This window comes from Proteus sp. FME41 (genome assembly GCF_014897315.1).
Lineage (GTDB): Bacteria > Pseudomonadota > Gammaproteobacteria > Enterobacterales > Enterobacteriaceae > Proteus.
The window spans coordinates 173014-226962 of record NZ_JABUYL010000005.1 but is presented as its reverse complement, the minus strand read 5'-3'; the positions used below and the strand labels follow the sequence as shown (position 1 = coordinate 226962).

50 protein-coding genes and 1 pseudogene (1 of these 51 only partly in view) are annotated in these 53949 nt (G+C 38.3%); 23 read left to right on the top strand and 28 right to left on the bottom strand.

Going from position 1 to position 53949, the window contains the following annotated elements; translation table 11 throughout:
* The 4 genes from rsxC to INT04_RS07125 all read right to left on the bottom strand — a co-directional run.
* On the bottom strand, positions 1 to 2038 hold a 2038-nt coding region (rsxC, locus tag INT04_RS07140), incomplete at its 3' end, for an electron transport complex subunit RsxC (protein WP_193015459.1).
* Positions 2031 to 2657, bottom strand: a complete 627-nt coding sequence (rsxB, locus tag INT04_RS07135) for an electron transport complex subunit RsxB (protein WP_193015458.1) — start codon at positions 2655 to 2657, stop codon at positions 2031 to 2033. The genes rsxB and rsxC, both read right to left, overlap by 8 nt.
* Positions 2657 to 3238 (bottom strand): electron transport complex subunit RsxA, encoded by a 582-nt coding sequence (rsxA, locus tag INT04_RS07130; protein WP_006536930.1) that lies wholly within the window; start codon positions 3236 to 3238, stop codon positions 2657 to 2659. Before rsxA ends, rsxB begins: the two co-directional genes overlap by 1 nt.
* Before the next feature lie 94 nt (positions 3239 to 3332).
* On the bottom strand, positions 3333 to 3800 hold the full coding sequence (locus INT04_RS07125; protein ID WP_193015457.1) for a DUF2569 domain-containing protein: 468 nt from the start codon (positions 3798 to 3800) through the stop codon (positions 3333 to 3335).
* Between the two features lie 131 nt (positions 3801 to 3931).
* Here INT04_RS07125 and INT04_RS07120 point away from each other — a divergent pair, with 131 nt between their 5' ends.
* Both INT04_RS07120 and INT04_RS07115 read left to right on the top strand, forming a co-directional pair.
* Positions 3932 to 4975 (top strand): oxidoreductase, encoded by a 1044-nt coding sequence (locus tag INT04_RS07120; RefSeq protein ID WP_193015456.1) that lies wholly within the window; start codon positions 3932 to 3934, stop codon positions 4973 to 4975.
* Positions 4976 to 4997: 22 nt separating this feature from the next.
* Complete coding sequence (locus tag INT04_RS07115) at positions 4998 to 5987, top strand: bile acid:sodium symporter family protein (RefSeq protein WP_193015455.1); 990 nt, start codon at positions 4998 to 5000, stop codon at positions 5985 to 5987.
* A 55-nt stretch (positions 5988 to 6042) separates the two neighbouring features.
* Here INT04_RS07115 and INT04_RS07110 read toward each other — a convergent pair whose 3' ends face one another.
* Positions 6043 to 6477, bottom strand: coding sequence for a hypothetical protein (locus INT04_RS07110; RefSeq protein ID WP_193015454.1), 435 nt, complete (start codon positions 6475 to 6477; stop codon positions 6043 to 6045).
* A gap of 135 nt (positions 6478 to 6612) precedes the next feature.
* A complete protein-coding gene (add, locus tag INT04_RS07105) occupies positions 6613 to 7614 on the bottom strand; it encodes an adenosine deaminase (RefSeq protein WP_193015453.1) in 1002 nt (333 codons plus the stop codon).
* A 657-nt stretch (positions 7615 to 8271) separates the two neighbouring features.
* Between add (INT04_RS07105) and INT04_RS07100 the strand changes: the two genes are divergently transcribed.
* Positions 8272 to 9237: a VWA domain-containing protein gene (locus INT04_RS07100; RefSeq protein WP_193015452.1), complete on the top strand. Its 966-nt coding sequence runs from the start codon at positions 8272 to 8274 to the stop codon at positions 9235 to 9237.
* A gap of 76 nt (positions 9238 to 9313) precedes the next feature.
* Here the strand turns inward: INT04_RS07100 and INT04_RS07095 are convergent, their stop codons facing one another.
* On the bottom strand, positions 9314 to 11002 hold the full coding sequence (locus INT04_RS07095; protein WP_193015451.1) for a YdgA family protein: 1689 nt from the start codon (positions 11000 to 11002) through the stop codon (positions 9314 to 9316).
* Between the two features lie 581 nt (positions 11003 to 11583).
* On the opposite strand from INT04_RS07095, the gene fumC reads away from it, so the two are divergent.
* Together fumC and INT04_RS07085 are read left to right on the top strand one after the other, a co-directional pair.
* Positions 11584 to 12981: a class II fumarate hydratase gene (gene fumC / locus INT04_RS07090; protein WP_193015450.1), complete on the top strand. Its 1398-nt coding sequence runs from the start codon at positions 11584 to 11586 to the stop codon at positions 12979 to 12981.
* Between the two features lie 80 nt (positions 12982 to 13061).
* Positions 13062 to 13421 carry a hypothetical protein gene (locus tag INT04_RS07085; protein WP_193015449.1) on the top strand — a complete coding sequence of 120 codons (360 nt, stop codon included), beginning with the start codon at positions 13062 to 13064 and terminating at the stop codon, positions 13419 to 13421.
* A 24-nt stretch (positions 13422 to 13445) separates the two neighbouring features.
* Here the strand turns inward: INT04_RS07085 and tus are convergent, their stop codons facing one another.
* Positions 13446 to 14375, bottom strand: a complete 930-nt coding sequence (gene tus / locus INT04_RS07080) for a DNA replication terminus site-binding protein (RefSeq protein WP_193015448.1) — start codon at positions 14373 to 14375, stop codon at positions 13446 to 13448.
* Between the two features lie 462 nt (positions 14376 to 14837).
* Positions 14838 to 16121 carry an MFS transporter gene (locus tag INT04_RS07075; protein WP_193015447.1) on the bottom strand — a complete coding sequence of 428 codons (1284 nt, stop codon included), beginning with the start codon at positions 16119 to 16121 and terminating at the stop codon, positions 14838 to 14840.
* A 125-nt stretch (positions 16122 to 16246) separates the two neighbouring features.
* Between INT04_RS07075 and INT04_RS07070 the strand changes: the two genes are divergently transcribed.
* The 3 genes from INT04_RS07070 to bioD all read left to right on the top strand — a co-directional run bounded on the left by INT04_RS07070 (position 16247) and on the right by bioD (position 19369).
* The gene (locus tag INT04_RS07070; RefSeq protein WP_193015446.1) at positions 16247 to 17161 is read left to right on the top strand and encodes a LysR family transcriptional regulator; all 915 of its coding nucleotides are present in this window, start codon (positions 16247 to 16249) and stop codon (positions 17159 to 17161) included.
* A 128-nt stretch (positions 17162 to 17289) separates the two neighbouring features.
* Positions 17290 to 18501 carry an ROK family transcriptional regulator gene (locus tag INT04_RS07065; protein WP_226944461.1) on the top strand — a complete coding sequence of 404 codons (1212 nt, stop codon included), beginning with the start codon at positions 17290 to 17292 and terminating at the stop codon, positions 18499 to 18501.
* A 196-nt stretch (positions 18502 to 18697) separates the two neighbouring features.
* Positions 18698 to 19369 (top strand): dethiobiotin synthase, encoded by a 672-nt coding sequence (gene bioD / locus INT04_RS07060; protein ID WP_193015444.1) that lies wholly within the window; start codon positions 18698 to 18700, stop codon positions 19367 to 19369.
* 263 nt (positions 19370 to 19632) lie between these two features.
* On the opposite strand, the gene INT04_RS07055 is transcribed toward bioD, so the two are convergent.
* The 4 genes and pseudogenes from INT04_RS07055 to osmB all read right to left on the bottom strand — a co-directional run bounded on the left by INT04_RS07055 (position 19633) and on the right by osmB (position 21815).
* Positions 19633 to 19869, bottom strand: coding sequence for a DUF1161 domain-containing protein (locus tag INT04_RS07055; RefSeq protein WP_193015443.1), 237 nt, complete (start codon positions 19867 to 19869; stop codon positions 19633 to 19635).
* 53 nt (positions 19870 to 19922) lie between these two features.
* On the bottom strand, positions 19923 to 20279 hold the full coding sequence (locus INT04_RS07050) for a DUF1283 family protein (protein WP_193015442.1): 357 nt from the start codon (positions 20277 to 20279) through the stop codon (positions 19923 to 19925).
* Positions 20280 to 20379: 100 nt separating this feature from the next.
* Positions 20380 to 21065: pseudogene (locus INT04_RS07045) on the bottom strand (SDR family NAD(P)-dependent oxidoreductase).
* A 528-nt stretch (positions 21066 to 21593) separates the two neighbouring features.
* The gene (gene osmB, locus INT04_RS07040; protein ID WP_193015441.1) at positions 21594 to 21815 is read right to left on the bottom strand and encodes an osmotically-inducible lipoprotein OsmB; all 222 of its coding nucleotides are present in this window, start codon (positions 21813 to 21815) and stop codon (positions 21594 to 21596) included.
* A 229-nt stretch (positions 21816 to 22044) separates the two neighbouring features.
* Between osmB and tehA the strand changes: the two genes are divergently transcribed.
* From tehA to INT04_RS07020, 4 genes are all read left to right on the top strand, one after another.
* Positions 22045 to 23031, top strand: a complete 987-nt coding sequence (tehA, locus tag INT04_RS07035; protein ID WP_413465709.1) for a dicarboxylate transporter/tellurite-resistance protein TehA — start codon at positions 22045 to 22047, stop codon at positions 23029 to 23031.
* Positions 23032 to 23118: 87 nt separating this feature from the next.
* On the top strand, positions 23119 to 23421 hold the full coding sequence (locus INT04_RS07030) for a hypothetical protein (protein WP_193015439.1): 303 nt from the start codon (positions 23119 to 23121) through the stop codon (positions 23419 to 23421).
* Positions 23422 to 23519: 98 nt separating this feature from the next.
* A complete protein-coding gene (locus INT04_RS07025) occupies positions 23520 to 23774 on the top strand; it encodes a hypothetical protein (protein ID WP_193015471.1) in 255 nt (84 codons plus the stop codon).
* A 253-nt stretch (positions 23775 to 24027) separates the two neighbouring features.
* A complete protein-coding gene (locus INT04_RS07020; protein ID WP_193015438.1) occupies positions 24028 to 25107 on the top strand; it encodes a transketolase-like TK C-terminal-containing protein in 1080 nt (359 codons plus the stop codon).
* Positions 25108 to 25110: 3 nt separating this feature from the next.
* On the opposite strand, the gene INT04_RS07015 is transcribed toward INT04_RS07020, so the two are convergent.
* Complete coding sequence (locus INT04_RS07015) at positions 25111 to 25548, bottom strand: MarR family winged helix-turn-helix transcriptional regulator (protein WP_193015437.1); 438 nt, start codon at positions 25546 to 25548, stop codon at positions 25111 to 25113.
* Between the two features lie 182 nt (positions 25549 to 25730).
* Here INT04_RS07015 and aceE point away from each other — a divergent pair, with 182 nt between their 5' ends.
* From aceE to INT04_RS07000, 3 genes are all read left to right on the top strand, one after another.
* Positions 25731 to 28400, top strand: coding sequence for a pyruvate dehydrogenase (acetyl-transferring), homodimeric type (aceE, locus tag INT04_RS07010; protein ID WP_193015436.1), 2670 nt, complete (start codon positions 25731 to 25733; stop codon positions 28398 to 28400).
* A gap of 201 nt (positions 28401 to 28601) precedes the next feature.
* A complete protein-coding gene (locus tag INT04_RS07005) occupies positions 28602 to 29273 on the top strand; it encodes a glutathione S-transferase family protein (protein ID WP_193015435.1) in 672 nt (223 codons plus the stop codon).
* A complete protein-coding gene (locus INT04_RS07000) occupies positions 29273 to 29587 on the top strand; it encodes a DMT family transporter (RefSeq protein WP_193015434.1) in 315 nt (104 codons plus the stop codon). Before INT04_RS07005 ends, INT04_RS07000 begins: the two co-directional genes overlap by 1 nt.
* A 74-nt stretch (positions 29588 to 29661) precedes the next feature.
* Here INT04_RS07000 and dhaT read toward each other — a convergent pair whose 3' ends face one another.
* Complete coding sequence (dhaT, locus tag INT04_RS06995) at positions 29662 to 30825, bottom strand: 1,3-propanediol dehydrogenase (protein ID WP_193015433.1); 1164 nt, start codon at positions 30823 to 30825, stop codon at positions 29662 to 29664.
* 259 nt (positions 30826 to 31084) lie between these two features.
* Here dhaT and INT04_RS06990 point away from each other — a divergent pair, with 259 nt between their 5' ends.
* The 5 genes from INT04_RS06990 to arsC are packed head-to-tail and all read left to right on the top strand — an operon-like array spanning position 31085 to position 35378.
* The gene (locus INT04_RS06990) at positions 31085 to 31420 is read left to right on the top strand and encodes a metalloregulator ArsR/SmtB family transcription factor (RefSeq protein WP_109402925.1); all 336 of its coding nucleotides are present in this window, start codon (positions 31085 to 31087) and stop codon (positions 31418 to 31420) included.
* Positions 31421 to 31466: 46 nt separating this feature from the next.
* Positions 31467 to 31835 carry an arsenite efflux transporter metallochaperone ArsD gene (gene arsD / locus INT04_RS06985; protein ID WP_193015432.1) on the top strand — a complete coding sequence of 123 codons (369 nt, stop codon included), beginning with the start codon at positions 31467 to 31469 and terminating at the stop codon, positions 31833 to 31835.
* A 12-nt stretch (positions 31836 to 31847) separates the two neighbouring features.
* A complete protein-coding gene (arsA, locus tag INT04_RS06980; RefSeq protein ID WP_193015431.1) occupies positions 31848 to 33599 on the top strand; it encodes an arsenical pump-driving ATPase in 1752 nt (583 codons plus the stop codon).
* Positions 33600 to 33652: 53 nt separating this feature from the next.
* Positions 33653 to 34942, top strand: coding sequence for an arsenic transporter (locus INT04_RS06975; protein ID WP_193015430.1), 1290 nt, complete (start codon positions 33653 to 33655; stop codon positions 34940 to 34942).
* A gap of 10 nt (positions 34943 to 34952) precedes the next feature.
* Entirely contained in the window at positions 34953 to 35378 is a 426-nt protein-coding gene (arsC, locus tag INT04_RS06970; protein WP_193015429.1) for a glutaredoxin-dependent arsenate reductase, read from the top strand.
* A 162-nt stretch (positions 35379 to 35540) separates the two neighbouring features.
* Here the strand turns inward: arsC and INT04_RS06965 are convergent, their stop codons facing one another.
* Positions 35541 to 36662, bottom strand: a complete 1122-nt coding sequence (locus INT04_RS06965; RefSeq protein WP_193015428.1) for a cupin domain-containing protein — start codon at positions 36660 to 36662, stop codon at positions 35541 to 35543.
* Positions 36663 to 36787: 125 nt separating this feature from the next.
* Between INT04_RS06965 and INT04_RS06960 the strand changes: the two genes are divergently transcribed.
* Together INT04_RS06960 and INT04_RS06955 are read left to right on the top strand one after the other, a co-directional pair.
* Positions 36788 to 36979, top strand: a complete 192-nt coding sequence (locus tag INT04_RS06960) for a hypothetical protein (protein WP_193015427.1) — start codon at positions 36788 to 36790, stop codon at positions 36977 to 36979.
* Between the two features lie 318 nt (positions 36980 to 37297).
* Positions 37298 to 38653 (top strand): FRG domain-containing protein, encoded by a 1356-nt coding sequence (locus INT04_RS06955; protein WP_193015426.1) that lies wholly within the window; start codon positions 37298 to 37300, stop codon positions 38651 to 38653.
* On the opposite strand, the gene INT04_RS06950 is transcribed toward INT04_RS06955, so the two are convergent.
* The 11 genes from INT04_RS06950 to add (INT04_RS06900) all read right to left on the bottom strand — a co-directional run bounded on the left by INT04_RS06950 (position 38619) and on the right by add (INT04_RS06900) (position 53089).
* The gene (locus INT04_RS06950) at positions 38619 to 40226 is read right to left on the bottom strand and encodes a bpX6 domain-containing protein (protein WP_193015425.1); all 1608 of its coding nucleotides are present in this window, start codon (positions 40224 to 40226) and stop codon (positions 38619 to 38621) included. The two genes, INT04_RS06955 and INT04_RS06950, sit on opposite strands and share 35 nt — an antisense overlap.
* The gene (locus tag INT04_RS06945; RefSeq protein WP_193015424.1) at positions 40219 to 42117 is read right to left on the bottom strand and encodes a hypothetical protein; all 1899 of its coding nucleotides are present in this window, start codon (positions 42115 to 42117) and stop codon (positions 40219 to 40221) included. The genes INT04_RS06950 and INT04_RS06945 overlap by 8 nt, the downstream gene beginning before the upstream one ends.
* A gap of 33 nt (positions 42118 to 42150) precedes the next feature.
* Entirely contained in the window at positions 42151 to 42579 is a 429-nt protein-coding gene (locus INT04_RS06940; protein ID WP_193015423.1) for a hypothetical protein, read from the bottom strand.
* Entirely contained in the window at positions 42576 to 43694 is a 1119-nt protein-coding gene (locus INT04_RS06935) for an AAA family ATPase (protein ID WP_193015422.1), read from the bottom strand. Before INT04_RS06935 ends, INT04_RS06940 begins: the two co-directional genes overlap by 4 nt.
* A 101-nt stretch (positions 43695 to 43795) precedes the next feature.
* A complete protein-coding gene (locus tag INT04_RS06930) occupies positions 43796 to 45034 on the bottom strand; it encodes a lipase/acyltransferase domain-containing protein (protein ID WP_193015421.1) in 1239 nt (412 codons plus the stop codon).
* Between the two features lie 4 nt (positions 45035 to 45038).
* Positions 45039 to 46457, bottom strand: a complete 1419-nt coding sequence (amrS, locus tag INT04_RS06925) for an AmmeMemoRadiSam system radical SAM enzyme (protein WP_193015420.1) — start codon at positions 46455 to 46457, stop codon at positions 45039 to 45041.
* A gap of 3 nt (positions 46458 to 46460) precedes the next feature.
* A complete protein-coding gene (locus tag INT04_RS06920; RefSeq protein WP_193015419.1) occupies positions 46461 to 48710 on the bottom strand; it encodes a penicillin acylase family protein in 2250 nt (749 codons plus the stop codon).
* Positions 48707 to 49729 (bottom strand): NAD-dependent epimerase/dehydratase family protein, encoded by a 1023-nt coding sequence (locus tag INT04_RS06915; protein ID WP_193015418.1) that lies wholly within the window; start codon positions 49727 to 49729, stop codon positions 48707 to 48709. The genes INT04_RS06920 and INT04_RS06915 overlap by 4 nt, the downstream gene beginning before the upstream one ends.
* Positions 49730 to 49734: 5 nt before the next feature.
* Positions 49735 to 50814 (bottom strand): acyl-CoA reductase, encoded by a 1080-nt coding sequence (locus INT04_RS06910; RefSeq protein ID WP_193015417.1) that lies wholly within the window; start codon positions 50812 to 50814, stop codon positions 49735 to 49737.
* Positions 50811 to 51851, bottom strand: coding sequence for a hypothetical protein (locus INT04_RS06905; protein ID WP_193015416.1), 1041 nt, complete (start codon positions 51849 to 51851; stop codon positions 50811 to 50813). Before INT04_RS06905 ends, INT04_RS06910 begins: the two co-directional genes overlap by 4 nt.
* A 242-nt stretch (positions 51852 to 52093) precedes the next feature.
* Positions 52094 to 53089, bottom strand: a complete 996-nt coding sequence (add, locus tag INT04_RS06900; RefSeq protein ID WP_193015415.1) for an adenosine deaminase — start codon at positions 53087 to 53089, stop codon at positions 52094 to 52096.
* A 136-nt stretch (positions 53090 to 53225) separates the two neighbouring features.
* On the opposite strand from add (INT04_RS06900), the gene INT04_RS06895 reads away from it, so the two are divergent.
* Complete coding sequence (locus INT04_RS06895; RefSeq protein WP_193015414.1) at positions 53226 to 53897, top strand: Crp/Fnr family transcriptional regulator; 672 nt, start codon at positions 53226 to 53228, stop codon at positions 53895 to 53897.
* Positions 53898 to 53935: 38 nt separating this feature from the next.
* On the opposite strand, the gene INT04_RS06890 is transcribed toward INT04_RS06895, so the two are convergent.
* Positions 53936 to 53949, bottom strand: the 3' end of a protein-coding gene (locus INT04_RS06890; RefSeq protein ID WP_193015413.1) for an LEM-3-like GIY-YIG domain-containing protein. It continues 775 nt past the right edge of the window; the window shows 14 of its 789 coding nt (coding positions 776–789); its start codon lies beyond the right edge, outside the window; it ends in the stop codon at positions 53936 to 53938.

Here is a 53949-nt window from a genome sequence, read left to right as displayed (position 1 = left end):
CGTTTTCAACAGGGGCTTCAATTATTGATGTAGCTTCAGCGGCTTGCTGTGCTTTCTTTGCTTTAACACGAGCTAATGCGGCAGCAACGGCCGCTTTACGTGGATCGACGTCTTCGGCTTTAGCGTTTTCAACAGGGGCTTCAATTGTTGATGTAGCTTCGGTGGCTTGCTGTGCTTTTTTTGCTTTAACACGAGCTAATGCGGCAGCAACGGCCGCTTTACGTGGATCGACGTCTTCGGCTTTAGCGTTTTCAACAGGGGCTTCAATTGTTGATGTAGCTTCGGTGGCTTGCTGTGCTTTTTTTGCTTTAACGCGGGCTAATGCGGCAGCAACAGCCGCTTTACGTGGATCAGCATCTTCAACTGTATTATCACTCGATGCTTCAAGCGTTTGTTGTTGTGCTTGTTTAGCTGCTTGTTTTGCTCTGACTTCTTCTTTTCGTTTTTTACGTGCCGCAATAGCTGCTGCGTTATCGGGTTCTTCACCTGCTTTTACGGAAATAATTTTACCAATACCCTGTTTTTCTTTTACACGCGATAGGGCAGATTGCACTTCATTGTGCTCGTTATCATCAAGTTTAACTGCGGCACGTTGATGTCTTGCTTCACGCTCAAGTTTTTCGCGCTCCATACGTATTTTTTTAGCCTCAAAACGGGCTTTGGCTTCTGTTGCTCGTTTTGCTTCGGCATCAATTTCACGAATTTCTGCTTTTTCTTGGCGGTAGTATTGAACAAGGGGAATATTACTTGGGCACACAAACGCACATGCACCACATTCAATACAATCAAATAAATTATGCTGTTGGGCTTTCTCATGTTCTTTACCTTTACTAAACCAATAAAGTTGTTGAGGTAATAAACCACTAGGGCAAGCATCCACACAATGACCACAACGGATACACGCCTCTTCAAGGTTATCTGTATCCATCTCTTCAACGGAAGGGATTAGTAGGCAGTTGGTTATCTTAACAATCGGAGCCGTTAAGTCAGGTAAGGTAAAGCCCATTAATGGCCCCCCCATAATCACCATTTGTTCCGAGCCTGCAACAAAGCCTGCTTGTTTTAGCAATGTATAAATAGGGGTTCCTAAGCGTGCCCAGAAGTTGCCTGGTGTTTTTGTACCATTACCTGTAACGGTAACAACACGCTCAATTAAAGGTTCATCATCAATAATGGCACGTTTAATGGCGACAACAGTACCCACGTTTTGCATCAGAACGCCAATATCAGATGAACGACCACCCGATGGCACTTCTTTCCCTGTTAAGATCTTGGTCAGTTGTTTAGCACCGCCAGAGGGGTATTTTGTGGGTATTACTCGAATGACAATACGCTTTTCATCAGGTAAGGCATTTAATGCCTGTCTTAATGCCGCTATTGCTTCTGGCTTGTTATCTTCAATACCAATTAACACTTCATCTGGTGAGAGCAGATGAATTAAAACCTGACAGCCTGCAATCACTTCATCAGCGTGTTCTTGCATTAAGCGATCGTCCGCGGTGATATAAGGCTCACATTCGGCTGCGTTGACGATAAGTGTTTTAACTAAATCACCACCGCCTTTTAATTTTGATGCGGTCGGGAATCCTGCCCCCCCTAATCCCGCAATACCCGCTTCATGGATACGAGTGAGTAAAGCTTCTTTGCTTTGCGATTGGTAATCAGCAAGAGGGAATTGTTCACGCCATTCATCTTTACCGTCAGATTGAATTCTTACGGCAATTTCAGGTAATCCTGAAGGGTGAGCACTTGGAAAGGGCTCTATAGCAGTGACAGTACCAGAGATAGACGCATGAACAGGGAGTGTTCTACCAACACCTTTTGTTAAGGGCTGGCCTTTTAAAACATGCTCACCCACATTTACGCAAAGTTGACCGGGTACACCTAAGTGTTGATGAATAGGAATAATCACTTCATCCGGTAAATGTGCGATACGCATTGGTGTACGACTTGACTGTAATTTCATTTCAGGAGGATGAATACCGCCTTTAAAATCCCAGATTTTATCTTTTTTAAATAACGAAAAGAGATTAAACATGAGCGTTATCCTCCGTCTTTAATGACGGTTCATCTTCAGGTATTTCTTCAGGCTCTGCTGGAATATTTTTTACTGGGATTGTATTTAAATCCCATTTCCAATTTGAGGTTGTGACTTTGACTGGCACTAAGGTAATACAGTCAGTAGGGCAAGGCGGAACGCATAAGTCACACCCAGTACATAAGTCTTCAATAACCGTATGCATTGCGCGTGTTGCACCTACAATGGCATCAACAGGGCAAGCTTGAATACACTTAGTACATCCTATGCAATTATCTTCATCAATTAAGGCAACTTTTCTAACGGGATTTAATGCTTCTTCGTCACCATCAAGCGGTTGAGGTTCAACACCCATTAATTCTGCAATTTTTAACATCACTTGTTCGCCACCCGGCGCACAACGGTTAATCATCTCACCATTGTTTGCAACCGCGTCGGCATAAGGGCGACAACCAGGATGTCCACATTGCCCACATTGACTCTGTGGCAAAATAGCCTCTATTTTTTCAACAATAGGATCTTCTTCCACTTTAAAACGACGTGCGGAATAGCCCAAAATTAGCCCAAAGATAAGACCTAACGCACCCAGTACGCCAATTGCTATCCATAAAGAATTCATTACAGTTTCACCAAACCACTAAAACCCATAAAGGCGAGAGACATTAAACCTGCGGTAATTAAACCGATTGATGCCCCTTTAAAGGGAGCCGGGACATTCGCTACGGCTAATCTTTCTCTAATGGCGGCAAATAGTACCATCACAAGAGAAAAACCGACGGCTGCACCAAAACCATAAACTGCGGATTGCATAAATGTGTGTGCTTGATTGATATTTAATAACGCAACGCCTAAGACAGCACAGTTTGTGGTAATTAAAGGTAAGAAGATCCCCAACAAACGATAGAGTGTCGGGCTTGTTTTTCTTACAACCATTTCAGTGAATTGTACAACGACGGCAATAACTAAAATAAAACTCAGTGTGCGTAAATAAAGTAAGTCCAACGGAACTAAAATAAAGTTATCCATCAGCCATGAACTAATAGAGGCGAGTGTCATCACAAAAGTTGTCGCAAATCCCATACCGATCGCGGTTTCTAATTTTTTTGATACACCCATAAATGGGCATAAACCTAGGAATTTGACGAGTACAAAGTTATTCACCAATACGGTGCCGACGAATAGAAGCAAGTAATCAGTCATTGTTGTGCCAAAATTGTTAACCAGAGAAACAAAAAGCCTCCTGAAATAAAGAGGCTAAACAAGCGTATATAATACCAAGGGTAAAGAGGTGAAGTTATCGAACTTGTGTGAAAGTTTCACGAACACGCTTAGCAAACTTGATATAAGGCACAAAACAGACGGTCGAGAAGACAGACCAAAGAAGAGATTTTAACGCCGTTTGATCATCAACAGGGGCAAAACCAAAGCTTTTAATCGCCAGCAGTAAGTTGATAAGTAACCACAACATAAATAGACGTGGGAAATTTTGAGCACGATAAAAGAATTGGCGTAAAAGATATGCGGTAAAGCCAAACATCACCCAAGTGGTTAATGCGGAAAGATACCAACTCGACATTAAATGAAAAGGAAGCTGGTGGAGAATCGAAAAATCTGAAAAATATTTAATAATATAGAGAACAGACATCAAGCCAGAGCCAATAATTGACAAGATCATATAAGCCAATGGCGCAAGCAACCACCCTGTAATAGGCGCTTTCCCTGAAAGGGTATTCTGCGCGTTTGCTTTGAGATCAAATTTCATTAATTAATTATTCCTACTCGTGTGTATAGAACTAAACGGGATATTATCACAAACTTTGTTATTATTTATTTAGCTACAAAAGTGAAAGTGATTTTTGTTAATAAAAAAACGCATAAAAATAGGATAGGGTAATGGCAAATAAACTCAATGTTGGGATTATCGGGTATGGCTATGCAAGTAAAACCTTTCATGCTCCTTTAATTACCACAACTGAAGGCTTACATCTTAGTGCAATTTCAAGCTCTGATGAACATAAAGTCAAACAAGATTTTCCTCACGTCACGGTTTATGCAGACCCTCAAGCACTGATTAACGATACCTCTATAGACTTAATTATTATTCCAACGCCGAATAATACGCACTATTCTCTGGCGTCACAGGCTTTGGCAAAAGGGAAACATGTTGTTGTTGATAAACCCTTTACACTGACATTAGACGAAGCTGAAAAACTGACTCAACAAGCAGCAGAGGCCGGTAAGCTACTTTCTGTTTTTCATAATCGTCGTTGGGATTCTGGTTTCTTAACGGTTAAAAAGCTTCTGGCAGATAAAATACTGGGTGAAGTCAGTGCCTATGAAGCACATTTTGATCGCTTTCGTCCCACTGTACGTCAACGTTGGCGAGAAGATGCCGCTATAGGTGGAGGGCTTTGGTATGATTTAGCTCCGCATCTTCTTGATCAAGCGGTTTGTTTGTTTGGTGAGCCTAAGGCAATAACGGCAGATATTGCGCAATTACGTCCTAATGCGAAAAATGCCGATTACTTTCATGCACTATTAGAATATGACAATCTAAGAGTTGTTCTTCATGCTTCTATGCTAGTCGCATCATCAACCCCTATTTTTGCCATTCATGGCACAAAAGGGAGTTATGTGAAGTATGGTTTAGATACTCAAGAAGATGCCCTAAAAGCAGGTCAATTACCTAATCAAACCTATAATTGGGGAATGGATGATAACGATGGTGAGTTAACAACGCTGTCAGCATTAGGTGAATTAGAGACGACGACACTGACAACATGCTTTGGTGATTATCCTGCTTATTATCAACAAATTTATCGAGCAATTACATCGGGTGAAGAAAATCCCGTTACCCCAATACAAGCCACTGCGATTATGCGCTTGATTGAAGCCGGTGAAATTTCAAATCGTTTAAAACAAACCATTACGCTATAAGCAATAGGGAGTGCTAAATCTAATGTCTTGGTGGCAAAAATTAAAACTTGATCCTTTTCTCATGATAATGATTTGTGTGGTGACGCTAGCAACGCTATTACCCGCACAAGGGGAGATTAAAACACTATTCCAATATCTGACGACAGGTGCTATTGCACTGCTTTTTTTCTTGCATGGGGCAAAGCTCTCTAGAGAAGCAATACTGGCAGGATTAGGGCATTGGCGTTTACATCTCACCGTATTTGCCAGCACCTTTATTCTTTTCCCTGTTTTGGGGTTAGGCTTACACGTTATTGTGCCTGAATGGATGTCACCGACGGTCTATATGGGCTTTTTATATCTTTGTGCGCTTCCTGCCACAGTTCAATCTGCTATTGCTTTTACCTCTGTGGCTGGGGGGAATGTCGCCGCGGCTATTTGTAGTGCATCAGCATCCAGTATTTTAGGTGTTTTCCTTTCTCCTGTGCTGGTGGGTTTCTTAATGCAAACTCAAGGCTCTGCCGACGATTTTGATACCGCAGGGGCAATACAGTCGATTTTACTGCAATTGATGGTACCTTTTATTATTGGTCACTTATCGCGTCCTTTAATTGGACGTTGGGTTGATAACCATAAAAAATTAGTGAATAGAACGGATCGCTCGTCTATTTTGCTGGTGGTCTATGTGGCATTTAGTGAAGCGGTAGTTGAAGGAATTTGGCATAAAATCGACGGTTGGTCACTATTAACCATTGCAGTTGTTAGTTGTGTCTTGCTCGCGATTGTCATTTTTGTGAATGTCTACAGTGCAAGGTTGCTGGGTTTTAATAAAGCGGATGAAGTTACCATTGTTTTTTGTGGGTCTAAAAAGAGTCTTGCCAATGGTGTTCCTATGGCGAACGTACTCTTTCCTGCAGCGACGGTTGGGGTAATGCTATTACCATTAATGATATTCCATCAAATTCAATTAATGGTTTGTGCTGTATTAGCACAGCGCTACGCTAATCAAGCTAAAGAAACTGAAAAGAAATAACGTATTTAGCTAAATATGAGAAAAGCACCGATTTAACTCTTTGTCGGTGCTTTTTTTATTGGTTTTGATCTTCGTTATTTTCTTTTTTATTGGATGATGACGGTAGGCGTGATTTAAACGGAAGGGGTAAACCAAGTACAAAATAAATTAAGAAAACAAAACCCATATTTAAATAGTCGGATTTATTGTTTTTCACATCAACTTTTAATTCACAATCGATGGGTTCTAGCTGATCGTTAATATTATATTTGCCTTGGTAAAGCTCATTAAGCATTGCTTGCGCTTGTTCAAATTCTTTATAGTTAACCAGTAGTTTTACGCCGCCAGTAGCTTGAGCATACACTTGGTTATTCCAAACAATATTTTCATCTAAAAGAATAGCATCAATACCTTCTGACTGAAGAAAACCTGCCTCAATAGAGGCATCAAGTGGAGATAGATATTGTGCTAATAATCTATATTGACCTCTTGTCGGGTGAATATTCCACATAGCTTTTCCTTAATAATAAGTAACCCCTCGAAAATTAATTTTAGTCTAAGAGTCATTAATAATTCCATCTATTTTCAATAAATATAAAAAAACCATCTGATTAACAGATGGTTTTAATCATAAAGCTATTAAATATTAACGTAAACTGACTTTCTTAATTAATGCATCACGTTCTGCTTGGCTAATAAACGCCATTTTCAAGCCATTAATTTGTGTTTGACGAATTTGTTCTGGTGTTAATCCTGCAGCAGGTGCTGCAACAGTATATTCATGTTTTAATTCTATACCTTCAACAGCAGGATCGTCAGTATTAAGAGAGGCAATAATCCCATGTGCTAAGAATGTTTTTAGAGGATGCTCTGCGAACGAATTAATAGTGCTAGTTTGAATATTTGATGTTAAGCAAGATTCAATACCAATTTGATGCTCGGCGAGGTAATCCATTAAACGTGGATCTTCAATCGCTTTAACACCGTGACCAATACGGCTTGCACCTAATTCTTTAATCGCATGCCAAATACTTTCAGCTCCGGCAGCTTCACCCGCATGAACGGTAATGTTCCAACCTGTCTCACGAGCACGATTAAAATGGGGTTGGAATAAGTGACCCGGAAAACCTAATTCATCACCCGCTAAATCAAGCGCCGTAATTTTATCTTGGTGTTGTAATAGTCCGTTTAATTCTTGTTGGCAGGCATCTTCACCAAAAGTACGGCTTAAAATACCAATTAAACGAATATCCACATCATGAGATTGTAGAGCACTTTGTACACCATCAACAATCGCTTCTACCACACCTTCGACAGGTAATTGGTGTTTCATCGCCATGTAATAAGGAGAAAAGCGCAGTTCAGCGTAATCAATACCCGCATTAACTACATCGACTACATTTTCATAAGCAACACGATGACACGCATCTAAATCGGCTAAAACCGCCACACCCCAATCTAATTTTTGTAAAAAGCTCACAAGACTAGGCTCATTTTTTGTTATTTGGACATGAGGGCGTAATGCTTCCAATTCATAAGCAGGCAGTGCAATATTGTGTTGTTTCGCTAAATCTAAAATAGTTTGAGGACGAATATTACCATCTAAATGGCGATGTAAATCGGTTAAAGGCAACTGTGTGTCAATCACGTGTTATTTTCCTTTCTAATAGAAATAATGAAAATCTATCGTTTATAGTGATTTTCTTATAATCGGGTAATAATAAAATAGTTGCGAATTATTATGACTGATTTTTATTTTATTCACTAACAAATAAATTTGAATTGGCTGTTTTTAAAACTAAAAGAGCTATTTTTTCTCGGTTTTTAATCGAAAAATAAAAAATGAAAAAAAACAGTGTCTATTTATTAGCTACAATATTCAATGTAATTGATGTTTGTTATCAAACTAACTGATACATTGATTTTTAAGCTTAAATTGTACTCATCATTGTAATTGAAATATTCTATCAGTTATTTTGATAGGTTTTTATGAAAAAAGATAAAAATAGGAGCCTCTAAAGCTGTTCTCTTTATCTATTTATTTAATTCATTATTCATTCATTCATTCATTTGTTGGGTTTTTTAATTGTGATGAGTAATGGGGGATGAATATTAAAGCGAATTTAATTTATTTTTTATAATAAAATAAAAAATAGAATATCTCTTTTGTTAAATGATAAATAAAAATGAAGTAATTAAAGTAATAATATGCCGTCGATAAAGCGATAGTATTAAATGAATATATTAATTTAATTACAAACTATTAAATAGAAACCTAATCATTTAAAATCAAAGGTGTATAAATATGAATAATTCTGATTTAAATATTGAAAAAAAAGAAAGTAAAATACAACATCAATTAGTTTCTAAAATACTTCCCCCTTCATCCTCAAGTAGCCTTACCCATGGTTCACAAGTTGTCACTGGTGATGGGGCGATTGCATTAGATTTAGTGGTCGTCATTGATACTAGTGGCTCAATGTCTGATGAATCGTCAGATTTAAGTAAAGACATCGATATTGCAATACAAAAGGCATTAGAACGTTGTCCATCAAAACTTCGAGTCACTTTTCTAGGTATTGAAGGGACGTGGGAGGATACAAAATTTGATCAATCTGCCAGTGATTATTTAAAAGCTCAATGTGTACCTGAACGTCGTTTACAAGCAAGAAAACCCTTTAAAGAAGCTGATGGGCGTGATCATGCGGGGAATAGAGAAGATTTATGTCGTGCGGTGATTGATGTAAGTCGCTATTTCGATTGGCGTGATGGCGCTCGTCGCGCTATTTTTGTGCTGGGTGATGAGGGTATGGAAGGTGGCGGTGGTGTGCTCACCAATGCGGCGGTGATAAAAAATAATGAAGCCATTACTGTTGCTCAACATGAAAAAGTCAAAGTGTATACCTATCAAGGAACGCCGGATGATAACTCAACTAATCTTGACCGTTTCCCTAGTGTGGTAGATAGAGATCGGGTGACAAAAGAGTATGTGCGTTTAGCTGAGCAAACAGGAGGGCGTTCTTACATCTATACAACGGGTATTGCGAATTTTTCTTTAGTCCTTCAAGAGATCCTCTGTGACAGTTTGACGATACCGAACATTCCTAAACCGAATGAAAAAACGGCAAGTTGTCATCATGTTTGTGAGCAATTAACCTCTATTATTTCGACGGTAAACACACTTGCGGGGATCATTAGCAAAACTATTGATTCATGCTGTAAAGATGAGCGGGAAACTCATTATCTCCCTACTAAAGATTGTGGCTGCTAAATAATAAATAAAAAAACACCCCATTTATGAATAACACAATGGGGTGTTTTTATTTACGTCTTTAATCGAAACTTAATTATTGAGCTTGTGCTGGTTGCTCTGGGATTAAGATTTCTTGTTCTTCGATGATAGCAGGATCTTCAGTCATCTCTTCTTGATAACCTTCTTCTGAATAATCAGAATCATCGTAATCGTAAGATGATGCGCCCATACCGAATAACATTGCGGCTAAACCTAACATTTGAGGTGCTTGAGTAACATTCATAAACTCATCAAAAGTATAGGTTTTACCGTTCATGGTAAATTTATCAGCAGCATAGTTCAGTTTCATGCTTAATGCTTTACCGTCTTGTGCAAGTAACATCAGTGGTAATGCATCTTTCTCATCTTGAGAGATTTGGTTGATATTTTGCTGTAACTCTGTTTTTAATTGCTCAATATCAGCTGCAGTTGCTGTTTCAATCTCTTTTTTCTCTTCATCTGTTAATGCCGTTTCTTGGTAACGAACCGCATCAAGATATTGAGTGGTGTTACGGAATTCAGCTAACATAGGAAGAGATAAATCAACATTGAAATCAATGTTTTTAAACAGATAGTTAAATAATTCTGCTGGTGATTTCTCTTGGCTTTCTAATACTTTAACGTTAAAAGCATTTAAGTCTAAGTTAAAGGTTAACTTACTTGCACCACTTTTATTTGTTAAAGACGCTTCATCAATACGGAAAACTAAGCCTTTTTCCAGTACATCACGAACCGCTTGTTCTACCATGTCTGAATTGTCATAATTGTATTTGTTCCAAGGTAATAACGAGTTGTTATACACTTTGGTTAACAGCAACATGGCATCTGTATCAGCTTTATCAATAGAATAGCCAAATTTACCCGCACCAAACTCTAATCCCGCAATATTTAATGATTTAAAGTTATAGGTTTGAGATAAATTGAAAAGTTTATCTTTAATATCACTTTTTGTTATCAGAGAAAAATCTTTCAGTGAGAAGTCTGATGCTTTGTCTTTGCTTGTATGTGCGATTTCAGCAAAGCTTAATAACTGCTCATTGAATAAGTATTGATCATTATTTACTTTTGTCCCGGTAACAGAACCCGAAATATTTTTAATAGTGAAAGTCTCTTCACCTTCTTTAGTCACAACAACCTGATCACCTTTCACCGAAGTTGTAAAGTTTGTTGCACTTTTATCTGATGAAAATTCAACAGTTAATGGTGTTGTTTTAACGGTGTCGCCCTTATCAGTGAAATCGATAGGGTTCAGTTTTGCTTCACCTGATACCGCACCATCAAAAGCTAAAGAGGTATGGATATCAAAAATAGACTTCTCTTTAGTCAGTTTGAATAATTCTTTGGTTGTCTCATTGTTGACCAATGTATTATTCATTGCCGCTAATTTTGGCGCTAAATTAAATTTAGCCAGATCAGAAAGAGGGAATGGACCATGGTCGATATCCGTAGAGAAAATAACTTCTTCTACTTTTTTATCTTGGTCTTCTACGTCACTAGCATCTTTTGAAATCACGACAGCAAAGTCTGCATTAGAGGTAAAGACCCCTTTTTTATAGTCACGAATTTCAAGTTTAATATCAGCGCCAAATTGTGCATTTTTAGCAAGTTGCGCTAACTGGACATTAGCAAGTTTCGTTTCTTCCTGTAAGCGACTTTCAATTTTGCTGCCCATGTACCACGAAGCTCCGGTCCAAACAACACCCAGTGCGACGATAACACCAACAGCGACAAGCGATTTCTTCATAATTCTAGTCCATCCTCTGTGTACATCTGGCGATGTACGTTATAAAGGCTGTTTTGTAACCCTTAAACAACCCGATAAATTGGTGAAAAATTTTACTCATTTTAAATATAGATAATCTACATATATACATCGCCACCTATATTAACTGTAAATATAGATTTAGTAGAATAAAATCGCAATCAGAACTTACTTAGTTAGTCGCTAACATAATGAGTTTAAAGCAAAATGAATATGATTTATAAGATAAATAAAATAAGGACATAAAAAATGTTTTTTTTACTCACTTTTCGATTTAGACACTATTTAAGTGTGATGTAATTCTATTTATGATGAATAATAAAGGCTCATAATAAGTATGGATATAAATATGAAAGCTTAAATAATAACGCTGGTGACAAAATAAGGTGACTAACCGTATTTTTCCAGAAAAATCAACAGATATCATTCTGTTATAAATTTCATAAGCTCGCTTTAGCTCTCATATTTATTATTCGGTTTATGGCATGATAGTTATATCCGAGTTATTTACTAAAAAACGATTCGGAATTAATCAATTATTCTGTGTACTTAAGGAGATTGAAATGGCAGCCACTCGCATTGAAAAAGACTCAATGGGACAAATCGAAGTACCTGCTGACCAGTTATGGGGAGCTCAAACGCAGCGTTCTCTTGAACACTTCCGTATTTCAGTTGAAAAAATGCCTGTTGCACTTATCCATGCGCTTGCGATAACTAAAAAAGCAGCCGCAGGTGTTAACATGGATTTAGGTCTATTACCTAAAGAGCGTGCTGATGCAATTATTGCGGCAGCAGATGAAGTGCTTGCAGGGAAACACCCCACTGAATTCCCATTAGCAATCTGGCAGACGGGTTCTGGCACTCAATCAAACATGAATATGAATGAAGTGTTAGCTAACCGTGGTAGTGAGATCCTTGGTGGTATCCGTGGCATGGAGCGCAAAATCCATCCGAATGATGATGTTAACAAAAGTCAAAGTTCAAATGATGTGTTCCCAACTGCCATGCATGTCGCTGCTGTTATTGCATTACGTCAGGATTTACTGCCGGAATTAAAAGCACTGCTGAAAGTATTCAAAGAGAAAGCAGAAGCTTTCCATGACATCGTTAAAATTGGTCGTACTCACCTGCAAGATGCGACACCACTGACGTTAGGCCAAGAAATTTCTGGTTGGGCGGCGATGCTTGAGCACAGTATCAAACATATCGATGATTCTATTCCTCATGTTTGTGAATTGGCATTGGGTGGTACTGCTGTCGGTACTGGATTAAATACGCACCCAGAATATGCTGTACGTGTCGCGAAACGTATTGCTGAATTATCAGGTCAGCCATTTGTGACTGCACCTAATAAGTTTGAAGCATTAGCAACATGTGATGCACTAGTTCATTCGCATGGTGCATTAAAAGGCTTAGCATCATCATTAATGAAGATTGCTAACGACGTGCGTTGGTTAGCGTCTGGCCCTCGTTGTGGTATTGGTGAAATTGCTATTCCTGAAAACGAACCTGGTAGCTCAATCATGCCAGGTAAAGTTAACCCAACACAATGTGAAGCATTAACAATGTTATGTGCTCAAGTGATGGGTAATGATGTGGCTATTAATATTGGTGGTGCATCAGGTAACTTTGAACTGAACGTCTATCGCCCAATGATTATTGATAACTTCTTGCAATCAGTCCGTTTACTGGCTGATGGTATGCGTAGTTTCAATGAACACTGTGCAATTGGTATTGAGCCAAATCGTGAACGTATCAATAAACTACTTCACGAATCATTAATGTTGGTTACAGCATTAAATACGCATATTGGGTATGATAAAGCGGCTGAAATCGCTAAAAATGCGCATAAAAAAGGCTTAACACTGAAAGAGTCAGCATTGAAACTGAACTACCTCACCTCTGAAGAATTCGATAGTTGGGTTCGTCCAGAAGAGATGGTTGGTAGTATGAAGAAATAAGCCTATTTAGCGCTTATTTAATGCTGATATTAAATCCCGCTATAATGGCGGGATTTTTAGATCGTATTAGGAAAATTGATATGAATGAAGAAATTCGTTTTACCGCAACAGAAGTGAATTGCTATGTTGAAGATGATGTCACCATTATTGGAATAGGAGATGATGCTGTTTCTCCTGATCACTTCATCATTCTTTCACGATTTGATGAAGAAGATGAAGAGATTGATAATTCCATTGGTTTAATGACACATCTATCTGATATTGAAGCGATTAATACGCTTGAAAAAATTACGATAAGCCGAGAAAAAATTATTTTCTTATTGAAAGATAAGATAGAAATAACGATTGATTTGAATATTGAAGCTGATTATTTTACTCAACTTTATGATTACCTTCTGCAAATTATTCAAGGAAGTTCGATTCAACTTATTGAAAAATAGGTTATTAATCAGTTTATTAATTGATTACTTTTCAAGATATAAATGCATTCTTGGAATAATTAATTGCAAGTTTTTTGCTTTAGGGCGATGGCGAATTTGAATATTATCGGCATCATAATCAGGAAGTTCGCCAATAATCGGTTTAAAATCGCTCTCTTTATCAATATAAAAAGCCAATAATGGCAAAGGGCAGGCATATTGTACCTGTTTTTGAATTTCTGAATACCAAACGCGGGCAATAGGCTGCACTTTTACTGGGCGTTTTATTTTTAATTTCGCATTTTCAGGGAGTTGTGAAAGGGTGATAATTTCTTTATCAATACGCTCAGCCCATTGTTCACTCGTATAAGGTGGAACGGCGCGATTAGCCTCACGACTTTTTTCTAACTGGGCCAACACATCATTACGCGTTAAATTCTTAATAATATTTTTATTCGCCCAACCAAAACGAACAGTATCAGGATCAGACAGTAGGGTGAGGGTGCGATAAGCATTGAGTGTAATCAACCCTTTTAGCTGATTATGAACAAAATCAAAACGTTCCTCCTTAGAAATTCCTGACTCTTTAGTCACGATATCAGAAAGCTGTTTTTTTAATGCATTAATTTGCTCAACCTCTTTTTTTACAGCCTTAAACTCAATGTTATTAGTACTAAAACAAAGTACACCAGGTAAACGAATAGCACGTTTACTACTGATATGTGGGGCATTATCATAAATAAACAAATTTGCGATAAGCTTTAATGTAAGGTCACGAGCTTCTTCATCATAGCTAGGCGACACCGTCACATGAACAACTTCATCATGCTCTTCTTCTTTAGTGACATCGGGTAATTCAAAGACAGCCGAAGATAATAATGTTAAATTTTTTAGCTTTTTTGTCAGAGAGTTAATCTCTGTTTCTAACTGTTTAAAGCAGAGATTGAATTGTTCGATTAAATCATATTTACTCATTTTAATATCCTTATTTAGTTACAACATACAATTAGCCTTTGTTTAAAACAATACATTAGCTTCAGTGGAAAGTACATCGCTTAGCAGGGGGAAATGCCAAAAATACGGTATACTGTATATAAACACAGTACACCGTGAAAAGGGCATATTTTAATACTATTTTTCTTAAAAAGAAGATTTGCGATGATTTTACACACCATTTTGGCTTATTTTTCATTCACAAAATGTATTGAGTCTTGAATTGTATTGCAGTCTGGTTTTGTTGGCGGACAACTTTTTGTAGACGCACTGGCAATCGATGTAAAAAGAACAAAGAGCAGAGCGATAGGCAGTTTAATTTTAAACATGGTGCTAATCCTTCTCAAAAGTATAGGCCTATACCTTATGAAAAGAGTACGAAATCGACAATATTAAATGGTATTAGCCTGCTTTCGTACTTTGTTATCATTATGATTTACATGGTTATTGGGCAACTCTATTTAAATGTAATGCGATCAACAAAGCTGCTAACATTAAAATGGCAATAAATAATCCAACACCCAGCCAACCAAAACTTATCCAAAACAGGCCACCGACCGTACCAGCAAGACTTGAACCCGCATAGTAAGTAAAAAGATAAAGTGAAGAGGCTTGAGCTCGGCCTCGTTTAGCTCGACGACCAACCCAGCTACTTGCAACAGCATGAGCTGCGAAAAATCCCGTTGTTAAGATAAGCATCCCGATAAAGATAACAGGTAACGATTCAATTAAGGTGATCAATATTCCGATTAACATCATTGAAATACCCGCAATAAATACGTTGCCTAATCCATATTTTGTCGTTAATAATCCGGCTTTCGAGGCGCTATAAGTGCCACTTAAATACACGATAGAAATTAAGCCCACTGTAGTCTGACTTAATGAATAGGGTGCATCTAATAAACGATAGCCAATATAGTTAAATAAAGTGACAAATCCGCCCATTAATAAACCCCCTTCGATAAATAATAGGGGCAGTCCTTTATCTCTAAAATGCAATTTTGTTGTAATAAGCAGGTTACGCGGTTTTAATGCGGTTGGTCTAAAATGCTGGGAGGCAGGTAATATTTTCCAAAAAGTCACCGCGGCAAAAAGGGCAAAAACACCAAGAATAACGACAGATAAACGCCAAGAGTAATAATCACTTAATACACCTGTAATGACACGACCACTCATACCACCAATAGAGTTTCCGCTAATATATAACCCCATTGATAATGCGAGATAAGCAGGATGAATTTCTTCACTTAAATAGGTCATTGCCACTGCAGCAACACCACTTAATGAAAGCCCAACTAAGGCGCGAGTTATTAAAATACCCGTCCAGCTATTCATAGCAGCACTTAATAATGTAAAAAAAGCCGCACAAAATAGCGCAATAACCATCACATTTTTACGACCAAAAGCGTCTGAAAGAGGGCCGGTGATAAGTAATCCACATGCCATTAATGCTGTTGAAAGCGAGAGCGCTAGGCTACTGGTTGCAGGGCTTACTGAAAATTCATTAGATAACACCGGCAATATGGGTTGCACAAAATAGAGTAAGGCAAAAGTGGCTAATCCGACCATAAAAAATGACACTGTCACTTTTATATACAGTGCATCATCACGCTGAATATAGTGCTTAGGGTTAGATTGGCGATGAGCAGGCTTTTCTATACTTGATGTATTGTCTGAAATATCAGTGCCTAAGCTCATACTTTTACTGTCTATTTCGTGAGTATCCATATTGATTAAACTTCCATTACTTAAATTTGATTTATGTCAATGTTAGAAATATTTGATTTTTTTGTCTAATATATTAATCATTAGAAATAAGACGTTTAAAGTATCAATGACGATATGAGAGAAATATGAATATTGAACTGAGGCATTTACGTTACTTTATTGCCGTAGCAGAAGAACTTCATTTTGGTAAAGCCGCAGAAAGATTGAATATTTCTCAGCCGCCTTTAAGCCAACAAATACAAGCGCTTGAAAATGAAATTGGGGCTAAGCTCTTAGAACGCACTAACCGCTCAGTCTCATTAACACCCACGGGGCAAATGTTTTTAAAAGAGTCTTATCAAATAATGGCGCAAGTCAACGCAGCTGCAACACGCGCCGCTAGAATGGAAAAAGGTGAATTAGGTGAAATTTCAATTGGTTTTACCTCAACAACACCTTTTATGCATTTAGTCACTTTGAGTTTGCGACAGTTTAGGGAGAACTATCCTGAAGTGGGTATTCATATGCATCAAATGAATACAAAACAACAGATATCGCCGTTACTGACAGGACGTATTGATCTGGGGATCATGCGAAACACGACGCTACCCGAAAATTTGCACCACCAGCTCTTGTTTCGTGAGCCTTTTATCTTAGCGGTTTATGAAGGGCATCCTTTACTTGCTTACAAAGAAACGGGTGTCAATATTCAAGATATTGGACAATACCCCTTTGTTTTTTTTGAAAGAGATGTCGGTACGGCACTTTATGATGAAATAATTCAATTACTGAGTTTATCTGGCATTACGCCGACTATTGCGCAAGAGGCGGGCGAAGCAATGACAATTTTAGGATTAGTTGCTGCCGGATTGGGTATTTCAATTGTGACAAAATCTTTTACCCGCATGAAAGTGGATGGAGTACATTATTTACACTTTGCTAATTCACAGGCTTTTTCTGAAGTTTGGTTAGTCTCTCATAAAAAGCGCACGATACCTGCGGCTGCAAATAGATTAACGCAATTACTATTAAAAAATATCTTAGATCACCAAAAATCTTGATTTATCTGTGTTTTTGATCACGCTTTTTATGTAAGTATTGTACAATTATCACAAATTGACGACATAATCGGTAATGAATTATTTGGAGCCTCGAATTAATTATGGCTCCTTAATTAAGGATGCATTCAATGGGGAACCAACCTAGCCACATCGATCACGTAAAACAATTTAATCTTGGCACAGTCTTTCGCTTGATTGATGAACATGGTCCCATTTCTCGTATTTCACTGTCAAAAAAGGCAGAGCTTGCGCCAGCAAGTATTACTAAGATCACCCGAGAATTAGTTGAAGCGCACCTTATTCATGAAACAGAGTTCCCCGATGTGGGATTTCGTGGCAGACCTGCGGTCGGATTAAAATTAGAAAGCCAAGGCTGGCAATTTCTCTGTATCCGCGTCAATAAAGGTAGCTTGCTTTTTAGTTTAAGAGAATTAGATAGCAAGCTGGTTACTGAAGATACGTTCGATTTCCCTAAAGAATACAGTGATGATTTTCTTAATCACTTTTTACTTGCTATCGATAAATTCTTCGAGCGTTATCAATCTCATGTTGAAAGATTAACCGCAATCAGTATTACTATGAATGCGATTGTTGATCCCATTATTGGTGTTATTCATAGCTCACCTTATTATGAGATTAAAGACATTCCCCTTGCTGATAAAATCCATGAAAAAACAGGTGTTGCTGTTTTTTTGCAACACAGTGTAACTGCATGGACAATGGCAGAATCTTTATATGGCGCAGCAAAAAACAGTTCAGATATTTTACAAATTGTTATCGATGATATTGTTGGTGCTGGCGTAATAACTAACGGGAGAACATTGCATTCCCATAGCCACAGCGCGGTTGAAATTGGGCATACTAAAGTTATCGATTCTGAGAATGCTTGTTATTGCGGCGCGAAAGGGTGTTTAGAAACGGAAATTGCTATTCCTCAATTAATTAAAAAAGCACAATTATTAGCACAAGAAAACCCAATCTCGTTGCTAAACAAATATCCCATTACTATTGAAACGCTGTGTGATGCAATATTAGTCGGTGATAAGCAGGCGTTTGAAATTGTCAATTTAGTTGCACAGCGATTAGGTTTTATTCTTGCTGTGATGATTAATATTTTTAACCCACAAAAAATACTTATTGGTTCGCCACTTTGTCGAGCTAAGTCAATTTTTTTCCCTTTGATCTTGAAGCACGTTCAAAATCATGTCATGCCACGTTATGCACAATCGTTGATTATTGAAGAAACAGAGTTAAGAAATAAAGGAACATTGCCTGCGGCATCGCTAGTTAAAGAGGCTTTGTACAACGGCTCTTTGTTAATTGAGTTGATGCAAGGCTAAATTAAGCACAATAAAACGTAACAAAAGTGTTTTGCAAGCGTAAATACATCAATTGATCATTAACGAATTCTCTATTTTCGACCAATTAACTAAAAAATTGAGCTACCTCAAACCACCAGAAACGGTGTTACCCTAAACTCTAATCTCTGTCATTTTTTATGAACCTGATTTATCTGTCATAACGGAAGTAAATTATATGTTAACACGCTTTTTTGTTACGGGGACAGATACCAACGTGGGTAAAACTGTTGTAACCCGAGCACTTCTTCAGTCATTAAATCGTGGCGGGTCAACGGCAGTGGGTTATAAGCCTATTGCAACAGAATTACATGAAACAGCTGATGGTGAACGTAATCGGGATGCACAGATTATTCATAGCTCATCGCCAGTTGAAGTTCGCTACGACGAAATTAATCCTATTTTGCTTGATAATTGTTATGTCAGTGAGAATGAAATTGATTTTAATAAAATTTCAAATGAACTCAACAATTTAAGTAAAAAAGCAGAGTGTGTTGTTATTGAAGGTAATGGCGGTTGGCGTTATCTACTTGATGACAATACCTTTTATTCTGATTGGGTGGTGAAAGAACAAATTCCAGTGATATTGGTTGTTGGTATTCAACCAGGCTGTGTCAATCACTCAATATTAACAGCACAATCTATTCTCAACGATGGTTTGAAATTAGCGGGTTGGGTTGCTAACAGAATAAATCCAGGATTACCTTATTATGCGAAAATTGTGGAAAGGCTGTCTCAGCATATTCCTGCGCCGCTGATTGGTGAAATCCCGTATTTATTGCGTCCTGAAGAACGTGATCTCTCTTGTTACCTTGATTTAAGTCAGTTGGAAATCGCCGTACCTGCTTAAGAGAGAATATAAATAAGTAACGAAGTGGATTGAGTCACTTGTTTTTAAACGGTGCCAAACTTGTTACTTTAAATGCCTGATGAGTAAATTCATTGGGTATTTTTGTTTTTTCTAATTTGGCCTTAAATCAAAATAAAGATGAAAATAGTCTCTAATATTCAAGTGAAAAAAGATAAAATAGAACAGATAAAAGTCAGGTAAAATAGAAAAAGGGCGCAAATTGATGCGCCCTTTTTTAATGACATATTTTTATCAATAATAAATTAATGACGAGTATAGATAATTTTCTTACTGTCATTTTCGCATGTGCCTACCACTTTACCTTCTGTTTGTGCAACTTGGTCGTTTTCAACGACAATTAACGTAAAGTTAGCTGCGGGTACACCATTATTGACGATTTTTTGTTGAATAGATTCAACAACTTCATCACAACCTGCATTTGCCGCTAAAGGTGCAAATGCAACGAGGGTTGCCATTACTGCAAATACGTATTTTTTCATATCATTCTCTCCTTGTTTTACTTTGTAAAACATCACTGTTTTACACGATTTTCTTACGGATTAACAGGGCGTCCAGTATTACTGTCTAAACAACGACGTGTTTCAGACTCCCAATAAGCATAGACATTTGCACTTTTCAGACAAGCATCTCGCTCATCAATGGCTTTATCTACTTTATTAAATTCAATTTTTTCTCGTTGATTGACTTGGGTACGAAGTTCTCGTTTTTGGTCCCAGTCTTCTTTCATTTGTCGAGCTTGCTCTTTATCTAAGACATTGTCATAGCCATTACCATTAATGGTTACATTAGTTGAGGTGGCAATAGAAGAAAAAGAAGACACGGATAAACCAAGAAATAAGGAGAACAATAGCGTTCTTACCGTTTGCTTCTTAGTGAGTGAATTGATCATGGTTGCAATCCTCTAAAATTATGTCGCTATTACTGTCAATGACTATTATATCTTAATAATTATAACTGATGCCTTAATAAAAAATGAGTTTTCAGTGCGTTTAGTTTTGGCGATGAACACTAAGGCCCGCAAATGATTGGCTGACAGGCATCATTTCTAAGGGGTTAATGCGTTGGCATTTGCATAGGTCTGTTCAACTTTTCCACTGTCACCTTTAAATCGAACAAGTGAAAATTCAGTGCCACCAACAAGACCCGGTTCAATATCCGTCACGCGAACTTTTTTACCTTGAAGATCAGCGCGTAATCCTAAACTAAATTGCTTAACAAAGGCTTTAGTCGCGCCATAAACGTTACCTCCCATATAAGGCCAAGATGCAGCAGTTGAGCTAATGTTAATAATATGGCCTTTATTTCTTTCTACCATAAGAGGGAGTATAGCGCGGGTAACATGAACAAGACCTTTATTGTTTGTCTCGATCATCGTATCCCAGTCATCAAGGTTGGCTTTATCTGCGGTATTTAAGCCTAATGCTAATCCAGCATTATTCACTAATACATCTATGGTGCGCCATTTTTCAGGTAATTGATCATAAATTTCGCTGACGGCTTTTTTATCCGTGACATCTAACTGTAATGGATAAAATTGTTCACCTAACTCTTTATGCAAGTTATTGAGTTTATCCAAACGACGAGCGGTACCAATTACTTTGTGTCCATGGCTGATAAAATGACGAGCGATAGCCTCACCAAAACCCGCAGAAGCACCCGTGATAAAAATAATCATTTAATTACCCTCGATAGTTATAATCATTGAAGTAAAAGACTATCACCAAAAAGAGTCAAGTTTAAAAATCAGGTTTGTGAAAAATCAGCCTAAAAACAAGGTTCTTTTATGATGTGAAATATTTTTATCTTTAATAGTAACCTGTATTTTTGTTTTTAACTGACAGAACAAGCCGTGATTATTTAGTCGATTTTTTTATTAAAAATAAGGGAGACAAAGATTATGTTTTGCATCACGGCAAAACAAATAAACTAAGTAAAAACAGGATGATAATAATAATGATACTGCCAATTACGGCAATCACCAATGTGGGTGATAAAAGAAAACAGAAGTAACACAAAATAAGGGCCACTACGATATGAATCAAATCGCTACATGACTGATATAAAACGACAACAGCTTCTTTTAATTGAGAGAGAAACGATTTATTCATGTCATACCCAATTAAATACAGAATATCTTAATGAGATGTGTTACTAGACTGAGTCAATAAAATATAACTCAGTCTAGTACAATAAGACAAAATAGTTATTTTTTACCGACTTGATGACCGATAACACCACCTAAAACACCACCACCAATAGTGCCCAATGCGCTACCATCAGTTAAAATAGCGCCACCAACGGCGCCTGCACCGGCACCAATAGCTGTATTACGGTCGCGTTTTGACATATTAGAACAACCGGCAAGAGAAAAAAGCAGAACAGAAGCAACGCACAGTGTTCCAATCTTTTTTAACGTGATATTCATTTTTATAAACTCCAAAATAAAGGACAATATAAAGATATCGTTATCGTATTTATACAAGCATCAGAATATTCGGGAATAAGAGGGTGAAAACTCTTAAAGTGCGTCATAATCCATAACATATATTTTAAATGCGTTTTATCAAAATAAATTTTATTATCTGTATTATTATTTGATTCGATAGTCTAAAGCACCACTGAACTACGTCATTTATATGAGTGAAAATAACAGTATGATATTGATAAATAAATTAAAGATACTCTCTTCACAATTTGCATCCGGCTATTTTGGTGTCGTATTAGGGATGATTGGTACGGGGATGGCATGGCGTTATGCTACAAAAGAACACGGTTACCCAGCTTATATTGGTGAAATTTTTATTAGTGTAGGGTGTTTAGTTTGGTTAACACTCACATTATTCTTACTGGCGAAATATCTCCTTCACCGCCAACTTGTTCTTGATGAAATAAAACATCCGGTTGCTAGCGGATTTACCAGTTTGTTTCCCGCAACAACGGTCTTGGTTTCTATAGGATTGAGTCCTTACTTGCCGTTGTTCTCACTTATCCTGTTTAGCCTCGGCGCAGTTGCTCAATTGGGCTATTCAAGTTGGTTGATTGGTGCTCAATGGAAGGGGGAATACCCTAAAATGGCGACCACACCTGTATTGTATTTACCAACAGTCGCGAATAATTTTATTTGCGCTATGGCATGTGGTGCGTTTGGTTTTAATGACTTGGGCATTTTATTTTTTGGTGCCGGTGTGTTTTCTTGGTTAAGTTTAGAACCCGCTATTTTAAAAAGGATACGCAGTGACGGATTAATGGATGAAAAATCACGTCTTTCATTTGGTATTCAATTAGCGCCCGCTTTAGTTGCTTGTAGCGCTTATTTGGCTATTAATGATAATCACATCGATTTCTTCGCTAAAATGTTATTAGGCTATGGTCTTTTACAACTTCTATTTATGGTAAGATTAATCCCTTGGTTTGTTAAACAGCCATTCTCATTACCTTTCTGGAGTTTCTCTTTCGGTGTTTCTGCGTTGGCAAAAGCCTCATTAAATATGAGTATGGCATCTAATAGTCATTTTATGCAGTTACTCTCAACCGCACTATTTATCTTTGCTAATTTTATTATCTTGCTGCTGATTTGGCATTCATTATTATGGTTTTTTAGAGGACTAAAACAGTTATGTTGTCCATCTAAAGCACTTTAATAAACATAGAAAAAAGGGAGCTTAAACAAAATTTTCAGGCCTCTTTTTAAGATAAGAATAGTATAAAGGGATATAGAGCTAATAACGATGAAAAGAAAGTTAATTAAAAGAAATAAACGCTGGTTGATGAAAAAATATCACCTTTCACAACAACTGCTTGCACCACTATCAGTTATTTTAAAAGAGAATGAATTAGAGTCACAAGCAAATCGATATTACCGCTTATGGCGACGAGGCTTAATCAAAGAAGATTGGAGTCACGCCATTTTTGATACCGGTGTTGTAATGGTGCCTCAGCAGAGACTTGATGGGCGCGTTATTTATCACGAGCGAGTTTTTAACAAAGAATTAGTGCCATCAGAATACCAAGATCAATGGAAAGCATCTTGAAATCTATAAAGCCAGCTAAAGTCAGAATAAAGCTAATTTATTACAAACTATTAATGGCTTAGAAAAGAAAAGGGTGAAAAGGTAGGTTTAGGTTAAATATGGATAAAATAAAACAGCAATGCCACCAGCAACAGCAAGCTCTCGTTGATGACATACAAAAGGGTATTGCTTTAAATCGAGATTTATTGGTATTAAGGGAGTTACTTTTATCCTATAAATACAATGGAATGACTCAAGATGTAATGCGAGATTGTTTAAATCAATTACAAGCCATCGAAGATGAAGACACTATTTTAGAATTACTCGATTTTGTCGAAGGTTTTTGTTCCTTAGATTGGAAAATATATCCCTGAAAACTGAAAACTAAAAACTGAAAATATCTGTAGTATTTCTTTTCTTTTTTTATTGCTTACCTCATATCATCTGTTTTATCTAAAACAAATCATTTATTTCAATGTGTTAGTGTTGTGATATCTAACGGATATTTCTAATGATTTGCTTTACTTACTATTTCCATTTGACGCTCCATTTTATTGTAATTACAATAATTGCACATGCAACAATAAGGTTGCGAAATCGCTTTTACACGTTGTTCAAGGAGCACGAATGTCTGTTCAATATTTTAAAATGCCTGCCACGTCTGAAAAAACAAGCCAAGCTGCACTGACCTGTGTGCCCCATATTCAATCGATGATACAAAACAGTGTGTCAGACCCTTTGCTTATTTATCATTGGATAGAAAAATTGAGTCATAAGCTCAATCAAGAGGGATTATCGAGAGAAGTTTTATCAACTCAAAAGCAATCACCAACTGCGTGGCCAATTTGGTTTCTTAATAATAATGAATATGAAAAACCATTATTTTATTTTTTCAGTGATCCGTCAGTTGCTATGTTGGGGGCGCTACAAACAGAAACTAATCGTAAGGGAATTTTTATTAACCGCGCAGATGTACAAGGCGCTCCCTTACCTAAAGGTGTGCAAGCTTGGTTTCCCTTAGCATTAACGGGAATGGATAGCTGGCTTCCTTACGATCCTGCGAATATCCAAGAAGCGGGCGCGATTATTGAGCACGCCATTCAAACCCTTTATGTTGAGGGAAAAAAGCAGATGGTTTATATCGCAACCCATGAAGCTCCTTGCATATCAAACGGAGTCTTGGATCAGCGAGAGGCTGAAAATGCCTATCTTGGAATGCATTGCGTGGCAAAACTTCCGATTAAAAACGATGGATTAATCGTAAGATTATGTGGTGCAGGAAAAGCACTGTCACGTACGCTTGAAGCTGCGTATTTACTGAAAAAACATTGGAAAATAGACAGTGAAGTGTGGAGTTGTCCAAGCTATACAAAATTGGCCTTTGATGCAGAACAACTCAACTATCAACAAGCAAGTCAGCACTCAAAACTTGTTAAATCACATTTAGAACAATGTATTGGGAGTGAAAGTTGGCCCGTGGTTGCTATTACAGATTATACACATTTGATTGCGAGCCAGATAAAACCTTTTATTTCTAGCCCATTTGCTGCAATTGGCAACGATTCACAAATTAAAGGAAAAATTCACTATCCACAAGCAGAATGGATTGCTTTATGTGCATTGAAGTTATTGGTCGATGATCAAAAACTTCCTACCGTTGTTCTTGAAGATGCATTAAATATTTTTAATTTGGATAAGGATAAGTAATTTTTATTCTCTAACTTTATCTGAGGCTGCATTAAGGGCTTGCGCGAAACGTGCGATTTCATCCTCACTAAATTGGCTAATAAAATAGTCTTTGATGACACCTTGATAGATGACCCACATCTCTTTTCTTAATGCTTTGCCTTTTTCTGTGATGGTTGCAAATGCAGCACGGCGATCATCATCAGAACGAGTGCGTATAACAAGTTCTTCTTTCTCAAGCCTATCAATCATTCGCGTTAAATTATAGCGCTCAATCACCACGACATCAGCAAGCTCATGCATACGTCGAGTTCCATCCACACCACTTTCTAAACCCCAAAGAATGTCATACCACGCATAGATGGGGAGTTTAGCCTCAGCCAATTCAGCTTCAATTTTTTTAATTATAAGCTTATGAGCTTTAACAAAAGAAAACCAGAGATCAGGTTGTTTGTTGTTCATCTTAGAGTTTTTCCAATTATGGGAATTATTTGCAATTGCAATTATAAAAGGATAGAGTCATTTTTTCCATGATTGCAATTGCAATTATAGTAATTGCAATGTTAGTAATTGCAATTGTGTGTGAATGGTCAATTAGTACCTATAGTAAGCCCTCAAAAGGGTCGTGTATATTTGGAGAACTTATGAATCAACCTGCGAAAAAAACTGACCTAGATCCCCAGGAAACCACAGAATGGCTTGATGCATTTCATGGTGTCACCCGTATTGATGGACGAGAACGTGCCCATTTTTTACTCAATAAAATGGCGCAAATCGATCAACAAAAATACGGTGATTACTTTAGTACTGTCACCACACCTTATATCAATAGCATATCCACTTCGCAACAGTGCGAATATCCAGGCAATCAACATATAGAAGAACGTATAAATGCCTTTATTCGTTGGAATGCAATGGCAATGGTATTACGTGCAGGTAAACATTCAGGGGTTGGAGGCCATATCGCAACCTACCAATCCGCTGCTGTGCTTTATGATGTTGGTTTTACCCATTTTTTCCGCGGTCGTACTGATACTTTTGCAGGTGATATGGTCTATATACAAGGACACTCTGCACCTGGAATTTATGGGCGTGCTTATCTTGAAGGACGCATTGATGAAGAGCAACTCGATAATTTTCGCCGTGAATCGACTCGCCGAGGCATTTCATCTTATCCGCATCCACGCTTAATGCCTGATTTTTGGCAATACCCAACCGTTTCGATGGGACTTGGGCCATTAACGGCCGCTTATCAAGCCCGCTACATGCGATATTTAGAATATCGTAATTTAAAACCTCACCAAGATCGCAAAGTATGGGCATTTTTAGGTGATGGTGAAATGGATCAACCTGAGTCATTGGCAGCAATTTCATTAGGGGGGCGTGAAAAGCTTGATAATCTTATTTTTGTGGTTAACTGTAATTTACAACGACTTGACGGTCCTGTTCGTGGTAATAGTAAAGTTATTCAAGAACTTGAAGGTAATTTTAGAGCCGCAGGTTGGCATGTAATTAAAGTTATCTGGGGAAGTAATTGGGATAAATTACTAGAAAAAGACACTTCAGGATTATTAGAAGTACGCATGATGGAATGTGTTGATGGAGATTATCAAACATTTAAATCACAAAGTGGTGCTTATGTTCGTGAACATTTCTTTGGTAAGTATCCAGAATTATTAGAATTAGTTGCAGATATGAGCGATGACGAAATTTGGGCGCTTCATCGAGGTGGGCATGATCCTGAAAAAGTTTATTCTGCTTATCATCAAGCCGTAAATACCAAAGGTAAACCAACCGTTATTTTAGCCAAAACAGTCAAAGGTTTTGGAATGGGTGAAGCGGGGGAAGGACAAAACATCAACCACCAGCTTAAAAAAATGAGTAATGATGCAGTGAGAGCGTTCCGTGATCGCTTTAATTTGCCAGTACCAGACGATCAGCTTCTTGATATTCCTTATATCAAACCTGAACTTGGCAGTGCTGAAGAACAATACATTAAAAGCACACGCGCGAAGCTAGGTGGTCATATACCAGCCCGATTCCCTCAAACTGTACCACTGGCTATTCCGCCATTATCACAATTTGCTTCGGTATTAAAAGGAAGTGGAGAGCGAACACAATCCACAACGACCGCATTTGTTAATATTCTCAATGTATTATTGAAAGATAAAAACATGGGTAAACTTGTTATTCCGATAGTGCCGGATGAATCAAGAACCTTCGGTATGGAAGGATTGTTTCGCCAAATTGGGATCCATTCTTGGCTTGGTCAACTTTATACACCTCAAGATGCTGGACAATTGAGTTACTATAAAGAAGCCAAAGACGGACAGATACTTCAAGAAGGTATCAACGAATCTGGCGCCATGTCAACATGGATTGCAGCCGGAACGTCGTATAGTAATCATGACGTTACAACGATTCCATTTTATATTTTCTATTCAATGTTTGGATTACAACGTGTTGGCGATTTAGCATGGGCTGCCGCGGATGCGCGCACTAAAGGTTTTTTATTAGGCGCAACATCGGGAAGAACCACACTAATGGGGGAAGGGTTACAACATGATGACGGACACAGCCATGTGCTTTCTTCGGTTATCCCAAGTTGTGTTTCTTATGATCCATCATACTCTTATGAACTTGCAGTTATTATTCGCAATGGTATGTATCGCATGTATGAAAACATGGAAGATATTTACTACTACATCACTTTATTAAATGAAAACTATCCTCAACCTGAAATGCCTGAAGGTGTCGAAGAAGGTATTTTACGCGGCGCTTATCTGCTAAAAAAAGGGGATATTCAACAAGCAGATCGACATGTTCAATTAATGTCGAGTGGTTCGATAATGCGTGAAACGCTAGCTGCTGCACAATTGTTGAAGGATGATTTTGCTGTTAGTAGTCATGTTTGGAGTGCCACAAGTTTAACGGAACTACGACGTGATGGTATGGCAATAGAGCGTTGGAATATGTTACATCCCGATGCAACACCTAAAAAATCGTATATAGAAAATTTACTGAGTTCACATCAAGGGCCAATTGTTGTTGCTACAGATTATATGAAAATTATAGGTGACCAGATCAGACCCTATTTACCTGAGCGTAAGTTTATTTCGCTGGGAACGGATGGATTTGGGCGCTCAGATACTCGAGAAGCATTGCGAGAGTTTTTCGAGGTCGATCGCCACTTTATTGTTATAGCAGCATTAAAATTACTAGCAGATGATGGTGTAATTTCAAGAGAGGAAGTCACTCGGGCAATACAATTATATGGTGTTAATGTGGAAAAAATGGATCCTACCACGATTTAATTAACCATTATTAACAAACTGACTAAATAAAAAAGCAACCCACGTTAATGTGGGTTGCTTTTTTTAAAAGGCATAATTTAAAGTCTGATTTGATGAATGGGTCATATTACGTAGCTACTTGTGTCATTAGATAATTAGGGGTATTATTGCATATGCAACGATTGTAAATGCAATCTTAATTTATTCTAAGTTGGAGCGACAATGACTGTATCAAAAAAACCTGATATCACATTTTACACAGCAGATACCCCTAATGGATTGAAAGTCGCATTATTTCTACATGAAGTCGGCATTCCTTTTGAGCGGCGTTTTGTTGATCTTTCTGCTGACGAACAGCATCAACCTTCATTTTTAGCGATCAATCCCAATGGTAAAATTCCTGCTATTGTTGATCACACAACAGGAATTACATTATTCGAATCCGGTGCGATTTTGACGTATCTTTCTGAAAAGTACCCACTGTTACAATCAAACGCTTTAAAAGAGAGATGGCAAATTCAGCAGTGGTTACATTTCCAGATTGGTGGTGTTGGGCCAATGATGGGGCAGTTGTGGTGGTTTCTACATGGAACAAAAAATCATAATGAAGAGGCTTTGATGCGCTACCAAAAAGAGTCTCTTCGTCTGATCGGTGTGGTAGAAAAGCAGTTACAAAATTCGCCTTATTTGACAGGGGATACATATACCATCGCGGATATAGCTGTATTTTCATGGTTACGGACTTGGCATGAGTTAGATTTGGATATATCAGCTTTCCCCGCGGTAATGAAATGGTTGACTGTTTTATCCGCTCGCCCAGCGGTAAAGGAAGCCATTCATGTTAATACAATACGCGATAGTGTTACGCTTGTTGCGCCAAGAGGGAATACATAATGGCTTGGGTTTACTTATTTACAGCATCATTGTTTGAAATTGTAATGGGTATTTCACTAAAGTTAAATGAGGGTTGGACAAAGCTCACTGCCAGTATATTAGCTATTATCTCAGCGCTTATCAGTATTTTTCTACTGGCTCAGGCTTTGAAAACGTTGCCACTTGGCACGACCTATATTCTCTGGGTCGCTATCGGTGCAATTGGTTTGTGTATTACGGGTGTATTCTGGTTTAAAGAGCCATTTTCACTGCAACGTCTGTTTTTTATCTCACTAACCGTCATCGGTGTTATTGGTCTTAAAGTCGTGAAATGATTTTAATTACTGCGGTTCTAGACTTGGAACCGCAGAGTATTAAGGATGACACTGATAGGTGTTTTTTAGCCAAATTAGAAAGCTTGACGGAAAATTTCAATGATCTCTTTTTCATTACCCTTGCGTGGGTTAGAGAATGCATTACCGTCTTTAAGTGCCATTTCTGCCATATAAGGAAAATCAGATTCTTTTACACCCAATTCACCTAAATGTTGCGGAATACCAATATCCGCAGAGAGACGAGCGATAGCGGCAATAGCGCATTCCGCCGCATCCATCACGGATAATCCGGTGATATTTTCACCCATAAACTCAGCAATATCTGCAAATTTTTCTGGGTTAGCAATCAAGTTATAACGCAATACATGTGGGAGTAATACGGCATTAGCCACGCCATGAGGCATATCATATAACCCCCCTAATTGGTGAGCCATTGCATGAACATAACCCAGGTTCGCGTTATTAAATGCCATTCCGGCTAAAAGTGAAGCATAAGCCATATTTTCACGGGCTTTTAGATTTGTACCCAGTGCAACCGCTTGGCGTAAGTTACGAGAAATTAAACGGATTGCTTGGATCGCTGAAGCATCTGTTACAGGGTTTGCATCTTTAGAAATATAAGCTTCTACTGCGTGAGTTAATGCATCCATACCGGTTGCAGCAGTTAGCCCCGCGGGTTTTCCGATCATCAACAATGGATCGTTAATAGAAACAGAAGGGAGGTTACGCCAGCTCACGATAACAAATTTGACTTTGGTTTTTGTGTTGGTCAAAACACAATGGCGAGTCACTTCACTGGCTGTACCCGCTGTGGTGTTTACGGCAATAATAGGTGGCAGAGGGTTTGTTAAGGTTTCAATTCCAGCATAATTATAAAGGTCACCTTCATGTGTTGCCGCAATACCGATACCTTTACCGCAGTCATGTGGGCTACCGCCACCTACTGTAATGATCATATCACACTGTTCTTTGCGGAACATTGCAAGGCCTTCAAGCACGTTAGTATCTTTTGGGTTAGGTTCAGTGCCATCAAATACGGCAACATCAATACCCGCTTCTTTTAGATAACCAATAGTTTTATCTACGGCGCCATCTTTTATCGCTCGTAGACCTTTATCCGTTACCAGCAGGGCTTTTTTACCACCCAATAATTTACAACGTTCGCCAACAACAGAGATAGCACCTGGACCAAAAAAGTTAACATTCGGTACCAAGTAATCAAACATACGATAGCTCATGATAAACCTTCCAATATCAGATTATTATTCAGATAAATTAAAGTATTAGTGCATTTTCACCTCATTGGTTATTAAGTCAAGGAGGTAACTAATCAATAAGGTGAATCGATTCGTTTAACTTTGGTTCATTTGATATAAGTCAACAGGATGTGCTCCTTTAAGGGGGGGAGGTTAAGTAAAAACAACGATTAAAACATATGCGGTTTGACAGATGTGAATTTCAGGTGTACGTTGGGGCTTATCAAAGAAAGGAGCAAATATGGAACCGTTGCAATTATTTAAGGTATTAAGTGATCAAACAAGGCTAGATATTGTGTTGCTACTAAAAGCATCTGGCGAGTTGTGTGTTTGTGACATCTATACTGCCCTAAATTTATCCCAACCAAAAACGTCTCGCCACCTAGCCATGTTGCGGGAAAGCGGGCTATTACTTGATTCTAAACATGGGAAATGGGTTCATTATCGTTTGTCTCCGACATTATTACCTTGGGTGAAAAATATTATTGAAGTCACCTATGAGACAGAGAAAAATAAAATAGCAGGTTTGCTTCAATCTATTGAAAAAAAAGAAACGGTTATCTGCTGTTCTGAATAATTTTTTTAATTTAACATATATGAAAAAACAGATATGAGGTATTGATATGAAGCTATTAGAAGTCTTTGATCCCGCATTATGTTGTAGCACAGGGGTTTGTGGTACCGATGTTGATCAGGCACTAGTCGATTTTGCTACGGATGTAAGCTGGTTAAAGAAACAGGGTGCTAATGTTAAGCGCTTTAATTTAGGCCAAGAACCTATAGAATTTGTTAATAATGCAAAAGCAAAAAATTTTCTTGAAACCGCAGGCGCTGAATCATTACCTCTAGTCCTACTTAATGGCGAAGTTGTTTTAACGGGTCGCTATCCCAAGCGTAATGAGTTGGCAAGATGGTTTGGTATTCATTTGGTGGAGACAAAGAGATCTGATGTAAAAATCAGTTGCTGTGACAACAATAAAACGTGTTGTTAAAGGAGAAATAAAATGAAATTTTTAGAAAACACACCGAACTATCTGTTTTTTACAGGAAAAGGCGGTGTAGGTAAGACATCTATTTCCTGTGCGACAGCCATTAAACTCGCAGAGGAAGGTAAAAAAGTGTTATTGGTTAGTACCGATCCTGCTTCAAATGTCGGGCAAGTATTTTCTCAAACGATTGGTAATAGCATAAAACCTATATCTCTTGTTCCAAATCTTTCAGCAATAGAAATAGACCCTCAAGCTGCAGCAGAAGAATATCGAAAAAAAATTATTGAGCCTATTAAAGACAGTTTGCCTGAAGCGGTTATTCAAAGTATTACCGAACAATTATCAGGGGCTTGTACTACAGAAATTGCGGCTTTTGATGAATTTACAGGATTGTTAACAAATAAAAAAATCACCTGCGAATTTGATCATATTATTTTTGATACCGCACCAACTGGGCACACAATTAGGTTATTACAATTGCCTGGAGCTTGGCGTGATTTTATTAGTCATAATCCTGATGGTGCGTCTTGCCTTGGCCCTATGTCTGGGCTGGAAAAACAACGTGAGCAATACAGTATGGCGGTTGATGCACTGAGTAACAAACAGCAGACTCGGTTAATACTTGTTGCGCGACCACAGTCTGCCGCACTTCGCGAAGTTGCTCGTACCTATAATGAACTTTCCAATCTTGGTATAAAAAATCAACAATTAATCATTAATGGTGTTTTTCCTGAATCTGCCATCTCTGCTAATGATAAATTATCAAAGGCTCTTTATCTTAGAGAACAAGCTGCCATACAGGATATGCCTGAGGTTCTTCGTACATTACCGACAGATATGCTTATGCTTCGTGTCCATAATATGGTGGGTATTGAAGCATTAAATCAGCTTTTATCTAATAAAGAGCAAGTGTTATCGACAACTGAACAGTTAAAGGGTGATTTAACATTGCCCACATTATCATCATTAGTTCGCGAAATTGCAGAACAAAAGCATGGCTTGGTTATGCTGATGGGCAAAGGTGGTGTAGGCAAAACCACAATAGCGGCCTCAATAGCAGTCAAACTGGCAGAACAGGGAGCAGATGTTCATCTAACGACCTCAGATCCTGCTACTCATCTCGAAAATACATTAAAGGGGAGTTTACCGAACTTACAGGTTAGCAGAATAGATCCGATCGCAGAAACAGAGCGTTATCGTCATTATGTGCTCGAAACAAAAGGTAAAAATCTTGATACGGAAGGACGAGCGCTACTAGAGGAAGATCTACGCTCTCCATGTACTGAGGAAATTGCTGTATTTCAGGCTTTTTCTCGCATAATCCGCGAGGCAGGAAAACGATTTGTCATTATGGACACCGCGCCTACAGGCCACACATTACTTTTATTGGATGCAACAGGGGCTTATCACAAAGAAATTGCTAAAAAAATGGGTGAAAAAGGGCATTTTCTTACCCCAATGATGCAATTACAAGATCCTGAAAGAACAAAGGTCATTATCACTACATTAGCTGAAACAACCCCCGTTCTCGAAGCTGAAAACTTACAAAATGATCTGACACGAGCGGGTATTGATCCGTGGGCATGGGTTATAAATAACAGTTTATCCGTTACCGAAACAATGTCTCCATTACTGCGTTCTAGAGCAGAACAGGAGATACCGCAGATTGAAAAAGTCTCTACCACCTTGGCAAAACGGGTTGCAATTGTTCCATTACAAGAGCAAGAGCCTGTAGGTGTTTCTGCATTAAGCAAATTAGCTGACTAATTTTTATTTTCTAGCAGAAGGTTCTTCATACGAGCTTTCTGATTGGAGTCTTTATGTTTATTGCTGCATTGATATTTATTCTGACTATTACTTTTGTTATTTGGCAACCCAAAGGACTGGGAATTGGCTGGAGTGCAACAGTTGGCGCCGTGGCTGCGTTGCTATTCGGGGTCATTAGTGTTCAGGATATTCCCGTTGTTTGGGGTATTGTTTGGAATGCAACTGCCACCTTTGTTGCTGTTATCATCATCAGTTTAATTTTGGATGAGAGTGGCTTTTTTGAATGGGCGGCGCTGCATGTTGCAAAATGGGGAGGCGGTAAGGGACGCCTTTTGTTTAGTTATATTATTCTGTTAGGGGCTTGTGTCGCTGCACTCTTTGCCAATGATGGCGCTGCACTTATTTTAACTCCAATTGTCATTGCAATGTTGTTAGCGCTTGGGTTTAGCAAAGGGACAACATTGGCTTTTGTTATGGCAGCAGGATTTATTGCTGATACAGCAAGCTTGCCATTAATTGTTTCAAATTTAGTCAATATTGTCTCTGCCGATTTCTTTAATATCGGGTTTACAGAATATGCCTTAGTGATGGTTCCAGTTGATATTGCCGCGATTACTACAACTTTAATTATGTTGCATTGGTTTTTTCGCAAAGATATTCCTCAGCAATATGACATGTCTAAATTAGCTACACCAGCGACCGCTATTAAAGATATGAAAACATTTAAAGCGGGTTGGTTGGTATTACTTATGTTGTTACTTGGCTTTTTTATACTGGAGCCCATGGGAATTCCAGTTAGTGCCATTGCGACAGTAGGCGCCGTAATTTTATGGTGCATTGCGGCGCAAGGGAAGGCAATCAATACACGAAAAGTATTAAAAGGGGCACCTTGGCAAATCGTAATTTTTTCCCTTGGTATGTACCTTGTTGTTTATGGTTTGCGTAATGCAGGTTTGACTCAATATCTGTCAGAAATTCTCGATTTCCTATCAAGTCAAGGTGTATGGATTGCAACATTAGGAACGGGATATATCACCGCATTTCTATCATCAATTATGAACAATATGCCTACTGTTCTTATTGGGGCCTTATCCATTGAAGGTAGTCATGCGACCGGTTTAATTAAAGAAGCCATGATTTATGCCAATGTCATTGGTGCAGATTTAGGCCCTAAAATTACGCCGATAGGGAGTTTAGCGACGTTGTTGTGGTTACATGTTTTATCACAAAAAAACATGGTAATTACATGGGGATATTATTTCAAGACGGGCATTATTATGACCATTCCAGTGCTGACGGTGACATTAGTTGCTTTAGCACTCAGACTGACACTAATGAATTGATGGTAACAATATGAATAGCATTACAATTTATCACAACCCAAATTGTGGTACTTCACGAAATACGCTTGAAATGATACGAAATAGTGGTGTAGAGCCTGAAATTATCCTTTATCTTGATACGCCACCCCCTAAGCATGTTTTAGAGAAACTCATCACTGATATGGGGATTTCGGTTAGGGCATTATTACGAAAGAATGTTGAACCCTATGATAAATTAGATCTTGACCATATTAATGCGACTGATGAGCAACTTATTGATTATATGCTGCAATATCCAATTTTAATCAATAGGCCTATTGTTGTGACGCCATTGGGAACGCGGTTATGTCGTCCTTCTGAAATCGTTTTAGATATTCTTCCTGAAGTACAGAAAGGTGCCTTTTCAAAAGAAGATGGACAAAATGTTGTCGATGAAAAAGGAAATAGGCTGATATAACAGAGTCTATTCACTCTATTTTTACTGTAATAAAAACCTCGTTAAGGCGAGGTTTCTTGCCATCATTCGGTCAACGGCAATGAATGCGGCGCAGAAAAAGGGCGGAGACGATGCAATAAAACACCCGCAAGCAGGTGTTTTATCATATTCCGTAGATAAGGCTTATTCTTCGAAGTACCAATACCCTTGATTGATAAATTCAGTTAATTCTGCAACAAAGGCTGGATCCATCAATGCTTTACCAAGTTCATCAGCTCCAACTTCCGTAAATTGGCACAGTGCATTTGCACCCTTTATTTCTTTGGTAGCCCAAGCTTCTGTATTTAAAAAGAAATTATCTTCGATACGTAGGACACGCAGTCCGCTCAATCGGATCAGTTTTTCACCATCGTTCAGTGCACTCAATACTTCTTCAGGTTGATATGGCGGTTCTGCGGGGGCGATATCCAGTTCATGGCGTGGCGTAGTTGCAAAACGACCTAACCATTGTTCAAAATCACCGGGCTTGTTGATCATTTCAATCATCATGGCACGCAGACGTTCAACTTCGTGAGTTTCCATTCTTCCTGCATTGTCGCGTACAGTCAGGTTAGGATCGCCATAATTTATTCCGCCTAGATCTTGTTCCAGTGCGTAGTCTGCAAAGCTGCTTAGCAAGTCACGACCATTAGGGCCGCGAAAGCCGACAGAATAGTTCATGGTATCTTCAAAGGTGAAGCCATCGTGAGGGAATCCCGGTGGAATATACAGAATATCTCCTGGCGCCATTTCCACATCAATAATAGGCTCAAACGGATCAACATGCAGTAATGCAGGATGCGGGCAGAATTGACGCATTGGCAGGGCATCGCCCACACGCCAGCGACGACGTCCCATACCTTGAATGATAAAAACATCATAGTTATCAATATGTGGTCCGACACCACCTCCCGGTACTGAATAGGAGATCATCAGATCATCAAGACGCCATTCAGGCAATACACGAAACGGTTTTACCAGTTCAGCTGCTGGCATATGCCAATGGTTAACAGCTTGTACCAGCAGTGACCATCCTTCTTCGCCTAATTCGCTGAAGTCTTCAAACGGGCCGTGGCTTGCCTGCCATTTGTTGTCAGTTAAGCTGACAAGACGACTGTCAACTTCAGGCTCCATTGCCAGACCAGCTAATTCATCTGGAGTGATAGGATCGACAAAATTGGGAAATGCATTTTTCAGTACAACAGGTTTTTTTTGCCAGTATTTTTCTAAAAATTCAGGCCAATTAAGATTCAGTTTGTTAACCATGTGACCACATCTGTATAAAGGAATAAGCGGGTAATTATAGAAGTAATGTGAGGTCATATTTTTGTTTGGCATCAAATGCCAGTCAATAACACTTATCGGAATAAGATCAGCGATGAGAGTTTGATATGGAAAAGGGCAATATAAAGGGAAATTGGGGAGGGGATTTTACTTCTAATAATGGAATTACTGAAATCGACTTTACGGAAGTCGTGATATCCAAAAAGATTTTCTTAAAACCTTTAGTGAAGTGGTATCTGAAGAAAAGACAGAAAGCCTATATTCAAGATCTAAAAAAAGCATTGGCGAATAAGCTTTAAGTTAAGAATGAATCAACATAATCAACCAGACCAAAACAGAAATTTAAGTGCCTATCCGTATTTAGATACCAAGGTTCGCATAATGTATATTATGTTAAATTTGATGTGATAACCAATAACTTCATGAGATGGATTCTTTCAATGATTTAGCGCTGCAAAGCCCTATTGACTCAGATACGTGTTAAGAAATTAATAAATTAATGTTCACTCCTAGCGTGGTCAAGTTCATCATATTGATAGACATTTATGGATTTTTGTAACTTTAGAACGCAAAATCAGAAATATACAATTATATTGGATAGAGCGCGAGGCTATAAAGTGAAAACAAGTATTTATGCAATGATGGAAACAAGAGAAATAAAAATCAAAACATCTAAAAATGATGAATATAATAAAGTCATTTTTTATTACGGCTACGATTATTCTGGTAAATCAGATATTGAATATTATTTCTTTCCAAATAATCAGTATTTTGGTGTGATAGAAGAAGTTGATATATTCGCTCTGCGAGAACAAATAATAATCAATCCCCGCATCCGCTTAGGCACTCTTGCGCCAGAAAAGGATTATATAACAGATGTTAAATTATATTATTTCTCTGATGACTCAGGTTTTTTACTTCAAATTAGGGTGTCGAATGAAAAGAGTGAGGTAGAGATAGATAGTACATTGAAATTTGTTCCCCCTCTTGAGGAAGCCCCAAAGGCTGGAAGTTTATTAACTATTTTGAGGGAATTGGAAAAAATAAAGTCTAACGTCTCAGATGATTATGATTTTTTCTATAGAGGTCATGCGGATGAAAAGTATAGTCTCACCCCATCGGTTTTTAGAGATAACAAACAAAGCGAAGCCACTATTTGTCGTGAGTTCTCACTTGAAAATGCCAGTGAATTTTCAGGGAAAATGCCCCGATTCGATGATTTAGTAAAAATGCAACACTACTCTCTACCAACAAGATTACTTGATCTTACAACGAATCCTCTTGTTGCCTTATATTTTGCGTGTGAGGATAAAAAAAACTCAGATAGAAGTGATTGTAATAAGTGTGGGAAGTGCCGAATTTGTAATAAAGAACCGAACGGTGAGTTTTTTATATTTAAAGTAAAAAAAGATATAATCAAATACTATGATTCAGATACAGTTAGTTGCATAGCCAACATCTCCAGGCTATCTTCTGATCAGCAGGCTGAGTTACAGTTAAATGTTGCGAATTATAAATGCAAATTAATCCATTTTGTATACCAATCAGAGATCTCCAGCATTTTAACTGAACGAAAAGATAGGGATGTGTTGTCATTCGAAAGTATTCACGAAAAATACAGAAAGCTTAACCACGAAGACTCATTTTATGATATGAAAACTCACAAGAAGGAATTTAATGAGATATCAAACCAATTTCTTCATTATATAAAGCATGAAAAACCTTATTTTATAGGAGTTATGAACCCAATACATTTTAATGCCCCGCTCGTATCTAAAGCTGTAAAAAACAATAGTCGAGTAAAATCTCAATCAGGTCTATTTTTACTATACGGGCTAAATGACACGTTACAAAAAGACTATAGGGGTAATTTTGAGATTTTTACATTAACGGTGACCGATAAGAAGAAAATATTGAAGCAACTTGATCTACTGAATATTAACAAAAGTACAATATTTCCAGAAGCTGATTAATCAGTTGTTCAGTTAACTTGGTTTGTTTAGGTAATGCTAATAACGCTCTTGCTAATATAGCGCGTGAAATAGAGGCTTGGGGGTCACGAATCGTTTTTTTAATATCGTCTTCATATTGATGAAAAGACTCGGGTAATAAAAAAGCCCATTTTACTAGACTACGTAAACCTAACTCTCCACCAGCTTGATACGCTATTTTTAACCAGCGCTTGGCTTTATTGCGGTTTGTTTCATTATTTAGTGGCCAGATAACATCAATGGCCTGTAAATAATCTTCACAGTCAATTAGGTATGCAGCCCACTCTTCACGCATTTTATCAGCAATATCCGGATGCGTATTTTGCAATTGTAAGATCATAAACGAAAATGCATGATGTAAACGCGCATAGATAACCGCAGAATTAATATCACCCGCCAAACAGTATAGGCGAATAATATAAGCGGGTGACATTGCCCATAATCGTGCTAACTCAGCGGCTTGTTGATAGCGTTGGAAGCTTTCTAAATAATTGAGTGCTTCTTCTTTTTCTTGTAATAGCTCCGCAAGAACAAATAAGGCTTCTTCATTATGCCCTGCTTTATCTAGCTTTATAAATTGTTGGCGATAAAGTTGTTTTAAATAATTTTGCAGTTCATCCCCAAGATAAAGACTTTTATTCCCTTGTTGATCGGCTGATATTTCCAGTTTATTTCGCCCTGTTAATCTCCCTAAATAAGGTGAAGGCGTTGTTTCTTGGTTTTCTTGATATTGACTAAGCGGAATACCATGACGCAACGCTTGATCGACATTACCATCTTCAAACATTTTCATCATTTTATTAATATAATCCGCTTGTTGCTTACTCATCATAGAGGCTAATCCGCTTTTAATTGAAAGCTTATTTAGCCAATGCTGCCACGGTGATAATTGAGATATCGTTTTAGATGAAGAGTGTATAGTTTCACGATTTTGGGGCGTCAGAAATTTATTAATGATTTTCTGAGTCAGTGATAATGACGCTTTTGCATGAGGTGCTTGTGTTTGAGATGACGACGAAGCGTTTTCAAAAACAGTTTTTATAAATTGCTTTTGTTGATCTGCAGCCGGTGGAATATTGTCACCAATAATCGTTCTAATATTTTTCTCTTCTGACAATGCTTGAGGTTTTATCTCATATAGACTGGCGTAGTTATCAGTTTCTTCAAAATGAATCTCTTTAATATCGAGATAATCAGCAAGTGAGAGAGGTTCAGCTTGCGAAAATAGAAGCGTTGTTACAACACCACTACGAACTAAAGCAAGATCTGCATAAGGCAGTTTTTTTATCTCATCATTATCTAGAGGTGCGGTGCTATAAAGGCGACCGTAACGAATTAAAGGCCATCCCTCAATGGATGAGCAATCCAGCGTTTTATTTTCAGTAAAACAGAGAACATCCCCTTGTTCGAATCGATAAATACGACAATTAGCTTGCCAATGTTTTATTAAATAAGTTAGCCGTTGAGTCTCGTTAAACCAGTCATTGGGTAGCCATAAACCTTCAATCTGACGATATCCCAATAACATTGGATGACGAATATAATCGTTATGCATTTTGGGTGTCACCTTCTTGTTCAATGGTATACAGATTTAGGCGTAATTGTTTTTGGTATACATCATAAACAACGACTTGAGCGTGATCCGTTAATGCAGCAAATAGGCCTTTAGATGGGCTAAATGAGTAACGCGTAAACGGATTATCTGCACGATATAAGATTTCTATCTCGCCTTTTGAATAACTGGCAATGTTTCGTTTGTTAGGGCTGATCATCAAAATATTTAAGGTGGTTAAATCTTTTTCTATAGAGCCATCGAGTGTTGGATAAAAGAGTCCTATTCCTTGCCATCCTTGAGGTAAGTCTATTTGATAACCATAAACTTCATCAATTTCCATATTATAAACATGCCAACTTTGTCGATTAGTGCTTAGTGAGATAGCACAAGATATTGATTTAGAGCCATTGGTATATTTATGGTGATAGGCAAATAATGCAACTCTTTGATAGGAAATAAATTGAGTAAAATAGAGTCGATGTTGGTATTTCTTTTGAGAAAAGTTTGCACCCGTGACCATTTGAACTAATTCACTACTGTCATTGAGATAAATATACACAAGTAAGTTGTCTGCTATCTTCTCTATGCCAAGGACTTTCTCTTCAACAATTTTAAAGGCGTTTTTTTCTTCAGCATAAATACTGGATGAGAAAGCGACTAGCCGTCTTGCCCTATCATGAACAAATAAGCTGGAATATTCCTTATTCGATAAATAAGCACTGGCAAGCGTATTACCTCGCCCAATACCTGCTGAAAACATCTCATCGGAAGGTCGAGGTATATAAGAGAGTTTGGGTAATTGCCAAAAATAGAGACCATTATTATTAGAAAGTAATGCACCTACCTTTTTCCCGTGACACTGTAACGCTAAAATAGCATGACCATCAGGATATATTTGGTAAACAAACGGTTTTTTAAGCGGACGGTCTTGATTCGATCTATTGAGCGGTGGAATTTTAATAACCACTAACCCAGGTTTACCTAATAAAGTGACCCCTACTGCGCTACCATGAAATGAGATAACAGGTGAAAACATCAGTGATATTTTGTATTCATGCTGATGTGTATTTTGCGCTGAAGGCGGTCTTAATTGTCCTTTTAATAATCGTGAACTTAATGCTCTAGGTGGCGTTGGCAATACAATATGACGTTGAAAATGTGGCGTGCGAATATTGGCATCAATCGTTTTATTGAAACAATCATCTCCTGTTAGTTCGATATGATGTGTTGAGGTGATTTGTTTCAATATAGGTTGTTGATGAGCGCCTGTCACTAACCAAATCTCGCCATTTTGTACATCAGTGTCTTCAGCAATAACGTTTCGCCAATGCGCGATATTTTCTTTTAAAACAGGTGAATAAGTCCGGCGTGTCAATAATTCGCGTAGATCGTTTATGGTGTTTAGTGGCATTAATGGAATGATTGATTGCAACGTTCCCCACATTAATGTGCACCCCGCTTTTTCTGCCCGTTGCGCCAATATAATAAGCATTGCAATATGCACTAAGCGACATTCACCCAGTTGCGAAATACCGGTATCAAAAAGCACGGTGATTTGATTTAAAGATTGTTGAGATTTATAGTTTGGTGCCAAAAAGAGATGTTCTGCATTAATGGCGCGCCTCATAAATTCATCAGGTACTTCATCAGCCATTAACCATTCACTAAGTAGTAGGTTTTGATAATCCCCTTTACGTTGTATTTGCCCTATCCCATCTTGTTCAGGTAAACCACCGAGTTGTTTTCCCTGTACTGGGCCTAATACACGACTCAGACGTTGTAATAGATCAGAAAAGGCAGGAATTAATTCGGGATCTAACCAGCTAAGCCAAGTTTGCCAAGGTTGTAGCGCTTCGGGTAACGAGGTGGATTGTGTTGTGGGTAATGACATGATGATAAACCGATCCTTGTATCACATTGTATTTCACTCAAAACACAACTGGGTGAGTGTATCCCGTAGCGTTGGTGTTAACGTCCACTGATTATCTAAAGGGATCACCGTTTGAGGTGAGGGTAAAAGTAATAGTGGTTGGCGTTTAAAATGCTGCACTAAGGCTTGCTCCACCAGCCCATAAGGTAATAAAAGCTGTTGATGTATAGGGAGCCATAATTTTGCTGTTTGAGTAGACGGTGCAATCAGCGTTATATTTTCAGCCCAAGGTAAATCAGCCTGTTTCCCTAACACAATAAGCCGATGTTGACTGGTGATCACTTTTAAGCATTGTTGCTGAACATCAGGCAAATGAATAATGCGCTCAATAAGCTGTTTAGCCGTTATACCTGTTGCATACACCCCTTGTGGTTTAGGGGGCGTTGCATTAGGTTGCCAAGAGAGAGGAAATGTTAGGCTCATAATAAGTGACTAAACTGTATCGCTAATTGTGTACGTAATATAGCAAGCTCTTCACTTAACATCTCTGTCGAGAAGTTAGCATCTATTTCTCGTAACGTCAGTTCAATATCCGCTTTAGATACAGGCTCTGCATTGAGAACATCGGTTGCTCTTTCAATTAAGCGATTCATACGAGATTGAGGTTGTAATGTCGCCTCTTCTACGGAACTGAATAGTCGAGAATTCATTGAAAGTGAGAGTTCTTGTCGTAAGATTTCACGTCCTTGTTGCTGAGTATCTTCAGTAGGCAGTACATACAGTAAAGGCCAGAGATCTTGCTCTGTCGCAATCTCTCGATTATTAAGAACAGTCGCAGCAGCAATAAGACGCTGAACACGAACAATACGTCTATCTGACAGCGTGATCCCTGCATTTCTTAATGAGCGCACGGCATTAGCCAGTAACGGTCTAACTTGTGTTAAATCGACATTTTTAACCGCAAGGTGTAATTCATCCAATTGAGTAATATCGAGTTGAGCTGAAAGTTGAGTCAGGCTTGAAGCCCATCCGCCTTCGAGCATAGCTTCTAATTGGTGATCGGGTGCAGGATCTATAAAAAGATGAATAAGAAAGCGATCAGTGAATGCAGCAAGGTTAGGATCATCAGGCAAGCTATTAGCAGCACCAATACACACTTTTAATGGGCTAATAATATCGGTATGGCCACGTTTAAATCGGCGTTCATTTAAAATACCTAATAAAGTATTTAAAATGGCTGTCGATCCTAGAAAAACCTCATCAAGAAAAACAATATCTGCTTCAGGTAACATCCCTGTAATATCGGTTTCAACTTTACCTTCTTTTAGTTTTTTGAGATCAACCGCACCAAATAACTCTGAAGGTTCAGTAAATCGCCCTAAAAGGTATTCAAAATAACGTCCGCCCAATGTTTGAGAAACTCTGCGGACAACGGCACTTTTCGCTGTACCTGGAGGGCCAATAACCAGCAAATGTTCATGAGCAACTGCGGCTAAAATAACGAGTTCAGCAAGTTGCTCGCGTCCAATCATACCTTGTGTTGAGTGTTGTATTGCTTTGCGAATATTATCGATAATTCCATTTATATTTGATGTCATATGTTTACGCAAAAATTAAGAGTTTAACGGCGAGATACCTGCATTATGTAAGTTTTTATTTTCTGACTCAACTCCTCAATCAATGGAAAGTATTAATTTTATTAACGCTCTTTTCTTCTTTCTGTAGCAATATCAAATGCCAAACTTCTTAAATTAGGTGAATGATTAATTAATGCGCGATGTGTTGATGCTTGGCTAATAAAGGCAAAGCTTTCGCCCCAAGGATGTTGATAGCGATCACGTACAATAGGCGCACGCCAATATTGTAATAACCCCTCTAAAGGAAGGTGATCGTCACCGACTGTTAATGTTTGAGCCGCTAATTGCGGAAACTCACGTTTAATATCTTTGGCTTGTAAATACCAGCGATCTCTACCATAAATGGCCGCTTTTAAGGTGATATTGTTATCACTCAAATACCATACTTGTGGCACAGTTTGTTCATCTGCGTTAATTCCTGAAACCGCATTAGTAAAGCGTTTAGCACATTGTAAATTCTGTGCCAATGCCTCTCTGACTCGCAGATTCTGTGCTGAACTGATTGAGGTTTTATAAGGGCCTAATCGATAGTGTTCCCAACATGCTTCATCATAGACATCAAAATCACTTAGCGCTCTGCCGTAGCTATCTATTACCACAGGATTAGGGGGTAAGAGTTGGTATACAAAAGGACAGCCACAAACATCATCAGAGGAAAACCCATGAAGATAGCGACTTCCTGCATAATAGCCCGTCTCCATCATGGATAATGCCTGGAAGGTTCCGTGCCAAGGTGGGCCAAACGCATACCATTTCGCCACTAATGCCCTATTTTCTGGCGTGGTATGACGCAACCAATAACGTATTGCAAGATTTGAGGCAGATTGAGCAATAAAAATAAACGGCTGATTATCACCAAAAACAGTTTTAAGCCGATTAACTTCTCTATCAATCGCATCCACCAGCAACCGGTGATCAGCGCGCCAATCATGAGCAAGGAAAAACAGATCTTGCCCCTCTCGATAACCTAATGCCGTTTCAAGCACATCTTTAAGTTCCTGAGTAACCAATGTGCTCACTAAATAAGGAACAATTGAAAACGCATGCAATTGCTCTGTTGCTAATACTCGGGGTGAATGCTGGGTATTGGGATACTCATATTCATAATCGCTTTTTGTAAAAACACTTCGGTGATCACCCCAAATAAAGGCCTGTTTTTGCCTATCAAAAAGCTTAGTCCCTAAAATACCGGGTAGATAAATAATGGGGAGATTCGGTATTTTATCATTTAGCTTTGCTTTGCGAATTTGAGCGGCAATCATTTGTGCGCGAATTAATGACCATCCTCGATTGAGTGGCATATTTTTAACGTCCTTTTAATGGAATAAGCGTGATCGGCACATTTTCGCTACCAAGATGTGTTTTTTCGGCTTCCGTAACGGGAAAATGAGCACGATCATAAACCTCAAACAGTTGGCAGGGCTCATTTTGATGATGATAAAGGCGGATCCCCTCAGCCTGAGGACTGCTTTTAGACAACATAAAACGGCTACAGCTATTCGTACTAATGGATCCCACAGGCTCACCCTGTTTTGTAATAAATTGATAGTAAATCGGTGACTCATGTTTTTGCTCAATATGGCAAGCTTGAACGGGGCCGCGAAATGGATGTGTAATACAAATAAAATCATCAGGGATATGTTCTGATAATTTGTCAGTATTTGATTCAGCCCAAGGTAAAATAATCGAAGGTTGAAAATGACAATGAGGACATTGCCCATTGTCTAAGTGAGATTGCGCAATCAGCCCACTGCGTTTCACTAACAAGGTGTGACACTCTGGGCAATAAGAGTTTGCACTGTCAGTATCAAACACATTCCCCACATAAACATAGCGCATACCTTCATTTAAAGCTTGTTGACGCGCTTGCTCTAAAAAAGGAATTGATGTGCGTTCAACGTGGCGATATTGGTAATCAGGATGAAAACGCACATAGTGCAACGGAATATCAGCATCCAGATATTTAAGCATCCAGTCTGTTACTTTTTTGGTTTCTTCCAATGAGTCATTACGTCCTGTCACACACAAGTTAGAGACTTCAAGGTGTGGGCTATTTGTTGATTTTCGTGCATCATAAACCTGCTTAATCCCATCCAGTACAGGCTGTAAGCGCCCTCCTGTATGTTTACGATAAAAACTATCTTGCATTGATTTTAATGAAATACTAAAGATATCCATCACACCAAGTAATTCATCGATACCTTTTTCGCTGATATAAAATGCACTTTTATAGAGGTTTTTTAAGCCATGCTCTCGAGCCAGCTTTGCGGTATCCATAACAAATTCATGCCAAACAATCGGATCATTATACGTCCACGACAAAACACGAATATTATGTTTTAACGCATAATTGACCACATCTTTAGGGCTGTAATAAGCCACATTGCTATCTTGTACATAGCGTGCTTGGCTTGTACTCCAGTTTTGGCAAAAATCACAACGTAACATACAGCCAATATTACCTAACGATAAAATACGTTCGCCAGGGGCATAATGATAAACGGCTTCGGTTTCTATCGACTCTTGGGTCATCGGCACTGATTTACCGTAGTTTAGTGTCACTAAACTGCCATTTTCATTGCGTCTTAACTTGCAAGTGCCTGTTCGGCCCAAATTGATTTTACAGGCTCGAGGACAAAGCTCACACTGGATACGATCATTTGAAATAGGATGCCATAGGCGTGCAGGATGCCCTGTTTGTTGCCATTGCTTCATTCTTGCCATGAGTTATTCCTTTTTATCATTACAATGATGGTTATTTTCACAAAGAGGCAAAACGGTTTTTTGTCGGGTTCCTGTTTGCCAACATTCCAATACATGATGCAGTTTCCAGTAAAAAGGATTTCCTTTTGCTGGAGTGTTGATTAAATAGTGACATTCGCCTTGCAGGGTTAAATGGGCGATCAGTTTAAAACCGGGGCCAAAGGTGTAAGGCTTGGTTTTAATGGTGTCGCTATTACCTATCTGGGATTGCGTTAAGAAATCAGCATTCTGCCTTGTGGCATGAATGGTTTCTCGATTACCGCCTTGATAAGGATAACGACCCGTTAATAGACGATTAAGCCACAATGGTTTTTTGATACTATGCTGAAATTCAACGTAAGGACGTTCCATTTTCTGACTGGCAATTAATGCGCTGGCATAGGTTTCACGAATTAATGTAGAAATTGCATCTTGTTCAAACTGCCAATCTTGAAGATGGTGTTGCAGAATATTGAGAATACTCCAGCGACAACTTGGCCAAAAATCCGTATACAGTGCGCGTGATCCTCTTTTTAGCACCTTTCCTAAGACTCTATCTGTAAGATGCTGTATCCATACATCAAAAAGCCGTGATGCATTGAGTTGCTGAGTATCACAATCCCATTGAGAAAGCATTTTATCTTCAGGTATATAAGGTAATAAAAAAGCGAGCGCTTTTTGAGCAAATAGATCTTTTTTATCATCTTGCATCTGACGAAAAGTTTCAAAAGTATGCTTTTGAGTTTGCTGAATAAGTTGCTCAATACGTAAAGCCCTTGTTGGTGGATGCCAACGATTAGATAACGCCGGTTTCCCATCAAAGAGCGAGGTACTGTATTGATTAGCGTAAAGGACATACCCGCGCTCAGGATTGTATTCGGCGGGTAAATCATCGAAAGGAACATAACCTTGCCACTGATGTAATGGCTCCGTCAAACTGAGCACTAAGCTGCCTAATTCACTATGGCGCTTAGGAATATATCCCATACTTTGTAAGCCAATATCACCGTGAATATCGGCATATCCCACCATCATTGGGGAATTTTTCACATGTCTTAAGGCTTCTCTAAATGATGTCCAGTTATGGCATTTTGCAAGCTGATAAAAAGTAATATCGCCACTTGGATTATCTAATGCCGGCCAGCGTAAAAATAAACCATAGCCCGCTTTTTCAGACATTAATCGACCTTGTGAATAATCATAAGTCACAAAGGTATGTTGACGTTTTGAGGTTAAGCCAATGGTGTGAGTCCTTTTTGTTAATGGCTCCCATCCATTAACGGTTTCGACCTTTTCGTTCTCTAAATCAATGCGTCCCCAGAATAAATCTTGGTTATCCGCCATTATGCCAACCATTCCCCATGCTGCATGAGTATTGCGCCCAACAATAATGCCCGGTGAGCCGGGAAAGTGTGAACCCATCACACTTAAGCCTTCTTTGCTCTCTAAACGGCATAACAGATTAAAACTGGGGTTAACATGCCCCATATGGGGGTCGGCGGCTAACATCGGTTTGCCAGATGCGGTAAGCGAGCCATTGACAGCAATCACGTTAGAGCCAGTATCAGGTGAGGCTAATCCTAAGTGCTGCAAGCCTTTTAATCCTTCTTTAAACGCGGCGATCACATCAGGGTAATACTCACCCTGTTCATCTAGCGGCAATGGCGGAATTTGATTGCTTTCAAGGCTAAAAGTAGACAAAAGTTGCTGATGTTGAGATGTTGTCAGTCGATTTGCTAAACGAGTATTAAATAACTCATATTGCCAAGCAGAATTAATAAAATACTTTAATTGGCCTAGCAAATAACTGTCAGTGGTGGTAAATAATTCAGGCTTGTAACGCAGTAATAAACACTCTACTGGGCGAATTTTTAGATCTTTTATGGCTTGGTTAATGCCTGCGATATACGCGGTAATATGTTGAAATTGAGTTGCCTGCCAACTATCAGAGGGAGCATTTTTATCGTCAAGCTCTGCCTTTTTGGCGAGTTCAACTAATCCTAATCGACGCTGAAAAATATCTGTTCTGAGCGCACCTTTTCCCATTATTTCACTTAGGCGACCACTGGCGACGCGGTGAGATAAATCTAACTGCCACAAACGTAAATACGCGGCACCATAACCTTGCCCATAAAAAACTGCATTATCCGTATCACCTTTGATACTTAGCAATTGCTCTGTTTCTAGTGACAGTGTCACGTTACCCCATTGCGAAGTGAGCGTCCTTGGTTTCATTTAGGCTCCTTGTTCATCAATGTGTATTGATTAGCAATGTTACGGGCATACTCCTTAAAGTCATTTAATGGCTCACCTGCTGTCCATCCTAATCGCTGTTCTGCTTTAGAAGATGAATAGGTATAAGTGCTTCCATCCATAATACGTAGTGTTTCACAGGAAAGTGGCATGGAGAAACCGAGCAAGGCAAGCTTATCCATTAACCATGCTAAAGGGCGTAAACTCTGACGATTTTTTATAGGCAATGGCGCTGTTTTTTGTATTTCGCTGAGCAGTGTGAAAATTTCTGGCATAGAGAAAACATCACCAGTAAACAGAACGGTTTCTTGAGGTTTATCTAAGGCAAGTAAGCGCAATAAGCCATCACATAATTTCTCTACATGGCAGAGTTGAAAAGTACTGTTTGTACTGACTTGAAACGGAATTTTTTTATTGAAAAAAGCAGATAACGTTTGTGCTAAAACGCTATTGTCACCTTGACCAAATACACCGCCACAAATAGCCATTTTGATTGGCATGCCTTGTTGCTGGTGGCGTTCGACTAATACGTGGGCAACTTGCTTTGTTTCTTCATAATAACTGCGAAAAACCCCATTATGGCGATGGGTTTCATCAAGCAATACGCCGTGTGTTTCCCCTAACGCGGCGGTAGTACTCGTGTATAAAAACTGAGAAATTTGTGCCTTTTTGGCTTCGTTCAGTAAATTCAATGTACCCGTAACATTGGTTTGATACATTTGTTTGTGCGCTGATCGCGTTGGTGCAATGCCTACACGGTAATCCGCAGCTAAATGAATAATAACATCTTGCCCAATAAGTGCTTCACGGTATGTATCAGGTTGGAGTAAATTCCCTTTTATCACGTTTACATCCGCTGGCAATACAGGGCGATTAGCGTGAATTTTATGGGGATCACGACACAATACCGTTAATTCATCGCCAAGCTCTGCGAGCTTAGGTAATAAATAAGAGCCTATAAATCCATTTGCACCAGTGATAAATATTTTCCGTTTATTCAATGTTGTTATCCTTCTTTACTTACAAAAAACACCAGTGCAGCCAATATAAAGAAGCCATCATGCGCTGCCGTCATTGGACGAGAATGCATCGAGCCAATTGGACAATAGCGAGTGAAACAATAATCGTGCAGTGAAAGTGATGTGATATCACCGTGATAACCCAACGTTTGTAACCGTGCAAACCCCTCTTTTTGTGCTAATTGCAGATGATGCTCTACCGAGCCAACAATCAGTTGAAAACCAAAATTAAGCCAATATTGAGGCATAAATTGAGTGTGATAAGTAATTGCCCAACCTGACTTTGTATTATAAATCGTGGGTTTTTCATCAGCGTATAAGTTGCGAGATAATAAATATTCATGAGCTTGCGCCATTTGCTGAAGCTTTATGTTTTCAGGTAATGGTGGTAATGAGGGTAATGCGAGAGAAAGTTGTTGATAGAGCTGGTCGGCACAGGTTTTATTCTCTAATAAAATAAAACGCGGTGAACTACACACCTGCTGTCTAAACAAGCAAACATCATTTAATACCAAAGAGATATCAGGTAATGAATCACCCAAAATAGCCATTCCACTTATTTTGGGACCTAACTCAATTAATTTAATGTGGGCTGGTGCTATTTGGCGATAATGTTGAATAAGTGCGTCACCACCCGCTAATAAAATGGCTTCAATACCTTCAAGAATAAGCTTATCGTTTTGATTTTCACTCGACCAATTTAGAATTTCACAGGTATGTTCATTTAAACCCAAATAAGCCCGTAGCTGATAAAGCCATTGTGTGGATAATCGTGCTTTTATTCTGATGGGGCTACCAATTAAATAGCCTGCAAGTAAGGCTTCTAATGTGCCAAGGGGATCTTTTTCAGAGACGATAATTAATAATTTATTGGGCGCACGCCAGTTTTTATTTCCTAATTCATTAGCCACTTTTTGTGCTAGTACATCACTACAGGCCCATTGTTTCAGACGTTCAATACAGAATGTTTGCGTCAAAACATCATCAGAAAATAACCAGTTTTCATTAAGGCAGTGTATTAAACACAGTTTGATGTTTGCTAAACGAACAAGTATAGCTTCTATCATTTTATCTGTGCAGCGCAAGTGCCCTCTGGTGAAGTGGCTCTTCCAATATAGTGAATATAGGGTAAAGAATGACCACAAGCGCATTGTGTTCCCCATATTCCCAAATCTTGGGTTAACAGACGTTGAGAAGGCAGAGAATCAAAAAAAGGATTCTCAAGTTGAATAAATCCTGTTTTACCTTCTGGTGCCCGATCACCCGTTTCATCAATAATGGCAAAGCGAGAATAAGCTGGAATGTGGAAATGCCCTTCACTACAACTAATGTAATGTAAAGGATGCTCTGTCATGCCATAAATATCACGAATATCCACATTGGGGGCATGTAAGGTTTCTTTTAATCCTTGAATGATATCTGGACGTGCTAACTGCTTTGTCATCCCTTTCCATCCACCGCCTGTTAAGCCTTTAATCGGTGATAACAGTGTGAATGAGTCTGGGCGGCTTAGGCATAATTGCTCAAAGAAAAGAGTTAGCCCAAGAATATAGATAGGCGCCGGATCACTCGCCCAGCGTTGTAGCGTTAACCACGCTAATTGTGCATCAAATTGCCCTTGTTCTGAGACGGTAAAGACAAGCTCTTTAATGGGCGCACATTGGGTAAATTTTAAGAAAGCAGTGGCAAAACCGGCATGATCGCCAGAGTGAGGATCGGGAGACAACATTAGAAAACGGGCGGGAGTGGTTGATATTAAACCGTTGTGATAGAAAATTTGCGTCATTGCGGTTTCAATGCGCTTTAAGCTGATGTCATCAAAGAAAACGTGTGTTTTTCCTTGTTGCCCTGTTCCTGAACTGTTTAACCAAATACCGTTACGATGTGTCGGTGTCGCTAAGTCCATGGTTTTAAATAAATTAACAGGAATAATCGGTTGAGGCATTTTTTGCCATAATGATTGATAGTTAGTATTATTTTGGCGATGCCAGTTATCAGCTTCATTCATAGATGCAGTAAAAAGTGCATCATCTAAACTATCAACAGCATAAGGTTGAGTGAGATTAACTAAATTATCCATCTCACGACGCTGTTCTTCTGACATGTTGTATCCTTACATTGATAAGGGTTATATCAACATAGTCATCAATTATTCTTACTTATTGAATGTAATTATTCTTAAAACAGGAAGGATGTGATTAAATTTCACCATTCTTATGTCTTATATCACATTGTTTTATCTAGATTGAATAATCGCAATCTGATAAATAGGTATTTCTGCTTAAAAGTAAAGAAAACACCTTAAAAATAAAGGTGTTCTCTTTGATAATTATTATGTGTAATTCACTATTTTGCGTGAACGTAGCAGAGCTTATCCATTAGTTTTTTACGAACGTCATTTGCAATAAAACTGGCATTAAGAGCATCGATGTTGCATTGCTGAAAGTCTTCTTCGCTCCAACCAAAAATATCATGTAATAACTGATACTCTTTATTTAACGATGTATTGGCAACTGTTCGCGCATCAGTATTAATATTTAATTTAACGCCCTGCTTTTTTAGCTGATTAACGGGATGTTGGTCTACTTGCTCATATATATTGCAGATAATATTACAGCTTGGGCAAACTTCTAATAATATATTTTGAGATTTAAGCCTGTTAATGACTTCATTATCTTCAATACTTCTTACGCCATGACCAATTCGAGTAACATGCAGTTTATCCAATGTTTCAGTAACGCTTTCAGCGCCTTTTGCTTCTCCTGCATGAGCAATTAAATTCCCCCCTGATTTTTTAACATAATCAAAAGCAGCAATATGATTATCTAAAGGAAAACGCGCTTCATCAGCCGCTAAATCAAGTGCAACAACACCTTTATTAAGGTTTTCCACAACTAACTTGGCGGTTTGCTGACTCTCTAACGCACTAAAATGGCGCAATGTGCATAAGATCAAACCCGCTTTAATATCATATTTTCGAGATGCTTCATTCATTGCTGAAATAACAACTTCAACAACGTCCTTATCTGTTAAGCCCTGTTTTGTGTGTAATAACGGGGCAAAACGAATTTCAGCATAAATAACATTATCTGCTTTCAACTGATAAAACAGATCGTCAACAGCCAGTGTAATAGCTGATTTAGTCTGCAAAAGATCAATTTGAGGCGTGACTTTACTCAAAAAATCACCCAAATCAAAACAAGGTTTATGAGCAACAAATTGCTGATTAAACTTATCAAAGCTTATCGTTGGATCTAGCTGTTTAATATAAAAATAGCTTAAACAGGTATCTAAATGCACATGAAGCTCGATTTTAGGTAATAAGCTGGGATTGAATGTCATCAATATAATCTCTAAATATTAGGAATATCATGATAGTAATAATCTCCACCAGCCTAAAAAAGGACATATGTCCTTTTTTGAAAAGTATGCTATTTTCGATAATAAATTGAAGCATAATTGCGAAAGGAAAATAAAAGTGAAAATAGTTAATGATGAAAAAAAACGTAACACTTTTATTTTAATGCATCAACTTGATGCTTATTTATCTGATGCGTTGTTGTCTTCTCTGCGATTAATGGAAGTGAAAACGGGGGAATATTTAATAACACAAAATAGCCAAGCAACACATTTATACTGTCTAGTGGAAGGCAAATTACAGATTGAACGTTATGAAATAAACGGTGAGCATGTGGTCTTTTCTTTTGAACAAGCTTTCTGTGTTATTGGAGATTTAGAACTGTTTTCAGCTAAAGATGAAATGGTGTTTAGTACCGTACAAGCCTTAGTTCCTTCTTATTTATTAGCGTTACCTCTTTCCATTGTCAGACAAAAAGCATTACAAGATGCTAATTTTCTCACCTTTATTTGCCAGCAATTAAGCCAAAAACTTTATCAATCTTCATTAAGACACTCTCAATTACCCTATTCTTCAGAATTTAAATTACGCCGATATTTATTTTTTAAATCTCAACAAGAAGGACTCTCTTTTCAATTAGAAAAAAGAGATCCGTTAGCGGCAATGCTTGGGATCTCAACCAGACAATTAAACCGCGCTTTAGCACATTTAGTCAGTGTTAAGGCGATTAAATTAAAGAATAAATCGATAACGGTGTTGGACTGTGAATGGCTAGCCAAAATAGAAATATAAATTACTATTTATGTTTCTATTTTATTCTTAATCTGAAATTAGTTGTTTTTTC

What these genes read in the sequence shown, in the direction of transcription:
- rsxB (WP_193015458.1), bottom strand. Translation starts at nt 2,657, where the DNA reads ATGAATTCTTTATGGATAGCAATTGGCGTACTGGGTGCGTTAGGTCTT.
- rsxA (WP_006536930.1), bottom strand. Translation starts at nt 3,238, where the DNA reads ATGACTGATTACTTGCTTCTATTCGTCGGCACCGTATTGGTGAATAAC.
- INT04_RS07125 (WP_193015457.1), bottom strand. Translation starts at nt 3,800, where the DNA reads ATGAAATTTGATCTCAAAGCAAACGCGCAGAATACCCTTTCAGGGAAA.
- INT04_RS07120 (WP_193015456.1), top strand. Translation starts at nt 3,932, where the DNA reads ATGGCAAATAAACTCAATGTTGGGATTATCGGGTATGGCTATGCAAGT.
- INT04_RS07115 (WP_193015455.1), top strand. Translation starts at nt 4,998, where the DNA reads ATGTCTTGGTGGCAAAAATTAAAACTTGATCCTTTTCTCATGATAATG.
- INT04_RS07110 (WP_193015454.1), bottom strand. Translation starts at nt 6,477, where the DNA reads ATGTGGAATATTCACCCGACAAGAGGTCAATATAGATTATTAGCACAA.
- INT04_RS07100 (WP_193015452.1), top strand. Translation starts at nt 8,272, where the DNA reads ATGAATAATTCTGATTTAAATATTGAAAAAAAAGAAAGTAAAATACAA.
- INT04_RS07095 (WP_193015451.1), bottom strand. Translation starts at nt 11,002, where the DNA reads ATGAAGAAATCGCTTGTCGCTGTTGGTGTTATCGTCGCACTGGGTGTT.
- fumC (WP_193015450.1), top strand. Translation starts at nt 11,584, where the DNA reads ATGGCAGCCACTCGCATTGAAAAAGACTCAATGGGACAAATCGAAGTA.
- INT04_RS07085 (WP_193015449.1), top strand. Translation starts at nt 13,062, where the DNA reads ATGAATGAAGAAATTCGTTTTACCGCAACAGAAGTGAATTGCTATGTT.
- tus (WP_193015448.1), bottom strand. Translation starts at nt 14,375, where the DNA reads ATGAGTAAATATGATTTAATCGAACAATTCAATCTCTGCTTTAAACAG.
- INT04_RS07075 (WP_193015447.1), bottom strand. Translation starts at nt 16,121, where the DNA reads ATGGATACTCACGAAATAGACAGTAAAAGTATGAGCTTAGGCACTGAT.
- INT04_RS07070 (WP_193015446.1), top strand. Translation starts at nt 16,247, where the DNA reads ATGAATATTGAACTGAGGCATTTACGTTACTTTATTGCCGTAGCAGAA.
- INT04_RS07065 (WP_226944461.1), top strand. Translation starts at nt 17,290, where the DNA reads ATGGGGAACCAACCTAGCCACATCGATCACGTAAAACAATTTAATCTT.
- bioD (WP_193015444.1), top strand. Translation starts at nt 18,698, where the DNA reads ATGTTAACACGCTTTTTTGTTACGGGGACAGATACCAACGTGGGTAAA.
- INT04_RS07055 (WP_193015443.1), bottom strand. Translation starts at nt 19,869, where the DNA reads ATGAAAAAATACGTATTTGCAGTAATGGCAACCCTCGTTGCATTTGCA.
- INT04_RS07050 (WP_193015442.1), bottom strand. Translation starts at nt 20,279, where the DNA reads ATGATCAATTCACTCACTAAGAAGCAAACGGTAAGAACGCTATTGTTC.
- osmB (WP_193015441.1), bottom strand. Translation starts at nt 21,815, where the DNA reads ATGAATATCACGTTAAAAAAGATTGGAACACTGTGCGTTGCTTCTGTT.
- tehA (WP_413465709.1), top strand. Translation starts at nt 22,045, where the DNA reads ATGATATTGATAAATAAATTAAAGATACTCTCTTCACAATTTGCATCC.
- INT04_RS07030 (WP_193015439.1), top strand. Translation starts at nt 23,119, where the DNA reads ATGAAAAGAAAGTTAATTAAAAGAAATAAACGCTGGTTGATGAAAAAA.
- INT04_RS07025 (WP_193015471.1), top strand. Translation starts at nt 23,520, where the DNA reads ATGGATAAAATAAAACAGCAATGCCACCAGCAACAGCAAGCTCTCGTT.
- INT04_RS07020 (WP_193015438.1), top strand. Translation starts at nt 24,028, where the DNA reads ATGTCTGTTCAATATTTTAAAATGCCTGCCACGTCTGAAAAAACAAGC.
- INT04_RS07015 (WP_193015437.1), bottom strand. Translation starts at nt 25,548, where the DNA reads ATGAACAACAAACAACCTGATCTCTGGTTTTCTTTTGTTAAAGCTCAT.
- aceE (WP_193015436.1), top strand. Translation starts at nt 25,731, where the DNA reads ATGAATCAACCTGCGAAAAAAACTGACCTAGATCCCCAGGAAACCACA.
- INT04_RS07005 (WP_193015435.1), top strand. Translation starts at nt 28,602, where the DNA reads ATGACTGTATCAAAAAAACCTGATATCACATTTTACACAGCAGATACC.
- INT04_RS07000 (WP_193015434.1), top strand. Translation starts at nt 29,273, where the DNA reads ATGGCTTGGGTTTACTTATTTACAGCATCATTGTTTGAAATTGTAATG.
- dhaT (WP_193015433.1), bottom strand. Translation starts at nt 30,825, where the DNA reads ATGAGCTATCGTATGTTTGATTACTTGGTACCGAATGTTAACTTTTTT.
- INT04_RS06990 (WP_109402925.1), top strand. Translation starts at nt 31,085, where the DNA reads ATGGAACCGTTGCAATTATTTAAGGTATTAAGTGATCAAACAAGGCTA.
- arsD (WP_193015432.1), top strand. Translation starts at nt 31,467, where the DNA reads ATGAAGCTATTAGAAGTCTTTGATCCCGCATTATGTTGTAGCACAGGG.
- arsA (WP_193015431.1), top strand. Translation starts at nt 31,848, where the DNA reads ATGAAATTTTTAGAAAACACACCGAACTATCTGTTTTTTACAGGAAAA.
- INT04_RS06975 (WP_193015430.1), top strand. Translation starts at nt 33,653, where the DNA reads ATGTTTATTGCTGCATTGATATTTATTCTGACTATTACTTTTGTTATT.
- arsC (WP_193015429.1), top strand. Translation starts at nt 34,953, where the DNA reads ATGAATAGCATTACAATTTATCACAACCCAAATTGTGGTACTTCACGA.
- INT04_RS06965 (WP_193015428.1), bottom strand. Translation starts at nt 36,662, where the DNA reads ATGGTTAACAAACTGAATCTTAATTGGCCTGAATTTTTAGAAAAATAC.
- INT04_RS06960 (WP_193015427.1), top strand. Translation starts at nt 36,788, where the DNA reads ATGGAAAAGGGCAATATAAAGGGAAATTGGGGAGGGGATTTTACTTCT.
- INT04_RS06950 (WP_193015425.1), bottom strand. Translation starts at nt 40,226, where the DNA reads ATGCATAACGATTATATTCGTCATCCAATGTTATTGGGATATCGTCAG.
- INT04_RS06945 (WP_193015424.1), bottom strand. Translation starts at nt 42,117, where the DNA reads ATGTCATTACCCACAACACAATCCACCTCGTTACCCGAAGCGCTACAA.
- INT04_RS06940 (WP_193015423.1), bottom strand. Translation starts at nt 42,579, where the DNA reads ATGAGCCTAACATTTCCTCTCTCTTGGCAACCTAATGCAACGCCCCCT.
- INT04_RS06935 (WP_193015422.1), bottom strand. Translation starts at nt 43,694, where the DNA reads ATGACATCAAATATAAATGGAATTATCGATAATATTCGCAAAGCAATA.
- INT04_RS06930 (WP_193015421.1), bottom strand. Translation starts at nt 45,034, where the DNA reads ATGCCACTCAATCGAGGATGGTCATTAATTCGCGCACAAATGATTGCC.
- amrS (WP_193015420.1), bottom strand. Translation starts at nt 46,457, where the DNA reads ATGGCAAGAATGAAGCAATGGCAACAAACAGGGCATCCTGCACGCCTA.
- INT04_RS06920 (WP_193015419.1), bottom strand. Translation starts at nt 48,710, where the DNA reads ATGAAACCAAGGACGCTCACTTCGCAATGGGGTAACGTGACACTGTCA.
- INT04_RS06910 (WP_193015417.1), bottom strand. Translation starts at nt 50,814, where the DNA reads ATGATAGAAGCTATACTTGTTCGTTTAGCAAACATCAAACTGTGTTTA.
- INT04_RS06905 (WP_193015416.1), bottom strand. Translation starts at nt 51,851, where the DNA reads ATGTCAGAAGAACAGCGTCGTGAGATGGATAATTTAGTTAATCTCACT.
- add (WP_193015415.1), bottom strand. Translation starts at nt 53,089, where the DNA reads ATGACATTCAATCCCAGCTTATTACCTAAAATCGAGCTTCATGTGCAT.